Source organism: Trichocoleus sp. DQ-U1 (assembly GCF_039961925.1).
Classification (GTDB): domain Bacteria; phylum Cyanobacteriota; class Cyanobacteriia; order Cyanobacteriales; family FACHB-T130; genus FACHB-T130.
This window is the reverse complement of record NZ_JAMPKB010000010.1, coordinates 1-57,671: the sequence shown is the minus strand read 5'-3', so window position 1 is coordinate 57,671 and position 57,671 is coordinate 1. Positions and strand designations below refer to the sequence as shown.

At 44.3% G+C, this 57,671-nt stretch carries 46 protein-coding genes and 5 pseudogenes (1 of these 51 running past the window's edge); 29 read left to right on the top strand and 22 right to left on the bottom strand.

Annotated elements, in window-relative coordinates; all coding sequences use genetic code 11:
• Positions 1–436, bottom strand: partial view of a peptide-methionine (R)-S-oxide reductase MsrB gene (gene msrB, locus NDI34_RS06410; RefSeq protein ID WP_190412380.1) — the 5' portion only. 59 nt of this gene lie to the left of the window's left edge; the window shows 436 of its 495 coding nt (coding positions 1–436); it begins with the start codon at positions 434–436; its stop codon lies beyond the left edge, outside the window.
• Positions 437–637: 201 nt separating this feature from the next.
• The gene (locus NDI34_RS06405) at positions 638–2,554 is read right to left on the bottom strand and encodes a GTPase family protein (RefSeq protein WP_348232196.1); all 1,917 of its coding nucleotides are present in this window, start codon (positions 2,552–2,554) and stop codon (positions 638–640) included.
• 262 nt (positions 2,555–2,816) lie between these two features.
• Between NDI34_RS06405 and NDI34_RS06400 the strand changes: the two are divergent.
• Together NDI34_RS06400 and NDI34_RS06395 are read left to right on the top strand one after the other, a co-directional pair.
• Positions 2,817–3,082 (top strand): annotated as a pseudogene (locus tag NDI34_RS06400) (BrnT family toxin).
• Positions 3,083–3,085: 3 nt separating this feature from the next.
• Positions 3,086–3,343: a BrnA antitoxin family protein gene (locus NDI34_RS06395; protein WP_348232195.1), complete on the top strand. Its 258-nt coding sequence runs from the start codon at positions 3,086–3,088 to the stop codon at positions 3,341–3,343.
• 494 nt (positions 3,344–3,837) lie between these two features.
• On the opposite strand, the gene NDI34_RS06390 is transcribed toward NDI34_RS06395, so the two are convergent.
• Positions 3,838–4,065 (bottom strand): hypothetical protein, encoded by a 228-nt coding sequence (locus NDI34_RS06390; RefSeq protein WP_348232194.1) that lies wholly within the window; start codon positions 4,063–4,065, stop codon positions 3,838–3,840.
• Between the two features lie 383 nt (positions 4,066–4,448).
• On the opposite strand from NDI34_RS06390, the gene NDI34_RS06385 reads away from it, so the two are divergent.
• The 8 genes from NDI34_RS06385 (at position 4,449) to NDI34_RS06350 (ending at position 11,280) form a co-directional block, all read left to right on the top strand.
• The gene (locus tag NDI34_RS06385) at positions 4,449–5,429 is read left to right on the top strand and encodes a restriction endonuclease (RefSeq protein WP_348232193.1); all 981 of its coding nucleotides are present in this window, start codon (positions 4,449–4,451) and stop codon (positions 5,427–5,429) included.
• A gap of 95 nt (positions 5,430–5,524) precedes the next feature.
• Complete coding sequence (locus tag NDI34_RS06380; protein ID WP_348232192.1) at positions 5,525–6,853, top strand: IS701 family transposase; 1,329 nt, start codon at positions 5,525–5,527, stop codon at positions 6,851–6,853.
• Positions 6,854–7,424: 571 nt separating this feature from the next.
• Entirely contained in the window at positions 7,425–7,661 is a 237-nt protein-coding gene (locus NDI34_RS06375) for a hypothetical protein (protein WP_190524781.1), read from the top strand.
• On the top strand, positions 7,658–8,404 hold the full coding sequence (locus NDI34_RS06370) for a nucleotidyl transferase AbiEii/AbiGii toxin family protein (protein WP_348232191.1): 747 nt from the start codon (positions 7,658–7,660) through the stop codon (positions 8,402–8,404). Before NDI34_RS06375 ends, NDI34_RS06370 begins: the two co-directional genes overlap by 4 nt.
• Before the next feature lie 88 nt (positions 8,405–8,492).
• Positions 8,493–8,696 carry a type II toxin-antitoxin system Phd/YefM family antitoxin gene (locus tag NDI34_RS06365; RefSeq protein WP_348232190.1) on the top strand — a complete coding sequence of 68 codons (204 nt, stop codon included), beginning with the start codon at positions 8,493–8,495 and terminating at the stop codon, positions 8,694–8,696.
• Positions 8,697–8,701: 5 nt separating this feature from the next.
• Positions 8,702–8,902, top strand: a complete 201-nt coding sequence (locus NDI34_RS06360; RefSeq protein WP_348232189.1) for a PIN domain nuclease — start codon at positions 8,702–8,704, stop codon at positions 8,900–8,902.
• A gap of 544 nt (positions 8,903–9,446) precedes the next feature.
• Positions 9,447–10,253: a phytanoyl-CoA dioxygenase family protein gene (locus NDI34_RS06355; RefSeq protein WP_190434278.1), complete on the top strand. Its 807-nt coding sequence runs from the start codon at positions 9,447–9,449 to the stop codon at positions 10,251–10,253.
• 7 nt (positions 10,254–10,260) lie between these two features.
• Positions 10,261–11,280 carry a glycoside hydrolase family 43 protein gene (locus NDI34_RS06350; protein WP_348232188.1) on the top strand — a complete coding sequence of 340 codons (1,020 nt, stop codon included), beginning with the start codon at positions 10,261–10,263 and terminating at the stop codon, positions 11,278–11,280.
• Between the two features lie 195 nt (positions 11,281–11,475).
• Here NDI34_RS06350 and NDI34_RS06345 read toward each other — a convergent pair whose 3' ends face one another.
• Positions 11,476–12,582 (bottom strand): HAMP domain-containing sensor histidine kinase, encoded by a 1,107-nt coding sequence (locus NDI34_RS06345; RefSeq protein ID WP_348232187.1) that lies wholly within the window; start codon positions 12,580–12,582, stop codon positions 11,476–11,478.
• Between the two features lie 1,095 nt (positions 12,583–13,677).
• On the opposite strand from NDI34_RS06345, the gene NDI34_RS06340 reads away from it, so the two are divergent.
• From NDI34_RS06340 to NDI34_RS06330, 3 genes are all read left to right on the top strand, one after another.
• Complete coding sequence (locus tag NDI34_RS06340) at positions 13,678–14,649, top strand: sodium-dependent bicarbonate transport family permease (protein ID WP_190412389.1); 972 nt, start codon at positions 13,678–13,680, stop codon at positions 14,647–14,649.
• 4 nt (positions 14,650–14,653) lie between these two features.
• Complete coding sequence (locus NDI34_RS06335) at positions 14,654–14,965, top strand: P-II family nitrogen regulator (RefSeq protein WP_190412390.1); 312 nt, start codon at positions 14,654–14,656, stop codon at positions 14,963–14,965.
• A 115-nt stretch (positions 14,966–15,080) separates the two neighbouring features.
• Positions 15,081–15,797 (top strand): carbonic anhydrase, encoded by a 717-nt coding sequence (locus tag NDI34_RS06330; RefSeq protein WP_190524790.1) that lies wholly within the window; start codon positions 15,081–15,083, stop codon positions 15,795–15,797.
• Between the two features lie 584 nt (positions 15,798–16,381).
• Here the strand turns inward: NDI34_RS06330 and NDI34_RS06325 are convergent.
• The 8 genes and pseudogenes from NDI34_RS06325 to NDI34_RS06290 form a co-directional block, all read right to left on the bottom strand.
• Entirely contained in the window at positions 16,382–19,630 is a 3,249-nt protein-coding gene (locus NDI34_RS06325) for an RNaseH domain-containing protein (RefSeq protein ID WP_348232186.1), read from the bottom strand.
• Positions 19,630–23,058 (bottom strand): hypothetical protein, encoded by a 3,429-nt coding sequence (locus tag NDI34_RS06320; RefSeq protein WP_348232185.1) that lies wholly within the window; start codon positions 23,056–23,058, stop codon positions 19,630–19,632. Before NDI34_RS06320 ends, NDI34_RS06325 begins: the two co-directional genes overlap by 1 nt.
• 1 nt (position 23,059) lies before the next feature.
• The gene (locus tag NDI34_RS06315) at positions 23,060–24,556 is read right to left on the bottom strand and encodes a hypothetical protein (protein ID WP_348232184.1); all 1,497 of its coding nucleotides are present in this window, start codon (positions 24,554–24,556) and stop codon (positions 23,060–23,062) included.
• A gap of 255 nt (positions 24,557–24,811) precedes the next feature.
• A pseudogene (locus NDI34_RS06310) lies at positions 24,812–25,005 on the bottom strand (IS1 family transposase); the annotation flags it as partial.
• On the bottom strand, positions 24,947–25,207 hold the full coding sequence (locus NDI34_RS06305; RefSeq protein ID WP_348232232.1) for a hypothetical protein: 261 nt from the start codon (positions 25,205–25,207) through the stop codon (positions 24,947–24,949). The gene NDI34_RS06305 and the pseudogene NDI34_RS06310, both read right to left, overlap by 59 nt.
• Before the next feature lie 15 nt (positions 25,208–25,222).
• Positions 25,223–25,408: pseudogene (locus NDI34_RS06300) on the bottom strand (transposase family protein); the annotation flags it as partial.
• Positions 25,409–25,562: 154 nt separating this feature from the next.
• The gene (locus NDI34_RS06295; RefSeq protein ID WP_348232183.1) at positions 25,563–26,756 is read right to left on the bottom strand and encodes a PEP-CTERM sorting domain-containing protein; all 1,194 of its coding nucleotides are present in this window, start codon (positions 26,754–26,756) and stop codon (positions 25,563–25,565) included.
• A 644-nt stretch (positions 26,757–27,400) separates the two neighbouring features.
• Complete coding sequence (locus tag NDI34_RS06290; RefSeq protein ID WP_348232182.1) at positions 27,401–27,604, bottom strand: hypothetical protein; 204 nt, start codon at positions 27,602–27,604, stop codon at positions 27,401–27,403.
• A gap of 25 nt (positions 27,605–27,629) precedes the next feature.
• Here NDI34_RS06290 and NDI34_RS06285 point away from each other — a divergent pair, with 25 nt between their 5' ends.
• Positions 27,630–29,033, top strand: coding sequence for a sugar porter family MFS transporter (locus tag NDI34_RS06285; RefSeq protein WP_190432911.1), 1,404 nt, complete (start codon positions 27,630–27,632; stop codon positions 29,031–29,033).
• Between the two features lie 220 nt (positions 29,034–29,253).
• Here the strand turns inward: NDI34_RS06285 and NDI34_RS06280 are convergent, their stop codons facing one another.
• Positions 29,254–31,038: an ABC transporter ATP-binding protein gene (locus tag NDI34_RS06280; protein ID WP_348232181.1), complete on the bottom strand. Its 1,785-nt coding sequence runs from the start codon at positions 31,036–31,038 to the stop codon at positions 29,254–29,256.
• A 413-nt stretch (positions 31,039–31,451) separates the two neighbouring features.
• Between NDI34_RS06280 and NDI34_RS06275 the strand changes: the two genes are divergently transcribed.
• A complete protein-coding gene (locus NDI34_RS06275) occupies positions 31,452–31,700 on the top strand; it encodes a helix-turn-helix domain-containing protein (RefSeq protein WP_190683876.1) in 249 nt (82 codons plus the stop codon).
• A gap of 44 nt (positions 31,701–31,744) precedes the next feature.
• Positions 31,745–32,731, top strand: coding sequence for a site-specific DNA-methyltransferase (locus NDI34_RS06270; protein WP_190683880.1), 987 nt, complete (start codon positions 31,745–31,747; stop codon positions 32,729–32,731).
• A 17-nt stretch (positions 32,732–32,748) separates the two neighbouring features.
• On the opposite strand, the gene NDI34_RS06265 is transcribed toward NDI34_RS06270, so the two are convergent.
• From NDI34_RS06265 to NDI34_RS06250, 4 genes are all read right to left on the bottom strand, one after another.
• Entirely contained in the window at positions 32,749–33,351 is a 603-nt protein-coding gene (locus NDI34_RS06265) for a restriction endonuclease (protein ID WP_348232180.1), read from the bottom strand.
• Between the two features lie 18 nt (positions 33,352–33,369).
• Complete coding sequence (locus NDI34_RS06260) at positions 33,370–33,528, bottom strand: hypothetical protein (protein ID WP_348232179.1); 159 nt, start codon at positions 33,526–33,528, stop codon at positions 33,370–33,372.
• 138 nt (positions 33,529–33,666) lie between these two features.
• Positions 33,667–35,409, bottom strand: a complete 1,743-nt coding sequence (locus NDI34_RS06255; RefSeq protein ID WP_348232229.1) for an ABC transporter ATP-binding protein — start codon at positions 35,407–35,409, stop codon at positions 33,667–33,669.
• A 258-nt stretch (positions 35,410–35,667) separates the two neighbouring features.
• The gene (locus NDI34_RS06250) at positions 35,668–35,814 is read right to left on the bottom strand and encodes a hypothetical protein (RefSeq protein ID WP_348232178.1); all 147 of its coding nucleotides are present in this window, start codon (positions 35,812–35,814) and stop codon (positions 35,668–35,670) included.
• A gap of 481 nt (positions 35,815–36,295) precedes the next feature.
• Between NDI34_RS06250 and NDI34_RS06245 the strand changes: the two genes are divergently transcribed.
• Positions 36,296–37,999, top strand: coding sequence for a bifunctional diguanylate cyclase/phosphodiesterase (locus NDI34_RS06245; RefSeq protein WP_190534557.1), 1,704 nt, complete (start codon positions 36,296–36,298; stop codon positions 37,997–37,999).
• A gap of 39 nt (positions 38,000–38,038) precedes the next feature.
• Here the strand turns inward: NDI34_RS06245 and NDI34_RS06240 are convergent, their stop codons facing one another.
• The gene (locus NDI34_RS06240) at positions 38,039–38,170 is read right to left on the bottom strand and encodes a hypothetical protein (protein WP_277877551.1); all 132 of its coding nucleotides are present in this window, start codon (positions 38,168–38,170) and stop codon (positions 38,039–38,041) included.
• A 129-nt stretch (positions 38,171–38,299) separates the two neighbouring features.
• Between NDI34_RS06240 and NDI34_RS06235 the strand changes: the two genes are divergently transcribed.
• From NDI34_RS06235 to NDI34_RS06215, 5 genes are all read left to right on the top strand, one after another.
• On the top strand, positions 38,300–39,196 hold the full coding sequence (locus tag NDI34_RS06235; RefSeq protein ID WP_190534554.1) for an AraC family transcriptional regulator: 897 nt from the start codon (positions 38,300–38,302) through the stop codon (positions 39,194–39,196).
• A gap of 91 nt (positions 39,197–39,287) precedes the next feature.
• The gene (locus NDI34_RS06230; RefSeq protein ID WP_348232177.1) at positions 39,288–40,862 is read left to right on the top strand and encodes an amidase; all 1,575 of its coding nucleotides are present in this window, start codon (positions 39,288–39,290) and stop codon (positions 40,860–40,862) included.
• A 528-nt stretch (positions 40,863–41,390) separates the two neighbouring features.
• On the top strand, positions 41,391–46,739 hold the full coding sequence (locus NDI34_RS06225; protein ID WP_348232176.1) for an AAA family ATPase: 5,349 nt from the start codon (positions 41,391–41,393) through the stop codon (positions 46,737–46,739).
• A 283-nt stretch (positions 46,740–47,022) separates the two neighbouring features.
• Positions 47,023–47,247 (top strand): hypothetical protein, encoded by a 225-nt coding sequence (locus tag NDI34_RS06220; protein ID WP_348232175.1) that lies wholly within the window; start codon positions 47,023–47,025, stop codon positions 47,245–47,247.
• Between the two features lie 47 nt (positions 47,248–47,294).
• Positions 47,295–47,591 (top strand): antibiotic biosynthesis monooxygenase, encoded by a 297-nt coding sequence (locus NDI34_RS06215; RefSeq protein ID WP_190434234.1) that lies wholly within the window; start codon positions 47,295–47,297, stop codon positions 47,589–47,591.
• On the opposite strand, the gene NDI34_RS06210 is transcribed toward NDI34_RS06215, so the two are convergent.
• Positions 47,588–48,208: a heme-binding protein gene (locus NDI34_RS06210; protein WP_348232174.1), complete on the bottom strand. Its 621-nt coding sequence runs from the start codon at positions 48,206–48,208 to the stop codon at positions 47,588–47,590. The genes NDI34_RS06215 and NDI34_RS06210 overlap by 4 nt on opposite strands.
• Positions 48,209–48,389: 181 nt before the next feature.
• Positions 48,390–49,442 carry a dihydroorotase gene (gene pyrC / locus NDI34_RS06205; protein WP_190534542.1) on the bottom strand — a complete coding sequence of 351 codons (1,053 nt, stop codon included), beginning with the start codon at positions 49,440–49,442 and terminating at the stop codon, positions 48,390–48,392.
• Between the two features lie 182 nt (positions 49,443–49,624).
• Here pyrC and NDI34_RS06200 point away from each other — a divergent pair, with 182 nt between their 5' ends.
• Both NDI34_RS06200 and NDI34_RS06195 read left to right on the top strand, forming a co-directional pair.
• Positions 49,625–50,377, top strand: a complete 753-nt coding sequence (locus NDI34_RS06200) for a DUF4336 domain-containing protein (protein WP_348232173.1) — start codon at positions 49,625–49,627, stop codon at positions 50,375–50,377.
• Positions 50,378–50,582: 205 nt separating this feature from the next.
• Positions 50,583–51,406, top strand: a protein-coding gene (locus NDI34_RS06195; RefSeq protein ID WP_348232172.1) for an IS5 family transposase whose coding sequence is annotated in 2 segments (ribosomal slippage) — positions 50,583–50,967 and positions 50,967–51,406 — 825 coding nt in all. Because the reading frame shifts where the segments join, the coding sequence is not laid out codon by codon here.
• Positions 51,407–51,517: 111 nt separating this feature from the next.
• On the opposite strand, the gene NDI34_RS06190 is transcribed toward NDI34_RS06195, so the two are convergent.
• Complete coding sequence (locus NDI34_RS06190; protein WP_348232171.1) at positions 51,518–51,937, bottom strand: helix-turn-helix domain-containing protein; 420 nt, start codon at positions 51,935–51,937, stop codon at positions 51,518–51,520.
• Between the two features lie 136 nt (positions 51,938–52,073).
• Here NDI34_RS06190 and tmpT point away from each other — a divergent pair, with 136 nt between their 5' ends.
• The 5 genes and pseudogenes from tmpT to NDI34_RS06165 form a co-directional block, all read left to right on the top strand.
• Positions 52,074–52,712, top strand: coding sequence for a thiopurine S-methyltransferase (gene tmpT, locus NDI34_RS06185; protein WP_348232228.1), 639 nt, complete (start codon positions 52,074–52,076; stop codon positions 52,710–52,712).
• 14 nt (positions 52,713–52,726) lie between these two features.
• Complete coding sequence (locus NDI34_RS06180) at positions 52,727–53,530, top strand: sulfite exporter TauE/SafE family protein (RefSeq protein WP_348232170.1); 804 nt, start codon at positions 52,727–52,729, stop codon at positions 53,528–53,530.
• A gap of 104 nt (positions 53,531–53,634) precedes the next feature.
• Positions 53,635–54,609, top strand: coding sequence for an aldo/keto reductase (locus NDI34_RS06175; RefSeq protein ID WP_348232169.1), 975 nt, complete (start codon positions 53,635–53,637; stop codon positions 54,607–54,609).
• 310 nt (positions 54,610–54,919) lie between these two features.
• Entirely contained in the window at positions 54,920–56,932 is a 2,013-nt protein-coding gene (locus NDI34_RS06170; RefSeq protein ID WP_348232168.1) for a methyl-accepting chemotaxis protein, read from the top strand.
• Between the two features lie 426 nt (positions 56,933–57,358).
• A pseudogene (locus NDI34_RS06165) lies at positions 57,359–57,559 on the top strand (cupin); the annotation flags it as partial.
• Positions 57,560–57,575: 16 nt separating this feature from the next.
• On the opposite strand, the pseudogene NDI34_RS06160 reads toward NDI34_RS06165, so the two are convergent.
• Positions 57,576–57,671 (bottom strand): annotated as a pseudogene (locus NDI34_RS06160) (IS5/IS1182 family transposase); the annotation flags it as partial.

Genomic DNA, 57,671 nt, shown 5'->3' with positions numbered 1-57,671 from the left:
GCGGACCATCGTTAAATACATGACCTAAATGCCCACCACAGCGATGGCAATGCACTTCAATTCTAGTCATAAAAAGCGTCTTGTCTGTGGAGGTGCCGATTCCCCCTTCAATGGGAGCATAAAAACTGGGCCAACCAGTATGGCTGTCGAATTTCGTGTCAGAGGTAAACAGCGGTAAGTCACACGCCGCACACGCATAAATTCCTTTACCGTATTGCTTATCAAGCGGGCTAGTTCCAGCACGTTCGGTACCGTGTTTACGCAAGACGTTAAACTGTTCGGGCGTCAAAATTTCACGCCATTCTTCCTCGGTTTTGTTGATTTCAAAATTATTGTTTGAAGCTGCCATATCTCCCGATTTCCCAATTAGATTGCGTGATAACCATGCCGCGCCTACAATTACAGCGCCAGCTTTTAAAAGATAACGTTTTTTCATGCTGCATCATTCAGTTGTCAATGTGAGGCGAGCCAGTTCAACTTTGAGAGAGTTTATTTGGCTCTATCTCTAGGATGCGCGATCGCGCTCATCCGAAGCGAGGCGTTAGCCTAGCGCCGACCTGTTGGTTCGCACTGCATTAAGTCTGATAGCCGGATTAAAATTCGCTAAGAAGCCTAAAGCAGGTAAAGAGCCATCGGCTCAAATTTGCTTGAGATAGAACTCAAACCGTTGCCGGAATTGTTCAACTGTCAGATTTTGAGTCCAATATTCCACTAAAGCGTGACCAAATGCCCAAGCATTGCGTTCTGGTGAAGAGGGGTTTTCCAACAGTAGAGGCCAAAGGGATAGCAAATCAAAGTTGATCGGGTTTTCGCCCGGATTCAAGAGGGAGAACAAATCATACGCCATCTGAAGTTTGCCAATCACAACGGGCAATTGTTCCACGGGAATTTGGTCTGCCAGCACATATGCTAGGTTTGGTCGTCCGGTTGTTAGCGTGGCAATGAACTGAAGAACGGGACTTTTGAGCAGTGCAGCGAGTCCCTGTGTCGTTGTCATCTGAAAGGTGTAGCGGTCGATGATTTTAGCAGCAGCGACAGTACGAGCATCCAAGTTCCGCAAAAAACGGGCAAGGCGGAGTTGCTTGGTAGGTGCGATCGCATCCACGAGTGCTAATGAGAGTGCGTCCATTCCCCACGCAGTTCGACCCGTTTTTGTGTCACCTGTAACTACAGGGAGAACCAGATTGCAGAAGTCGCCTAGAAGCTTCGTCCGATACTCGGTCGCTTCCCGAATCGCCTTTTCCTTTGGGCGATCGCCTGCTTGCCAGTTGTAGGGAGGTTCCCACTCCCGGATGGGGCGCAGACGATCCACCTGAGTGACGATGGCGATCGCGCTCAAGTCTGCCACTTCCGCCTTCATATCTTTGAGAAAGTCCACATCCATTTGCAGTGCCGGATCGAGGGCAGGAGTAACTAACAGCAGCAAATCTGCATTGGTGGCATAATCCAGCACCAGTTCCCGCAAATCCGCCCGGTTCACTTGTTCGTAACCCGGCGTATCCCAAAGCGTCAGAGTTTCCCCCAATTGGCTCTGCCAGCGGTAATTCTGAATCTTATCGGTGCTGGGCAATACGTCCACGGCGGCTCGATCTGCTTGAAATAGCGTATTAATCAAGCTGCTTTTTCCAGACCCGGTTCTTCCCACCAGCAGAATATTGACAGGTTTTTGCTCAACTGCTTCGATGGGTTCTGTTTGAGCCAATATTTCTCGGAGGGTTTGCGTCTTTGCCTTGGGTAGTGTCGGTGTGGAAACAGAAGATTCTGACTCTGGCAGTGTAGTCGTTCCTCCATAGAGAGCGATCGCTTGCCGAGATAAGTTCCGCAGAGCCGCTTCCCGAAGCATCTGGCTCAAATTCCCCAGCAATTCCTGATTTGCCTGGTTACTGGAACGCTGAGTAACTTGTTTTGCTACCGCCACCACCGGATTCAAGAACCACTGTGCCCAATTCCAGGCTTGCCAGAGTTTCCGAGCCGATGGTTCCAGCTTGCGGTAAACTCCGTATGCCTCGTATGCCTGCCCAATCGTGACCCGATCGAGGGCAGGAGATAACTTCTGTATCCAACCGTCCAGATCGTCCACCGTTCCCCGAATCAATCCGTAAGCTTGGGTAACGTGAATGTTGAGCAGGGGATACTTTACTTCAGGATTGTAGACATGAGCGATCGCACTGACCAGATCCTGGCATCGCTGCCAAAAGGTTTGCCAATCTTCCCAAATCGGGCGATCGCTCTGTGCTGCTTTCAGGATTTCTTGATAGGCGACTTCTGCTTGATTTACAGCATCATTTCCGGCTGGTAGCGCTACAGTGTCGCCTGCACCAGATTCTAGTTCGGCGCTAACCTCCGCCATGACAGATTCTATTTGCGCGATCGCCGGTCGAGTCCACTTCACCAGCAGCCAACGCCAACCTACGAATACGACGGTAAACACGCCCCAGATCCAATTAATCCGCCACTCGTGAATCTGCAATCCTGCCGATACCAGCAAGAAACCGACGATCGTTGCGATCGGCGTTGCCAACACCACCCACTGCCACACCTTTAATTGCACCATTGTTCCAAACCTGTCTCGATTCGACTGCTTATACCGTTATTGTCGATCTAACTTTCTCTGATGCGAGACCCCATAATGCGGGATTACACGATGAATCAGCCAGCGTGTTCAACCATTATTAGTGGTTTAACAAGTAGTTGGGCTGCAATATTGCAGATAGAAAAGGCGTTGAAGCAGAGGTGAAGCGATCGCAGCCATACACTATGTTCCAAGTCGCTGCTTTCATGCTGGCAGTATGTACAAATATGCATACAATGATTAGATGACGTATCAGTGGGATAGCGACAAGGCAGCAGCCAATCTTCGCAAGCACGGAATTGATTTTGCTGATGCAGTGTCGGTCTTTTCTGACAATCTGGCAATTACCATCCCGGATGAACGTTTTGATGAAGAGCGATTTATCACAGTTGGTATAGATGCCTTCGGTCGAGTTTTAGTTGTTGTTTAACATGGCGTGACAATAAGATTCGATTGATTTCTGCCCGCAAAGCTACACGCCATGAGCGAAAGCAATATGAGGAGGAATAACTGATGGAAGCTGAGTATGATTTTAGTCAGGGGAAGCGGGGAGCAATCGAGCCAACACCGCCAGGGAAAACACGTATCACCATCCGATTAGATGATGATCTTTTAGCATGGTTTCGCGAGCAAGTTCATCTAGCAGATGGGGGAAACTATCAGACGTTAATCAACGATGTACTTCGCCAGCATATCCAACAGCATCGCGAACCATTAGAAGAAACGCTAAGGCGCGTTTTACGAGAGGAACTTGAGCGAATGGGGAAATGAGGTGCGCTCAACATTGCCGATACAACCCAGTGCCACACCTTTAATCACACATTGCCCTATCCCTACCTAAATTAGACTTCTTATATCGCTATTGTCGATCCTGCTATAAGTACGCGATCGCTGTGTGCGGCAGACTACACTATGTCGAGTGCTACTCTGTCTATTGCTACCAAATTTGGTTGAGCAAATCAGAAGTTCGATGAGCTGTCACTTTACACTATTAATCTTCCTGTGGACAACACCTTCGTGGTATTTTAGCTCAGGAGTGAGAAGCTTCCAGAGTCAATACATTTACAGAGAGAGTATTGCGTAACACTTTGCCAACTGAACTGAGCTAACATAGTTTGGCTATGTAATTAACCCCAAAGGGACTGGAGAAAATTTCCCCAACACTCCCGCATAGTATCGCTGCTTAGAGTTGGGCAGGAATATGAAATATCATTTCACATTCTACGTCGTATACCGAAGTGCAAAACAGTTGACGATACAGAGCTTTAGCGATTTGGAGGAAGAACGTTAGAAGGATCTTGTTGCTGACGACCATCAATTCTTAGCTGTCCCCCGTCGCCTCCAAGTCTCAGTTCGATAACTCCAGGAAAACGAGAAATTATAGCAACCACAACAATAACAACTATCCCTGAAATTGGGAAGGCAAAGTTGCGCTTGAGGAAGCGATCGCTCTTGCGTATGCTGCCATGATCGATTCGCAAAGGTTTCTTCATATATATTGGGCAAAACATCCTTAGGGCTTTGCACTTGTGGAATACTTCTAAAATAGATCATTTGTCTCTCAACGATCAACGGTTACACTATTAATGAAATTTATAGGTACCACTTAAAGTATTAAAATATACTATAAACATGATTTTAGCCGTATACGCTTATTAGCCATTGCTGTTTAATAAGTCGAAAACTCCATAGCAATTTAAACTCAATCCAATTAGCTACAACCATTACAGCATAAAGACTTTAGCCACTCTGGATGTTAGTTACTTTGCAAGCAGTCTCTTACAGTAACCTAAATCAGTTCTAATTTAATAATGATACGCTTCAACATTGTGTTACATTATTATTGTTGTTACACTATTAAAGCAGTCTTGAGATCGTGAGCAGAGGAAATCCAAACTGGACCCGTAAGTATGGAGAGCCTACCAAAGTTGTCAGGTTGCCAGCTAGTCTAGCGGATGAAATATTAGAGCAACTCAAAGCGGATACTCCTACTGGTGAGGTTCTACAACAGTTAGCTTCGGATCACAAAGCAAAATTGACCATTGTTCAGGCAATTGCTCAAATTATGAGGATAGCTGAAAAACCACTGACAGTAGCAGAGATTTATGAGCAAATTATCGAAAACAACTTATATGAGTTCAAAGCCGATGATCCAGTTCAAGTTGTTCGTAGCCAGTTAAGAAGGCATTGCGAAGGCTTAGATTTTCCATCTGCTTTGCCCAATAAGTATTTTGTGATAGTCAAAGACGGAAAGTATTGGCTTAAAGATAGCCTATTACAAGAACCGAGAAAAGTTGACAAGAAAAGTTCTGAGCTTGAGAAGCTTAAGGCATCTGAGGAAGAACTGCTTAAGAAGCTTGAAGAAATCTATAGCAAATATTTAATAAACTTTCGAGATCGAGTTATTCAGCAAATATTAAGACTAGATAATTATGAATTTGAGCTTTTCAGTAAAAAGCTTTTAGAAGCTTTTAAGTTTCAAAACATTGAAATAACTGAAAAATATGAAGATGGAGGAGTAAAAGGTCATGGGGATCTTAAATTTGGTGTTGATTTCTTAAAATTTGCTTTTCGATTTAAACGAATAAAAATCGAACCCTCAGATGTTAATGAGTTTAGAGGCTCAATAGACGGTGAATTCAGGCAGGGTATGTTTTTTACCTTGTCCGAATTTACGGATAAGGCTAAGGAAACTGCTCGCAAGCCTGGGGCAATCCCAATTACGCTTATTGATGGTTCGCTCATAGTAGAGCGAATGATTGATGAAAGGCTTGGAATTGAGAAAATAAAAAGCTTTTCAACTTATATTAGTATATTAGATGATATTGCCTCGACAATAGCTGCCGGAAATAGATAAATTTTTATAGTCCGCTTTCTATCCCTCTTCTGTCACTTTCCGAGTATTCTGAATAAAAGGATTAAAAGAAAAAACTCTGGAAGGTAAGTAGGGCAATGGATGTAGAATTACAAATTCTGAAACATTTAGCAAGAGACGCCCACCCAACAGTTGCGCTCATAGATGAATATTGTGCAGAGTATCAAGATTTATTTAAAGAAGTGAGAAATTATGAGTGCTTTAAATATTTGCACTTAGGAATAATCTCCCCAATCAAAAGAAAATCATTACCAGAAATTGCCAAAGTAGTAAGTATAAATTCTGCCCAGTCATTACATCATTTTATAGCCAATTCAGATTGGTCAGTAAATGAATTAAAAATCCGAAGATTAAACAAAATCAAGAGAGCATTAAAGGGAAATAGAATTACACTAGTAATAGATGAAACCGGCGATAGAAAAAAAGGTAAAAAAACTGATTACGTGGCCAGACAATATTTGGGAAGCGTGGGAAAAATAGATAATGGGATAGTTTCAGTCAATGCTTATGGAGTTTACGCTCATATAACTTTTCCATTAATTGTAAAAGTATTTAAACCAAAAGGAACATTAAAAGAGTTAGATAAATATAAAACAAAAATAGAGTTAGCGTCAGAAATCATTACGGAATTAATTGAATCAGGGTTTAATATTGAATTAGTATTGGCTGATAGCTTATATGGTGAAAGCCGCCAATTTATTGAAAAGATAGCTGAATATAACTTAGCTTACGTTGTATCAATTAGAAGTAATCATGGAGTCTGGCTGGCACCCGGTCAAAGCGTTAGAGCCAATAAGTGGTGTAAATTTTCCCGGAAATTTAACAACCAAAAAGCAGAAACTAGATATATCCGAGAAATAATTTATGGGAAAAAAAGAGCCATAACTTACTGGGAGATAACAACTGACCCAGAAACTATGCCGGAGAATTCTACTTCTTTCGTAATGACAAATCTTCAAGGTAATCTCAAGAAAACTTTAGGCGACTTATATGGATTAAGAACCTGGGTAGAATATGGTTTCCGACAGTGTAAACAGGAACTAGGTTGGACAGATTATCGGTTCACGAATTTTCAACATATTGAGAGGTGGTGGGAAATTATTTTTTGTGTTTATACAATGATTAGCTTCAACTCTCCAGCATTTTTAAGATTAAAACAATCTCGTCAAATTGAGACTGAGGTACAAGAAAATCAGAAGATTAATTTTTCTAATCATCAACAATGGAATCATCAATGCGGATGGAAGAATACTTTAAATAATCTCCGTCTAATTATCCAACCACTTTTGCTATTTTGGTTGATTTATCCCTGGCTAGATATTTTACCCAATTCTAAGTTATTGCTGGGATTTAATCATTTAATTGCTGCAATGAATCAATTTAAACCCGGTTTGGCTTCTGGATAATTTAACTGATTTACTACTTGCTTCCCCGGAAAGTGACAGAAGAGGGCTATCCTGAATTGGCAGTATTCTGATATAGTCATAAATTTGCAACTAAAGTTTGTGATCCAGAAAGTAATTTACTTGTAAAAGTGGGCAGTACTGAAGTCGAACAAGAAGCACTGACTGAAGTTGTTAATAAACAATTTTTCTGTATTCACCTGCATCGTCAAACATTGTACTGAACCGCCCGCCTGCTCCAAGTGCGTCCTACTTTTGCTCAAGTACAATGATCTAAATAGGAAATAGGACTAACAGTCGTTATCCTATAAGTATCTGATGCGAGTGGTGAGACGATCTATCGTGCAATCGTCTCCTGCACACTACGCGATCGCACCCCCAAAAACTAGGCAAAAATTTGATTAACTGCCGTCTAAGTATTTGTGCCAGGAAGCAAAATGCGACCGCTTTTCGTGAATAAATAGAGCGTTCGTGCCTGTAAATTGGTTTTGTTTGCACGTAGGTAGCAGCGCGATCGCCGATGATTAGGCTATTCTAGAAGTAGAGTTAGCAAAAGTTGTCGATTAGAGGAGCTATGACAACCGCTACACCAACAACTAATTCACCTCTTGTCCCAAAAAGGCTGCTTTTTTTGGAGTCAATCTGCTGGCAAACAGGAGATGTCTATCGGTTTACTCCGGAGCAAATGCTGAGTCGCTATGAGCGGGGTTGGAAATATCGCCAGCTATTTAGCAATCTTGAAGACGAAGAACTAAGTTTCCTCAAAGAACTTGCAAAACGCTATAATTCCTGGCTACAAGCCTGTTTATGACCTTCAGGTTTGATCACCATCATAAAATCCTCACGATTCTTGAAAGTTTAGATGCTGAGGTACTTAGGAAGGGTTCTGCTTACTTCGGTGGTGGAACCCTTCTTGCACTTGATTTTGAAGAATACCGCTGGAGTAAGGACGTTGATTTTATCTCTCCTGTTGGTGAATCAGGCTACAAATACCTCCGCACAGTCATATTTGATGGTGGATATGAAGCCTTGTTTCGCGATCTGAGTAGAATCCAAGTTGGACGTGGCACCACTGACCAGTATGGAATTCGGATGATGGTTATTGTTGATAATATCCCCATCAAGGCTGAAATTATCGCTGAAGCTCGTTTTCAACTAGATCCACCAAGATATCCAAAGTGGTCATCTGTCGCCTGCTTAAGCCTCAATGACTGTTTCACATCCAAGCTGCTTTCAAATTGCGATCGCTACATGGACGACAGCGTTGAGGCAAGAGATTTAATCGATTTAGCAATTCTTAGGCTGCAATCTTCAATTCCTCAGGAATCAATTGAGAAAGCTGAGAAAGCGTATGAAGTTATACGTCCTTTAAAACTTGCGATCGCACGCTTTCAGGAAAGACCCCATTACAGGCAGGAATGCTTTCTCAGTCTGCAAGTTGATAAAGTTAAGATACCCAGAATTATTGACGGTGTTGATTTCCTAGCTACCGATTTAGGCTTGGCTACTACCGAGAGACATTTTAAGGAGCAGCATGATATTTTTACTGATTGAGAGACACAAGAGGGAATAAGGGAAGAGCCATAACCATGCAAAAGTGACGCTATGCTAACGGTAACGATTGAGGAAATTCAGCGAGATATTGCAACTTAACCTTCACCAAGTCGAAGCAGCTGAGACTCTTATTGTCATGCAAACAGGAAAGCCTGTTGCTGAAATTAGACAAATTTCACCAACCGTTAAGCAACTTCAACCTTTTGCTCTTTGTGCTGGAGAGTTCACTGTGCCAGATGATTTTGACACTTCATTACCAGAAGACATTCTGACCGCATTTGAGGGTACATGAGGTACATGAAGCTACTGCTTGATACCCATGTGTTTCTTTGGTTTATCAGTGGCGATTGTCGATTATCAAATGACCGCGAGGGCAGTATCTGCGATCCAGACAATGAAGTATATCTGAGTTTTGTCTCAGTGCGGGAAGCAATTATCAAGTATCAATTAGGCAGGCTACCACTGCCAGAGTCTCCCGGAAGTTATCTACCCGAATAGCGCGATCGCATAGTGTGCTGTAAGCATTCGCCATCTCATCGCCAGTCTTCATCCAGAGAAAAATAGTGTTGCTCAACTTGCAAAACTAACCCAAAGTTTTTTTAAGATTTCAAGTATTGATTGCTATTCTGCATCTATCGCGGGGAATAATAGTATTAAGTAGATGCCGCTATGTTTTTCTTTAGGCAATGAGGAATCAGTTTTAGTAGCAGCGATGAAACTTCGAGAAGCTAGGTCACTAAGGCTTGTGGATATGGAAATGACGATTGGACGATAGTCGTTAATGATTCAACGGTTGCAGGATGAGTGAAGGTTGTACAGCTTCATTCTTTACCTGCTGATTAAGCAACTCGGTCACAGTTTCATCTACAAAGTTCAGGAGATTCCATAAGCGCGAAACGTCGAACTTAGTGAACGATTGAACACCTGGTTAAGCAGTAATTACACGGAAGGTTTTGGGAGCAGCGAACCAGCTTCTTGAAACACTCTGTTCTTGTAAAGATAGATTTTACTTCAACTCTAACGCCCTGAATTGGAGCAGAACATGATTCAAACTACAGATACAGCTAAGTTTTCGACGACTGACCTAAACCGCTTTGCTGAAGAACTCAATCGAGATGGAATTTGTGTGATTCGGGGCCTGTTTGACAGAAGATTAATCGAAGAGTGGGGAGACGCTTTTAATGAATTATTCCAAAAGCGCCAAAATCAACCGGGTGGTCTGGCACCTCGCGAACAAGCTCGCTTCTATCTAACCTTCCCCTGGGTTGCTCCCTTTGCCAATGTAGATGTGTTTGCGAATCCGGTAATTTTGGGGATTCTCAATCGCGTATTCTACCAAGAATATAAGATGGTGCAATTGGGGGCTGATATTCCAGTCCAGGGTTCGGATTACCAAGAAATTCACCGGGACTTTCGCCCACTTTTCTCAGATCAGATAGTAACGCCACTCTATGCGCTGGCGGTAAACTTTCCGTTGGTAGAAGTAACAGCGGACAATGGGCCGTTTCAAATGGCACGGGGGACTCATGTCTTACCTCGTGAGGAAGGGTTAGTGAAGGTCGCTGCTGGGGAAATTCCGATGGAGTCCTTTTATATGCAGCCGGGTGATGTGATGATTCGCTCGCCCCTGGCGCTGCATCGAGGCTCACCGAACCGGACAAACACTCCCAGACCGATGGTTGTGATGGGCTATGTGATGCATTGGCTGCACACCGCGAAAGTAGACTTGACTGTGCAACGGGACTATTATGAAAGTCTGCCAGAGGAAATAAGGGAATTACTGCGGTGCCACGTGGTAGAGCAGTTGCCAGAGAACAAAGTTGAAACCTACGTGAATTTCAAGTATTAGGACGCTAATGTCTCAATTTGAGCCGACGCCTGAAGAATTCTCTAGCAAGCGCACCTACACCAATCCGGTGTACAACGGCTATTTTGCCGATCCGTTTGTTTGGGAACACGAGGGAGTATATTACGCAATCGGCACGGGTGCAGCAGAAGCAGAGGGAGAGGTGGACGAAATCGGCAAACGGCGCGTCTTTCCCCTCTTGCGCTCTGAGGACTTTGTAAGCTGGGAGTTTGCGGGGAATGCACTGCTGCGCCCAGACGCTGCTCTCGGAGATAACTATTGGGCACCAGAAGTTGCTTATTGCGATCGCAAGTTCTATCTCTACTACTCCGTAGGACACGAAGACAAGCGGCATCAGTTACGGGTTGCAACGAGCGATCGCCCGTTGGGGCCTTATCAAGACATCGGTGAACCCCTCATAGACCCTGAATCGTGTTCTTTCGCCATCGATCCTCATGCCTTTCGGGATGACGATGGGCAATGGTATCTGTTCTACGCCCGCGATTTCTTGGATACAGAAGGCGGAGTAAGGGCTGGAACGGCGCTGATGGTAGACCGATTGATAGGGATGACAAAACTGGCTGGAGAGGGGAAAGTTGTTTTACGCGCCCGCTCTGACTGGCAGCGGTTTCTGGCAAACCGTTTGATGTACGGCGATCGCTATGATTGGCATACCTTAGAAGGCCCAAGCGTCCGCAAACATGGCGATCGCTACTACTGCTTTTACAGCGGTGGGCGTTGGGAAACTGAAAACTACGGTGTCGATTATGGCGTTGCAGATAGCGTCATGGGTCCCTACTCGGATGCGGGGAATGAAGCAGGACCCCGCGTATTGAAAACTGTTGTCGATCGCGTTCTCGGTCCCGGTCATAACTCAATCGTTGTCGGTCCCGATGGTAAAACTGATTACATCGCTTACCATGCTTGGGACACGGGCAGGTCGGCGCGGCGAATGTGCTTAGATAAATTGATTTGGACGGCGGATGGCCCGCGCTGCGATGGTCCCACCTGGACATCGCAGACTATCTAACAGCGAATAGCGATCGCGCTTACCGAAACCGAAGCAATTCTAGCGATTGCTGGCGGCAAGATGTCAAGTGCGATCGCTCTTGAGGAGTGTCATGTATACGGACAATTCCCTAGAAAGATTTTTAGCCTAGAATCCAGGTTACAGAAATTGGCGACCGTCCTTCTTTTCACCAAAATCAGCGAAGAACCTTAGCCACTATGCCACCCGATCGGGAACTTTGGGTAACTTGATGATAAAGCTTGTTCCCTTGCCTTCAGCGCTTTCAACTTCAATCGTCCCTTGATGGGCTTCAGTAATACTCTTTACCAAAAATAATCCTAGTCCCCATCCCGTTTTCTCCTCAGCAGAGATAGTTCGACGAAATTGTTGAAATAGGATTGACTGAGCGTCTAGGCTAATCGGATCGCCTTCATTATGGATCGTAAGGCTGATCTGCGTTTCAGTTTGCTGAAGCGTGAGTGTAATCGGCGTGCCAGACGCCCCATATTTCACAGCGTTAACTGCTAAGTTTTCAATCACCCGCCGTATTTCTTTACGGCTGCAATAACTCCTGATATCAGAATCACAAACCACAACAAACCGATCTCCATAAGCGAAGCTCAAATCCTCTACTACCTCTTGAACTAGCACCTCTAAATCGCATTCTTCAAATTCAATCTTTAAACTCTGCCCTGTCCGCAGCCGACTTGCATCAAGCAGATTTTGAATCATCGAATCCAGCCGATTGATTGCATTGAGCATCCTCGCGGCTATATCCACGTGGCTATCTCCTCGTTCCACCCGACGCAGAGTCAGTTGAGTTCCCATTTTTACAACATTAAGGGGGCCTCTGAGGTCGTGAGTTAGCGTCACCATAAATAGCTCTTGAATATCTCGCAGCGTCTCGGAGAATTGAGTGGCAGCGTCATTAACGGCTTGCTCAATGGAGTCGATAATGATGTCTCGTTCCCTCACGTCTAAAGGTGCTTCTTCCTCTAAAACTTGAAAGATGACTTGACGAAGGATGTGGTACTCGAAAATGAGTTGAGTCATGGAGTAGTCGGCATAACCGGCCCGCTCATGCCCATGCTTCTTGCCAATCCGAGTGCTTTCTACCTTGTCGGCTGCGATTCGGGCAGGTGTCCTGTCAATTCTGTTTGAGAGTTCATCTACCAGTTGGTTTAAGTACAGAGGTAGCGAATTTCGTAAAACAAGAGACTCATGATGCATTGATGCTTTGACTTCATCACGCGCCCGCTCCTCCCACAGATGCATAATTCTTTCAGCATTTTGCTTAAGACGGTCAGACGCTTGATTAGACATCGTTCTTGATTCTCTGCATGCGTGCAGGTAAGGGAAAGTTTCCAAGATGTGGGTTTGATTGAGTTTGAGCAGGTTCGGGCAGCAAGCAACAGAAGTTGCAATGCCTCTGTATACCCCGTCAAGTAGCAGACAAGGTTAAATTACCAAAGATGGTAAGTAGTTTGGACAAGCAGCAGAAAGATATAATTGTAGCGAACTGCAAACCCAAACGCTTCAAACCGCTTTCCAATACAAAACTGAAACTACATTAAATTGCAAATAAAAGGTTAGTCTAAACCCCAATAGCTGCAAATCAAATCACATTATCTGTAAACCGACTGCAAACATAATTTTGAAGCCACATTATCTGCCAATAGCTTTAGGGTAAGCGAAAAAAACTGCTCAAGGATTATTTTTAACTACTACAGTCCGATTTCTACCACTGCATTCGGGCATATATGTCTGGTCAATAAGTCCTTTTAATTCGGATACTTTTGGTAATGTATTCTAAAAACTAGCGTTGGTCAATCAAACCGCTACTTGATGAAGAGGAACTTGATGGACAAAAGAAACCAGTAATGCAATTTTCTGATCGCTTTAGTGTGTATCTCTCTCAGGGGAAAATTATGTCAGTTTCTCTTCCTGACGATGAGATTTAACACCTCACTGCACTAAACGGCTGGATGAAAGCGCTTTACCAATTGGGTTGACAATTTTTAATGCGTCTGGGTCGTCATCGGTATACGAGCGATCGCCCTAGCCCAAAAACAGATTCCTGAATTCTGGCTGTCATCCCCATAGCTAAGCCTGAACCTATCGAGAGCCATCTACACCTCTATCTCCTGGGGAGGTACTGCCATTCTCACTACAATTCGCCCGTAATCGGCGCTGTTGTTGCAGTAGCGACTTCAGTTCTTGTCAAACCCATCTCCCGGCTGATTTCGGTAGTTAGAAAGGTTTTATTTATACTTAGTATAAAAATTTCCTATATCTTTTTAGCGGCTCAATTGCCATACAGTGGTTCTACGCAACATCTGATGCGTAGAACCACTGTGTCACTTCAGTCATGATTAAAACCTTTTTCAAATTCTTGGTTATCCAGGATGGGGAGTAGATATGGATACAAGCCTGATCGTTTCTAATATCCTAAATCCACCAATCCTATTCTTCTTTCTAGGTATGGTGGCAGTTTTTGTTAAATCGGATCTGGAAATTCCGGCTCCTTTCCCCAAGTTACTGTCACTTTATCTACTATTTTCCATTGGCTTTAAGGGAGGAGTAGAACTGATTAAAAGCGGCTTAACCCAGGAAGTGATATTCACCATGCTGGCAGCCGTATTGATGGCGTGTGCCGTCCCGATCTATACCTTTTTTATCCTGAAGCTGAAGCTGGATATTTACGATGCAGCAGCGATCGCCGCGACTTATGGCTCCATCAGTGCCGTAACTTTTATCACGGCAGGAGCTTTTTTGACCGAGTTGGGGATTGATTATGATGGTTATATGGTTGCAGCCCTAGCGCTTATGGAATCTCCGGCTATCATCGTCGGGCTGATTCTGGTCAATCTATTCACACCCAGCCAGGGAGATCGGGACTTTTCCTGGCCCGAAGTGTTGCAAGAAGCCTTCCTGAATAGCTCCGTATTTCTGCTGGTTGGTAGCCTGATCATCGGAGTCCTAACTGGAGAACGCGGTTGGCACACTTTGGAACCCTTTACTCAGGGATTGTTCTACGGTATCCTGACCTTCTTTTTGCTCGACATGGGGTTGGTTGCAGCTAGAAGGATTAAGGACTTGCAAAAAACGGGCGTTTTTCTCATTTCTTTTGCAATACTAATCCCAATCCTCAATGCAGGCATTGGAATTTTGATTGCAAAATTCATCGGAATGCCCAAGGGGGACGCGCTCTTATTTGCGGTACTTTGTGCAAGTGCTTCTTATATTGCTGTTCCCGCCGCTATGCGTTTAACGGTTCCTGAAGCGAATCCTAGCTTGTACGTTTCTACCGCACTAGCTGTAACGTTTCCTTTCAACATCATTGTCGGAATTCCCGTATATCTGTACGGCATTGAGATGCTTTGGAGATAACATCATGCATTCAGTTAAACGAATAGAAGTCATTGCAAATTCAGTTGAACTTGGCAAAATTTTAGACAGTTTAAAAAAATCAGGTGTAACCGGGCACCTAGTTATCCGAAATGTTGCCGGACAGGGGCTTAGAGGGGGTTCTGAAGATTTAGATATGACGATGCTGGATAATGTCTATGTCATCGCATTTTGTGCGCCAGAAAAACTTAAAGGTGCTGTGGAAATTATTCGACCAATCCTCAACAAGTTTGGAGGCAGTTGTTACATTTCTGATGCGATGGAAATTCGCTCGACGAGATGCGTTGCTTCATTGTAAGGCGGCTGTTTCTATCTTCTGTGAAATCTGAAGAAACTAAAAAACAAAAATAAAGTCTAGCTTCGGCTTTGAACTTTGAATCGTTTATTCTGCAACTTTTACTTCTTCAATAGCGATGAATCAAAACAATGGGTTGATGGGGCGGCGCAATTTCTTGAATTTAACGGGAACTGGCGGAATAGCACTGATGGCTGCTGTGACAGGAAGTGCATTCTGGGGTGTGCAAGCAAATCGAGCGATCGCAGCGACCGTTGAGCCTCCCAGCCCTGATGCCGCCCTAAAACGGTTGATGGAGGGCAATCAACGGTTTGTGCAACACAAGGCTAAACATCCCGATCAATCAGAGGCACGGGTTAAAGAAATTGCCCAAGCACAACACCCTTTTGCAACGCTGCTAACCTGCGCGGATTCGCGGGTATCTGCGGAAATTTTGTTTGACGAAGGACTCGGTGACTTATTTGATATCCGGGTTGCCGGAAATATCGTGACACCGGAGGTGCTTGGCAGTTTGGAATACGCTGTCGCTATCCTCGGTACTCCTGTGATTATGGTTTTAGGTCACGAACGCTGTGGTGCTGTCACTGCCGCAGTCCAGGGGGAACGTCTCCCTGGAAGCATGAATTCTTTTGTTAAAGCCATCAAACCTGCGATCGCTAAGACAAAAGATGAATCAGGCGATCCGGTTGATAACGCTGTAGTTGCAAACGTTCGGTATCAAATTGAGAAATTAAAACAAAATTCAACGATCGTTTCGGAACGATTGCTAGATGACAAGCTCAAAATTGTCGGAGGTCGTTACGATCTGGATACCGGAAAAGTCACATTGATTTAGGATTGCGTATAGCAGACATCTAAATTTCCATCAATGCTGATTTCACTGCTGCGAACATTCGCTCTGCTAACGCTGAGACTAGATAAATTCGCCCCTACTCTCTCTGCTAAATGATGGTTGCAATAGATGGGTAGGGGCGTTTGCATAGCCTGGTAGATAAACTCCGCAGGTAAATAAGCCTACCTTGGACAAGTATAGCTAACGTTCGGCTTTAAGTAATTAATACATGGCATAGAAGTTTAGCCTGTACAGTCAGCATCAGTTAATTGTCGTGCTAGTCCATCCGGTAAGCTATTTGTGGGGAACTGATGATTGGTTAATCAAGGTAGTTACTCTCGTGCATTCTGTGCCGATGCCATAGATCACACACAGGGCAGCTTATTACCCTCAGCAAGCTGATAAAAGTTGCAACATCCACTCTAATCACAAAAGTAACTTTTACAGCTTGTATCAAATACCAGACTGGCTAAATCGGTATATTTTACTTACCTATTCAGATTATTTTGTCATTAAATTACCTCATGCTGAAATCTCTCAAATTAGAATCCTGGCAATATCACAAGCAATCAAATTAAAATTCAAATTCATTCTAAGTCTTGTTCAGCTTCAGTGTCTTCATTCTCAATAGCAAAATCACTGATGTAATCACGTACAACTCGCTCAAAAAATAGGGGTGCAGGTAATGATGTCCAATCGCTATAGTGACCAAAGCTGTAGCGTAGAGATTCCACTAAGGCAGCTAACTGATCGGGATTGTCTTTTTCTTGTTTTAAAGTAACTACAATCTCAAGTGCATTTGGAGTAGGCCATCGTTTCACAAACGGTGGTCTCGTTGAGAGTTGATGAACTCCTAAGCCAGCTTTGTTAAAGAGTGTTTTTTGTGAACCATCCTCATTTTTTTCTTTAGCAGGTGTGCTTGCTGGGATGGGATAATAGCAGCTTTGTCCACGATAATTCTGATGCACCGCCTTGTGACCAACCGATAGATAAGCAACGCATCCAGTTGAATTAGTTGCAGTAAGTCGGAATAAAGCTTTAGCATCCGATGCTGAAGGGATTTTTAATGTAGGGGTTAATTTTTCTAGTTCTTTCTTTGATCGCGTATCTTCTAGAGAGGTTTTAAATAGATATCTTTCTGTTTTGTCGATAATTCCAGGAGCGAGATCTTGACGAATGCGGATTAGACGTGCGCCATTCCACTCTTTGTCTATTGGTTCGCATAAAGACGATTCTGAGCGCGGTCGTTCAAAACTTATTTTGTTGACATCCAGTCTGGAATCTGCAAGCCAAGACCATAGTTGAACGCAATTAGAAGAATCAATAATTATTAAAGGGTTAGATCCTTCATCCACAGCAGTGGTGATAATTTTTTTCACAAATTCCATGAAGCGATCGCCTCTCTGAGTCGAATCGTCTGCTAGTTTGATTGGAGATAGTTCAGCAATGAAAGCAAGTGCATCAGGAAAGCTTCTCCAGTGGCTAATTTCTAAACGATTAATATTTTTGTCTTGATAAGCACAGCAAAGCTCACATTTTCCTGTCTCTACCTTAAGGCGGATTGCCACTGGTAGAAATGTATTTTCAATTCGACCCCGAACGCGATCTTTTTGTTTGCGGACGATGGTAATTGCTATAATTTCTTTTGGTCTGGCTTCTGGTAGAGTATCTGCAAGATATTTGTTAACTTTCTCTTGCACATCATCAATGCGACCAGCATGAGCAGAAAGTAAATCTTTGAGGGCAGATTGCATTCGATGGAAAAAGTCATCTAGTCTAAAACGATTTGTTTTGGGATTTCTTTTTATCGGTTCAAGAAACTGCACGCAAGCATGAGCTTTCGTAGCTAATGCTTTGCGAGTTGAAGGTTTGTTAACTTTATCGTCAGGTAAAACAGTTTTTTGACCGCTAGAATCTGAATAGAACTTGCGTGCGACTATTAGGCAGAAAGTTGGCTCGTTGCGATCAGCAAGTTGTTTCGCGCTGTGTTCCCATGCTTTTAGGCGTTCACGCGATCGCTCTTTAGCCGAGTTCAACTCTTTACCAGGCAATAACTGTCGCGGGCCGTGAGTATCTTTGGGTAATTTGTTAACCTCAACTTTGATCGCATCCCCCCAGAAAACGCGAACAATTGCTTTTAAAAAGTTCGCTTCTCTTTGCAATACATCTTCATGGAAAATCCATAATGAGGCTTTCTCATTAGGATATAGTCGCTGCATAGCCGCTTGGTTGGCATTAATTAAAGCTCTTAGTTCGGTAGTTTGATCGGGTAACTTCTTACCTTTGTTAGTATCAATACTCTTTCTGCCGAAATGAATATCTTTTAAACCAATATTGAAGTTTTGACTCAGTAAGCTTTCTAGTTCATTGTCTTGAAATTTGTCTAAATATTGTGGAGTAAAATCTGAACTACCATCAGTTTTACTCATCTCCAGGATTGCGCCAAGTAGAGTAAAAATGTTGATTTCACGAGATCCTGTATCATCAACCTTGTGACCAGCATTCCTCTTGAATTTTACCTGTTTGTAGTTCTCAAATGGTTTAAGTCCAAAAGGTTCGATGATTTTTGCAATTTCCTCAAACGCTTCTAACTTATCAATTTCTGGTACACCTGTTTCAACCCCAGGCGTTTCCCAATTATTTTCATCTTCGTCTGAATTATCTTGCAACCCGTTACGGTGAGTCAGCAGCACTTGACATCGCTCAGTTGAAGCTTTTTCCAAAGCGATTTGTTGCCCATCAATATCTTGACCATTAGGCGTTTTAATTGGTAGTCGCAGTTGGCGACGTAAAGCTTCAAAATCTTTGTCTGTTTCCCAGTTATAATTATTGTTTGCATCCCGCTTACAAATAACTTTGTAACTAAAAGCGCGGTCGGGATAATCTTCAGAAAAGATAAAGCCAGAAATATTATTTTCATAATATTTAGGAGATTTTAATTGGCTTAACCAGCGTCGCTTAGAAACATCTATTTTGAGCAAAGGTTGATGCAAAGAGGGATAAGTTACAACTTCCAGCCGCACCATTAAACTAAATCTTCCTTTTGTTTTGTCTAAGGAAATAGGATCAGTGATTAATTCTGCAATACCAGAATTTATATTAACTCCACTAGAAAGTATGCGTTTCATACCTCCCAAACCCCGAAAAATTTCTTTTCCATTAATTCGGCGAGCAACGTAATCTGCTAACATTAGATAATCATGGTTCTTCCTCTGATGAGTTGTTCCAGTTTGAGGAGACCACTTCCAAGGAAGCACTTGAGATTCTATGGCAGTAATTGTTAGTAATTTTCCCTGTTCTCGCAAATCTTCTAATCGTTCAATAGTTTTTGCGGATACTTGATGTTTCTCTGCAAAAGGTTTCAAAAAGTTGGTTAGCCAATCATTTAAAACTGGACGTAAAGATTTTTTAATTTCTTCTTCACTACTATCAGCAATGTAAGCAAAAGGTTCTAGCTGAAGATTTTTAGCAGTCAAAATATAGTTACTCAAACCTAAATTTGAGTTAATCCGTGTTACGTCTTTAAGTGCTACCTCTAGATATCCGCGCAGTGAGGCATAAGGTAAATTTTTCCAAGCTGATTTATTATTATTGCTAGTTGCTTTATGAATGGTTGATAAACTTTCTATAGCTGCATTTGTCCAAGCAAGTGCATAACCTGAGACTATGACTGGCGGTAGCTCATCTGGAGCAGTAAATGCTAGAGGTACAAGTTTAATACTTTTAGGATTTCCTAACGGGATATACAGCGATTCTGTTTCAATTGCTTCGTCTTCATTTAATTCGGATAAATCTTCATTAAATTCCATGTCATCACCAAAATAGTTACTCATCATTACATCTCCAAAAAGGGTGAAAAATCATCAAAGTCTTCTTCGTCAGCTAAGTCTTCTATAAGATGCAATTCTTCAGGATAAATTACTCCTTGAATATGCCGCAGAGGTTCAAGAAACGCACCGTAAAGTTCATGATAAATTTCTCGAACTACAGAATCGGAATGGTTGATACATTCCTCTAAAATAATTCGCATTTGCACCAGCATACTATCTCGACCAGAATCAGGCTTTTCTTGAGTAGATTTACTTGCCCAAGCTGCATCAACAAAGTAAACTTTGACTGGGCAACCATTCCGCATTCCTCGCCCAATTGTTTGTAAAATGCCAACCATTTGATTAGCTGTAAATGATTGAAATAAATCGGCTCCTAGGCGACTAGCCATTAACGGTTCTCTTAATAACCGATTAGTAATTCGTCCGAGGTCTTTTCTAGATTTATTTAAAGCTTCTGCGATCGCATTCAAGTCTTCTGTTTCTTTAAAAACTCGGCGATTGAATTCTTCAGTTGCTCTGCCTGCTAAACTGTAAAAAAGCTGCATATCATCAGTCAAAGGATGCGGACGAGTGAGGAAGTAAATTGAACCAATAGCAGCATCAAGTTTCCTCGACCCTTTAGTAAAAACAATATTTACTCCTCTACCAATCGCCAGCATAGGAAAGATGATAATATCGCAGTTTTCATCATCTCCAAGAGCTTCGCATTGAGCCGTAGTGACAAAATCTGATGGTTGTTCGCCATCTCTAAGAGAGTGAACAACTGCCTTAGTACGACGACCGATTTCTGAATGGTAATCATTAAGATGTTTTTTAATAGTACGAGCTTGTTCGTAACTATTAACAATTAAAGCTGCTTTACGCTGAATACCATCCTTAACATCAAACTTCCGAATTGTTTTGTAAATATCAGAATTTGTACCCCCTTGCACTAAAGCATCTACCATTAACTTGAGATTGCGATCGCGCAGATCCCCAGCACCGCTATATCGCAAAGGTTCTTCTCCACGCTGGCGATCGCGGAACCATTTAAAAATATACTCACTCTTATTAGAATGTTCTTGTTCAGTCGAACGGGGTTTGAGTAAGTAGTGAGGATAGGAACCAGCGTTAATGTGATAAGCTGGGCTAGCTTCTAGAAAGGAAGTTGCTGAAGTCATCAAAATGGCTGGGACAGAATGTTCTCCTTCGGCTTCAAATAACTGATGGAAACGATGCATTAATATCCTAGGCGCACCGACAAAAGTAATGTATGATAGCTCTACATTCTTAGGAGTGGTACGAGTTGTTTGTGCTTTAGAAAAACTGTATTTTACTCCTGAAAAAGAACCTAAAAGATTTTCTGATGTAAGCTTGCGGAGTTCTGACGAACCTGTAGGTTCAACTATTGGCTCTCGAATTAATCCTTCTGCTACCATTGTCCTTGTTCCAGGTACAATTCGCTGATACCCGAACATAACAAAAGTTACACATACAAGCAGTTTAATTACATCTTCTGCATCTGTGGGTTGGGAGCGGTCTCGAAAGCAAATTTTTAGAAATAATTCGCCAATTTCTTTAACAACTTTGTCTCGTCGCTGGATCAGATTTTCAGCTAAATAGCGACGAAAATCTCTTATTATAGTCTGCCAATCTTTTTCGAGTTGATCACGCTCTACTTCTAAAACTTTGGCACACAAATCAATTCGATACCAATCAAATTGTTCGCTACCTGTGCGATCGTTAAAAGCTCGATAAGCCGCTTCTTCCCAAAATTCCTTTAAAACTCGGTTGCGATTAAATCCTAATATCACTTCTCTCTCGTCTAGTTCATCGCGTTTAGGTTTCTTACCCAAACCATCCAAAAGATCGCTAATAATTCTTATAGGAGTGAGCAACTGATCTTTATAACGCTCGCCAATTCGAGAATATGTATTTCCTGACGACATATTTTGGACAGTAGCAATCAAAGAAGTATTATGATTGCCAAATTCTGATAAATCACGGCTATAGAGTTCTACATCTCGGTCTAATAGCCGATAATTTTCACCCCCAGCGAAACGGTTATGAATTTGTTCCTGAATCACCCGATGAACAGATTTTTTAGAACCAGAAAGACTGAGAGTAGCTGCACCATAATTATCGAGATTAGATTGCACCATATCCGCTTCATCGAAAACGACGAGATCGAATGTGCGAGCAATTAATTCAAAATACCGAATTTGTTCTTGAATGGCGTGAGGCGATACTGCGGTATCCATTGAAGATACGTGTCCCACCCAGATATTAGCCTCTACTAAATTTCGCGGAGCCTTGTTACGTCCGCACATTGTCCACAGGGGACAAAGATGTTTTTTCATCTTTCCTTTCTTACCCCCGCTTTGCCAAATTTTATTGCAGTGTGCATCACCAAAACCCCACATAGAGGTATCAGTTGATGAAAAAGCTGGCAAAACACAATTGAGGGCAAAAACATCTGCTCCTGGTAAAGTATGAGCAAACCCACCATTACCACCAGTAGCGATCGCTTCAGCAACATTATCAGCGTGTCGGCGACGAGTTCCGTCACTTTGACCGACTAACATCCCCACCTTCACTTGATGAAATTCCAGTTCAACCATGTACTGTCTGGCAACTTCAATAGAAGGAAACACAAACATTGCTTTGTAACCATTTCTTCCTAACCAGACAGCTATCAAAATCAGAATAGTTGTTTTGCCCGATCCTGGCAGTCCAATTAGGTGTTTAATTCCTGCTAATTCAAGTATTTCTGTTTCTTCCTTCAATCCCTTACCAATTTCTGGCACCATTAAGGCAAAACGCTGAAAGCGTTCTAACCAGTTACCAAGTCGTTTTTCTGGATATTGCTGTTCGTGAGCATCCATTTCTTTAGCCAAATCCCTTAATTCTTTTAAGGGAATACGGATATTTCCTCTTGGTGAACGTAAAAGTGAATGTCTGGGGCGTTCTGCAAGGGGGACATCTCGCAAATCAATTTGTACTCTTTCAGCGTTAGCTTCTTCACCTAGAGAAACTACCATTGGCTGAAGGGGATTGGCAACGGAAGTAGTCTGTGGTTCGTAGGGAAGAAACGCACTTAAAATTTCACGCGCCTGAGCTATTGATGAATCTTCAAGAGTATCTGTTCTTGTAAATTCAAGCGTTTCTGCGTCAATTCGATAAGCGCCGCTAGTTTGTTGGCGATAATGATAGTCGTTGTAAATTGCTACTCCATGTTTAACTAATGCTTCAGTAACAAATTCCAGCGACATCTGCCGCATATTAAAAATAGCTTGACGTGCTGAACTAAGAGCAGGCGCATTCAAAATGCTAGCCATACCCGACATCACAACTGGCGCATATTTGAGTGAATTAGTGCCGATAAATTCTTCCATTAAGACGCACAGCCAGCAGATTCGGTCTGCGCCTTTCCAAAAATCAGGTTTGCTCCGCATATTACATACTCTTAATTAATTCAATTACTGAGGAAACTGATAAAACTTCTAGTCTGGCAGGATCGCCTTTTTTATCAAGCGTTGATTTGAGAATAGACAGATAATCACGGTTTTCTTGGATAAGTTGATCGCTAACAGCAATAATGCGACGGCGATAAGATGCAAGTCCGCCAATGCTACGATTCAGTTTCAAAGCTAAAGAAACGGGACTGCTGTAAGATTTAGCATCAATCCCAATAGTGCGATCGTTAATTGATATGTCGCACAAATCTGATTCTGGATATAATTCCGCATTTAGCCCTCTTTGTTGTGCAGCATCAAAAATTGCTAACTCATCAATAGCTGGGCCTGTCCAATAGGTGAGAATTTGCGGCTTGGCAATCAGTAAAGAATCTTTTGCTGGGTCTATTTTTTCAGATTTTTGTCCTAAGTTGTGGCTGTAACACAGACGGATCGGACATCGCCCTTCGGGAAAACGTTTTTTGTCAGGATGGGGTCGCATCAATGTGCCACAGTGCATACAACGATCAGCAAATCCTTCAATTAACCAAATATCTGGCACTCGATCAAAAAAATCTACAATTGTCCTTTGTAAAGGCGTGAGGTCATTTTCATCTATATAATCAAATAACTGACGTTCTCCGATCAGGGAATGTTTGCCAAGTAATTTTCTAAGTGCAGTGTAGGCTTTATGCTTACGGCGATCGCCTAAACGCTCAGTAGCTTCTCGTAGCTGATTGTGATAGCGATGTTCAATCACATTATCTTCACCAAAAGCACCGTTCTGATTCGCAATTACTGAACAATCTGAAGTCGGTACACGCAAGTCTGGATCGATGAGAATTACTTCGGAAAATGAAAATTCTTTTTGGCGAAAAATCTTTAAATTCCATTTATCAGAATTCAAAGGATACCGTGCGCGATCTAAAACATTATGAATGCAAGCAGCCGCATCCGTTAACCCTTCTTCAATGTATAGGCGACCCAATTTACACATTGCCCGATAGAGTTCGGGTGGCATAGTATCATCTTGGCGAACAATCTCTTGACCTGGTAGCACACGCTCGTATTGCCGAATAATCCCCTGTGCCAGTAATTCAACAGCAATCTCTGCCAGATCAATCGCTTGGCGGTGTCCTACAGGCAATACTAAAGAAGTTGTTTGCATTACCGCCGCCCACGTAGAATTTTGACCATCAGTTTCCGCAATAATTTGCCTTTCTAGATCGGTGTCTGAGAAAGAAGGTAAAACTTCACCAATTGCTGCTAGTGTCCAACCTCGCTTCAACAGTAGGGCTGTTGCTAATGCTTCTAAAATCTGGCGAAATCTAAATTCTTGGCCTTTGGGTTGGGATAAGAGCTGTTTCGATCTCCATAACCGGACAGTCCGCACGGCAGGCGGTTCTACAGACAACCCAAGCTGCTCAATTTGTCGTTTTAGCTCTTTTGTTAGGTCATCAGCAGTTCCCTGCCACTGACGAATGTCCTCTAAGTACATGATTTTAGTTTACACCGAATAATGTTTACAGTAAACGATGTAAAACAAAGTGTCAATACACGCTGAGAATAGCTGCTTTGGTCATGCAGCTATTCTCAGCGTGTATTGTCGTAAAGTAGCTTCTATTGATAACTAATGGTGATGAGATCGCCTGCAATCTCAATCATTGTGTTGCCCGTAAGCAGTGTGCTACTTAAGGGAGCGGAATATAAGTTTGAGCTATAGAAGTAATACACTTTGAACTCTTGGGTAGTCCTAAACAGGTAAGGATGCATTGTAGTGATGAGTAAAGTACAGATGGTTCCAATGTGATTGTCCAACTTCTTCGAAAACGACAACGTTTTTCGTACCAGTCGAGAGACTCTTTAACGTAAGGTGCAATTGAATCGTTCAATCCGATTGGTCAGACCACTTTCCTGACTGATTGCCCGATGCTGCTTGCTCGGCAGCACAGCCGCATAAGCTGCCCCGACTTTTGGGCAAGCAGATTGCACATTGCCGATCAACCAGGAGCAACGATTGCCATAAGGCTTTGGCTCCTGTTTCTGAACGAGCGCCAATATGGACACCGGCAAGAAACCTCTTGCAAATTAGGTTTGTAGTAAAGGTTGCCAAGGCGGGGAAAATGAGAAAAATCAGCACTACCAACATTAGACCTCTTGCAAATTAACCTAAGCAAGCCCGTTGAGAACGCTCATAATTGTATAAAGCAGCAATGAGATTGCACCGTAATCCAAAGCGTCTGCACCGATTGCGGTAACGTTCAGCCAAAATTCTGAAAATCTTCCAGCAGCGATTGACGTGCTCAATTACCAGCCGTTCACGAGCTAGTTGGCGATTGTAGGCTTTCTGTTGTACTGTCAATCATCCCCCCTTCGATTTCTTGTAGGGTAGGCGACTGCTGGGATGGATCTTTTGCATTCCCCGGTAGTCTTTATCCTGCAAGCTTTCAATTTGGGGATGAAAGTAGAATCCCCGATGCTCGAAACAGCTTAACGCTCTTCTGTCACACTGTATCTTCTGCGTGCAAGCAGCGTTCCTTTCGATTGGACTTCCGAAGAAAGATCGCGCAGAATGTACCAAATGCAAAGAAACTTATCGTAGCTGTTGGTTCTGGTACAGACGTAATCGATGTAATTCCAATTGGACGCTGAAGATTACTGTTAGTTGAGACAAAGACTGCACCTTGATTACCTGCCGAAGGTTGAGCATTCCCTGTTACGCTGTCATATCGTAGAATCGCTCCATAATCGTTTTTGGTAAAGTCAAAACCAACAGTAAAGAGGGTATTTCCAATGAAAGTCAGATTGCCAATAAAGTTATTGCTAAAACCTCCAGGGATTGAAGTATAGTCAGTTGGAATGGTCGCTTTTAATGCTCCTGAATTAATGTCATAAGCCCGAAGTCCATTTGCAAAGTCAGTTGCGAACAAATCTCCCTTGGGGCTAAGTGCTAAACCCAGAAAACTGACGAAGTTAAAACTGTTGGGAAGTGGAGTCGCTGAATCTACTAGAACAGTAGACTGTTTCGTTTTAATGTCATAACTCAATATTTGACTGGGAAGTCCCTGACTAAAGTCAGGAACAAACTCTCCAGGTGAAATGATGCCATCTGTGTTAGCATCACCAGCTATAGCAACGCTACCCTGAGTAGAAACGAGCAACTTACCATCAGGTGTAAATAACAAATCATTCGGGCCATTTAAACCACCGGGCAATCCATTTCCTGAAGCAAAGACATCTACAAATGCGCCTGTCCTAGCGTTATAGCGTAGGATTGTGTCTGTAAGAAAGCTACTCACATAAAGATAGCCATCAGGCCCAAATACCATACCATAGGGACGAGTGAGATTTCCCCCTGAAGCAAATATATCGATGAATGCACCTGTCTTGCCGTTGTAGCGCAATATCTGTCCTGTAGAACTACTACCACTGCTGATATAGAGATTTCCATCAGGACCAAATACTAAATCATCTGGGTTAGATAAACCACCACTACCAGGGGCAATAAAATCACCCAAAAACTTTCCTGTCTTATCGTCATAACGCACTACATTGTTGGTTTTAGTATTACCAATTAATAAGGCAGCATCTGCTCCAGAAGCTCCAAGGTCTAAAATGGCAGCGGTACTTAAAGTGATTAAAGCTGACAGGTTCAGTAGCTTCATGAATGGTTTAAATGTAAAAGTTTTAATTTTCATAAGGCTCCTCCCATAGATGTAGACTTGTATCTGTTAGACAAAAAATACCTCAAATTTGTCAGTGAAAGCGTAGCTTTACGCAAGATTTACCGTATTTTTGTGTAAGCTTCACTGAAAAAAGTTATTAATTAAACTTGGGATACTGGCGTAAGGTGGAGGAACACCCTTCAGTTCAGCAAACGGATTTTGGAGTGAGTAGGGATGAAATGAAACTGAAATTAACGATCTATCAGAAAGATAGGGAGTGCTTAATGTTACCGCAAAACGCACTGGCGATCGCACTGACGGGGAAGAGAAATTTGATTCGGTAACACTTGCGATCGCATCCGGTACATGAATGTGTTTTCACAGGTCGTGTAGTCTGTCAATTTGCTTCTAGATAACTCTCCTTGCGATCGCTCTTAAATACTATTTACAACCTGACGCTCCTATATTTTGGGACATTTGCTCTTAATCAGGCAGTTATGTTAAGTTTATTCGCTAAATCTTACATTTTCTTACGTTTTCGTAGGTTTAATCCTAAAGATTGATGCTAGTCAGAAGGTAGGATCAAACAATGTTCTCATGGTGAGAAATAAATTTACATCTTTCTGATAACCCGGTTTATCCCATTTCTCACATTAAACACAGACTAGCTATCGAACCTAAGCCAGGAGACAAATCCGCTCGTTGTCTCCAAAGTTCACAAAAGTAAAAACTGCCGTAGTACATGAGCGATCGCGCAGTGTACCGGAGGTAATCGCCAAGCGATAGCAAGCTACCACGATAGGTTGCTTGCTATCGCTTGGCAGGCTTTGCATTTCAAAGTTCGCATGGATGAGCAAATCGAAATCAATTTTACTTTGCATTTGCGTTTGACTTAGGGATTAACAAATGACTATTCACAACAAACCTGTTATGCCTAAAGCCAGCACATCCTATGTGCTGATGCTGGCGCTGGTAGCTGCGATTGGCGGCTTTTTATTTGGTTTTGATACTGCCGTAATTAATGGTGCGGTAGCCGCTTTAGGAAAAGATTTTCAAGCCGGTAGTGTGGCAACGGGATTCGCTGTTTCCTCCGCACTCTTGGGTTCGGCGGTGGGAGCCTTCTTTGCCGGACAGATCGCCGATCGTTACGGGCGGGTAAAAACGATGATCGTCGCATCTATTCTGTTTTTGATCAGCGCCGTGGGTTCTGGTATTGCCTTTAATATTTGGGATTTCATGGTTTGGCGATTGGTGGGCGGGGTAGCAGTTGGTGCTGCGAGCGTTATCGCCCCCGCCTACATTGCTGAAGTCTCCCCTGCACACCTGCGCGGACGCCTGGGTTCTCTGCAACAACTTGCGATCGTGACCGGGATCTTCATCGCCTTGCTGTGCGACTACTTCATCGCTGTCGCTGCGGGTTCCGCCGAAGCGCCCTTCTGGTTCGGGATACCTGCTTGGCGTTGGATGTTCTGGACTGAGATCCCACCTGCCATTGCCTATGGAATAGGCGCACTGAGGATTCCGGAATCACCCCGCTACTTGGTGGCTCAAGGACGGGACGCAGAAGCGGCTTCGGTTTTGGCAAAGGTTTTGGGTGGAGATGTTGAGGCTAAAGTACAGGAGATTCGGCAGACGGTATCGCGGGAGCGCAAACCTCAACTGTCCGATCTCATGGGTCGGCATGGCTTACTCACGATAGTCTGGGTTGGTATTGGGTTATCTATTCTGCAACAGTTGGTAGGAATTAACGTAATTTTCTACTACAGCAGCGTCCTGTGGCAGGCGGTAGGCTTTTCCGAGAAGGATTCGCTGTGGATTACCGTGATTACCAGTATCACCAATATTGTGACAACGCTAGTCGCGATCGCTTTCGTGGACAAGTTTGGACGCAAACCTCTGCTGATCCTGGGTTCTCTGGGCATGACTCTTACCCTAGGAACGCTGGCGGCAACCTTTGGTAGTGCGCCCCTAGATGCCGCCGGGAACCCCAGTTTAACCGGAAACTCTGGCATCATTGCCTTGCTAGCTGCTAACCTCTACGTCTTCTGCTTCGGCTTCTCTTGGGGACCCGTCGTTTGGGTGATGCTAGGGGAGATGTTTAATAATCGGATTCGCGGAGCAGCGCTATCCGTTGCTGCTGCGGCTCAGTGGATTGCAAACTTTGCAGTGTCCACGACCTTTCCCCCTCTCAAGGATGTGGGTTTAGGCTTTGCCTATGGCTTGTATGCGACTGCTGCGGCGATTTCCTTGTTCTTCGTTCTGCTACTGATTAAAGAAACTAAGGGCAAAGAACTAGAGGAAATGGTGTAGTCTCGACTTTCACCAAGGCAGCCTTTCCGGTTGATTACTCACAATTAAGAGGAACCCCAAGAGAGCCATCACCTGTGGCTTCTTGGGGTTCCTACTTGGGTTGGGGCAAGGATATGTTTGTGATGGGGGCAATAGAGCAGAGTGCGATCGCGCTAAGTTTTAACCAGTAAGTTTTAACCCGTAAATTTTAACCAGTAAAGGTTAGCATCCTTGCACCGCGCTATTGAGTAGAATTTGCCCCCAGTTGCAGCGCATAGAGATTGGCATAAACACCTTCTTGGGCGATGAGTTCTGCGTGAGTACCTCGTTCCACAATTTGTCCTTGCTGAATCACTAACACTTGATCGGCTTGCGTTACTGTACTGAGGCGGTGGGCAATCACAAAGCTGGTGCGACTTTGGAGTAGACGCGCGATCGCATCCTGCACCAGCGCTTCTGTGCGAGTATCAATACTACTGGTAGCTTCATCCAGAATCAAAATTCGGGGGTTAATTAATACAGCACGCGCAATACTTACCAGCTGTCGCTGTCCTTGGCTGAGAGGCGCACCCCGTTCTCCCAATTGAGTCGCGTATCCTTGCGGCAAGGAAATGATAAATTCATGCACATTGGCTAATTGCGCCGCTGCTTCAATATCCGCTTGCGTAGCGTGGGGACAGCCGAAAGCAATATTTTCTGCAACTGTACCGCTGAACAAAATATTGTCTTGTAAAACAATGCCAATTTGACGGCGCAAACTCGCCTGCGTCACGCTCCGCACATCAATCCCATCAATTTTCACTGCGCCGCCAGACACATCGTAGAAGCGCAGAATCAAGTTAATAATCGTACTTTTACCCGCTCCAGTTGGTCCCACCAATGCAATCATCTGTCCCGGTTGAGCGTGCAGATTCACCCCTTTGAGTACGAGTTGAGTAGGGGTATAGCCAAATGTCACCGCTTCAAACCGCACCTCACCCTGAATAGGCGGCATCTCAGTCGCATTAGGGGCATCATTCAATTGCGAAGGTTCATCTAATAGCAGAAAAATCCGCTCCAAACCTGCCATCGCAGATTGAGCTTGCGTATAAAATTGGCTGAGAATTTGGATCGGGCGAAAGAACTGCTGAACGTAGAGTAAAAACGAAGTCACCACCCCCACGGTTGCGGCTCCTGTCACCGCCAGATATCCTCCATACGCCAGCACTGCGGCGGTAGCTAATGTATTGAGAAAATCAATCGACGGCAAAAATGCAGCCGTAATTGCCACTGCTTCAACGTTCGCATCGCGATTGGCTGCGTTGACAACATCAAACTCTTCAATATTGAGTTGGATGCGATTGAATGCTTGTGCTTCCCGGACACTGCTGATACCTTCTTCTAGCTTGGCGGAAAGATCGCCGATTGTCTGCCGCGTGACGCGAAATCTCGCTCTTGCCCAGCGGGAAAACAAGCCAGTCGTGAAAATCATCAATGGCACCGCTAAATTGCTCAGCAAACCAAGTTTCAGATCGATTGAGAGCATGGCAATAATAATGCCAATTAAGCTGAACGTGTTGCCCAACATTTGGGCAATCGTCTGTCCAAATGCTTGATTCACTGTATTCACATCATTCAGCAAGCGGCTCATCAAATCACCCGCTTCGCTGCGATCGAAAAAGCTGATTGGAAGGCTTTGGATTTTAATAAAAATATCTTGCCGCAGTTGAGCCAGTACGCGCTGCACGATCGAACCCACGCGCATAATCTGTCCTCGAATTGCCCAAACACCGAGGATGTAGATCAGTCCCAGTACCCCCAACATCAATAACAATCCCCGCAGATTTCCCCGCGTAATCAGATTGTCAATAGACCAACCAATCAAGAAGGGGCCAATGGATTGCGTTGCAGCCCCAATCGCCACTAAGGTTAAGGCAATGGGAATTTCTTTCCGATAGGGTCGGAGATATCGTAAAAAGCGCCGCAGGGTTGAGAGTTGGTGAGTTGCTTTTTGCTCGGATGCGACAACGGGACCTGGGACTCTCATGCTTTTTTCCCAACTTATTTTTTCACTTCGCTATCGTATCGTCTGGAAGGACTCTCTCAAACCTACATCCGTCATAGCTCACTGTTTGTTATGGCATAATTTGACATTATGTAGGCTGTGAGGCTTGGAGGAATTCTTATGACCTGGTGGCTATAGTACAGTCAGCGAGTATTTTTGCAAGTTAATCCGTCAGGATCGAGCACGAAAAGCGAAGGAACGGCTGGAATCAGTTCTACTGGAAGGGTTAGAGTTCGCTCCGGCAACACCAATGACAGACCAATACTGGGAGAATGTGCCTCAAGCAATACGCGATCGCATTTCTCAGCGAAATTAAGAGCTTACAGATAGTTGAAGTCACAAATGCAATATTGACGAAGGATTTGTGAGATCAAAGCACCCTTTTAGCTTATCGTATGACAGACCTTGCTTCAAAGGACAGCCCTGACTTACTTTCTGTAGCTCAAACAGCTTTGCTGCTATGCGTAACTCGTCAGCGAGTTCACGACCTGATTAAGAATGGTCAGATTGTAGCTCACAAACTTGGGCGTTACTACTACATAGAAGCTGCTGAAGTAGGGAGATATAAGAATCAACCTATGGGGAAACCCTATCAGCCACGGAGTACAACTTCTGAACCAAACTCTATTGACAAAGGACAATAGAGTTTGTAGGCTCAAGCTATACTAATGTACTAAAGGTTAGATAAATGCTTCCTTTTCAACTGATTGCAACTGATGTTGCAATTCAACAAGAATTACAACAGGTTTACATTAGTGAGCATGGCATCTTCTATCAAGGAGACTGCCTTAAACTTCTGTCAGCATTGCCTAATGAGTCTGTAAATCTTGTATTTGCCGATCCACCCTTTAATCTTGGAAAAGAATACGGTGAAGGAGTAAGCGATCGGATGGAGTTAGACAAATATCTAGCCTGGTCGCAACAGTGGCTGGGGGAGAGCATTCGAGTACTTAAACCTGGTGGAAGTTTATTTGTATTCAACCTACCTAAATGGTGCATAGAGTATGGTGCATACCTCAATCAGAAAGGAATGTGGTTTCGGCATTGGATTGCTTGCAGAATGCCGAAAGCTTTTCCCCGTGGTAAAAAGATGTCTCCCGCTCACTACGGATTACTCTATTACACTAAAGGAGAACCAGCAGTCTTCAACAAAGTTTACACACCCATTCAAGTTTGTCGGCATTGTGGCGGAGAAATTCGTGACTATGGCGGACATCGAAAAAAGCTCAATGAAAAAGGCATCAACTTAATGGATGTCTGGGATATGCCAGAGGATGTTTGGGAAGATGCCCCTGAAGCTGATTCTAGTGAAGTTTTATGGACATTAACCGAGGAAATGTGGACTGATATTCCACCAGTTCGGCATCGTCGGCATAAAAAACGAATCCCCAACGAACTGGCTCCCATTATGTTAGAACGGATTATTGCAATGGCATCTAATCCCGGTGAGATTGTGGTTGATCCATTTGGAGGTTCTGGTACTACATTTTACGCAGCAGAAAAACTACATCGTTACTGGATTGGTTCAGAAATTGGGGATACAGAGCCAGCAGTAGAACGATTGACTGATTTGGTTAATGGAATTATAGAGGAATGGGAATCAGCAAGGGGAAGCAAGAAATTGAAGCAACGCAAAACTATTGCATCACAACTGCCAATTCCTTACTCTACATAGCTTCCGTGCAGAACGATTCAGACTAATGCACGACCATCTGTTCCTTTGGTAATCGTTGGTACGTTGTTATCTACTCGATCGTGTTCAATTACAAAGATTGCCAGAAAACCTTCTTCTATCCTGACTGCCCGCCAAACATCAAAGTATGGCTCCAACTCTTCATAGTTGCCAATCCGATCGGTTAGGTAAGGATAGAGTTTTCTACTTGGGAGTACCAAAACAGTTCCTAGAAAAACACCACGTAGCAATCCAAGAACCATTTTATTGACTGCTCGATGGCTTGAGGAGATATTACCCGTTTCCCACTCAAGAGCAAAAAGGTGGTTGTCAATGACTTTTGTGGCATCTACCTTTCCTGGCGAGCGGGTTGCATAGTTAATTGAAGTTTCTAGCCTCCATCCGTATCTGTCCCTCAACGCGATCGTGCAAGCTTGTTTAATTGGCTTAACGCCATTACCGTGTTTAGTGGGACTTAGGCATTTTCTAGCCCCTTTAGGAGCTGAAAACCTCTCTGAGCAAGGAAAAGAGGTCGATGACCAAAAAATGCCTGAAACCCTTGTGAATACTGGATTTATGCTCTTTCGAGCTGAGAGTCCTTCTCTGTCTAGGTTTGAAGCCATTTTATTATCAGTTTTTGCCTAAGTCCCGTTAGTTGGATTGATTGTAAAGCTTGATGTACCAGGAGGATGAACGATTAGAGAGACAGCATCACGAATTTCAGCGCGAATGATAGACCAATCGCTTGATTCTTCAAAACTGCCAACGCTGATTAAGGAAACCTCTTGAACAATCTTCATCCTGACTACTCATATAACTTTGTTACGCAAGAGTAGTACAGTTCTGCCTATTTGGTCGGAGAATTAAGCTGAGTTCCTGCATTGTCCCACAGACAACCCGAACAAGGTGACATTCAAATTATCTTGAGACTAAATTACTCAACTTTCAATCTTTCGCTTCACCTGGGACTCCAAAATTGCCCCATAAAGGGGACTATTTTGCATTAACTCTTCATGGGTTCCTTGCGCTACCAATCGTCCTTTATCCATCAACAAAATCCGATCGGCATTCCGCACGGTACTAATGCGTTGAGCGATCGCAAAGGTCGTGCAAGCTTTTTGGCGCATCAGGCGATCGAGTTCCTCCTGAATCTGGGCAGCGGTTCTGGCATCTACGGCAGAGGTGCTGTCATCGAGGATGAGAATGCTGTAATCTGTCAGCAATGTGCGAGCGATCGCGATCCGTTGCTTTTGTCCGCCCGATAAGCCTACACCCCGTTCTCCAACTATCGTTTCGTAACCATCGGGCAAGCTGGTAATAAAGTCATGCATTTGCGTAGCTTTTGCGACTTCAATGACTTGCTCCAAGTCTGCATCAGGCTTAGCATAAGCAATATTCTCGCGGATGGTGCCAGAGAACAGCGTGGTTTCCTGAAATACGATGCCAATATGCGATCGCAAGCTTGTCAGGGTGAAGTCTCGCACATCTCGTCCATCAATGCGAACTGACCCCGCCGTAACATCATAGAAGCGCGGAATTAGGTTGATAATGGTGCTTTTCCCGGAACCAGTCATCCCCAGAATCGCGATGAGTTCTTTCGGTTTAGTTTCAAAGGAAACGCCTTTAAGGGCTTCTGTAGTGGCTCCTGGATAGCGGAACGAGACGTTTTCAAATGTAATTCGACCGCCGCAAGTTTCAAAGGGGACAGCACCAGGGCGATTGCGAATTTCAATCTCTGCATCCACTACTTCATAGACTCGTTCGGCAGATGCTGCCGCTTGCGCGATCGCGGGAGCCGCAAATCCTATTAATAAAACGGGTTGAAGAATCAACAGCAAGTAAGAGTTAAACGCTACCAATTCTCCAATTGAAAACCGATTTTCAATGACCTCTGCACCGCCATAGCCAATGACAACTACCGTCACCAAGTTACTGAGCAAAAAGATGAACGGAAAAGTGTTGCGGATAGCGCGAATGGTCTTCATGTTGGTCACAATCAACGCATCATTCAGCGTCGTGTAACGCTTTGCTTCTGCCGATTCTCGGACAAATGCTTTTACCACTCGCACGCCCAGCAAGTTTTCTTGCAATACAGTATTAAGATTGCCAAGTTGCTCCTGAACCTGCCCGAACAACCGGCTATTTTTGGTAAGAAACTGCGCCAACAACCATCCTGAGATTGGCACGACTGTTAGCGTAATCAGCGCCAGTTGCCAGTTCATTAACAGCAGGATTGTGGCAATGCTTAGAAGCGTGATGACTGCACCGATCACCTGCATCAGACTTGTACTCAGGAACGTGCGGATTTGCTCAATATCGCTCGTGACGCGAGTTAGCAGTTGAGAAGTCTGGGATTGGTCGTGGTAGCTGAAACTGAGGTTTTGAATCTTGCTGAAAATCTTGTTCCGCAGATCGTAGGCAACCCCTTGAGATGCGGTTTCTGCCCAAAAGCTTTGTCCAAAGTTAAACAAACCGCGCGCGATCGCAGCAACGACCATCCATCCAGCGCTGTAAAACACAATTTGGAGGTTTCGCTGGGCAATCCCTTCATCGATTCCCCAACGAAACAGTTGGGGAGTGACGGCATAAGCAGCCGTTAAGAGCAAGGAACTAAGCAACGCCCCTATCGAGATCCAACGGTAGGCGCTTAAACTTCCCAGCACCCGCTGAAGCGGCTGCATCGATGACTTGTTTTGGAGTTCTGATTGCTGAACCAATAGAATTTACCCTTCTGTATTTAGAAAAGTCTCTCCTGACTAAGATTAACTAAGATTCGATAGAAAAAAGCTGCAATCCTCAAGGACAAGCTGCTTTGCATAACCGTCGCCTCACGCCTCACTCAAGTCGCGATCGCATCATGCACTAAGCCGTAACACTAAGCCGTAAGCCGTCACAATAGAATTCTGGGGCGATCGCATTTCCAGCCCTAAAAGCGCAGACTAACCGAGAATCAAGGATTTTATAACCTGCGTAGCCAGGTTTTGTTTGTGTGCTTGCGATCGCTGTCCGGTTTCAATCACCAGGTTGCAAGATGTGAGGAAACCCACCCACGCCAATACGTCATCTACCCACCTGATCGAAGTCACCGGAAATCTATAGCAATTCTCGTTTGGGTGCCATACATCTATAGCGGCATAGCAATTAAAAAGCCTCTATCGAACGTTAGAACCGCCATCTACTCCACCTAACTGAAAAATGCTGTATATGCGATCGCAATCTTTCCCGGTCGTCCCACGCTCAAAGCATTACACTGAGTAACTTAAACTCTGGCGATCGCTTTCACTTTCCCTAATTTCTCGGAGATAAAAGCTTTATTTATTCTTAATTTTTTTATAAATCAGTGATTATACGGTGAACATTTATGATTTCAAAAATGTACTGTGTAGTGAGATGTATCAAAAATCTAAAATTTTGTTTCAGTGAATACCATATTTAAGGTTATAAATTTAACCTTGCATCGGTTGATTTGAAAGGGAAGTAGTCCTCTATATCTCCAAAATACCAGATATGGTTCTGCCATATTACTTGGTAAGTAATTTGCAAACTTTTAACCCTTGAGCAGCATCTATGAAACTCAATTGCAAGCTTGCCCTGTACTCCTTTCTAGCTCGGTTCGGACTGCTTAAGAAAAGCTATACTGCCAAAATTATGTTGGTGGCATTTTTAGGCACTCACGTACCACTTTTAACCTTATTGATAACTTTCGTTATTTCAAACTCTTATTCCTGGGAAATGACAGTGCGAGTGCTGGTGATTGCTCTGTTGGCTACTTTAGTGGGTACAGCAGCTACTCTGTATGCACTACGCCACCTCCTTGCCCCAGTCATTTTGACATCTGCTGCATTACAAGACTATTTGAATACCAAAAAGTTACCCGAACTGCCTACAGAATTTGCCGATGAAGCAGGCACATTAATGGCAGATACCTCACAAACTCTTCATAAGTTAGATGAATTAATTCACTACATCAGCAACTACGATGGACTGACTGGATTACCTAATCGGGATTTATTCTGCGATCGCTTGCATCAGATAGTATCCCAATCTGAAAACGACCAGCGGCTGGTAGCAGTAGTTTTGTTGGGTATCGACGATTTCACTGATATGAGTCATACATTGGATCGGGAAACCTTAAATTTGCTGTTAAGAGCAGTTGCGCAACGTTTGACAACCTGTATGGGTCAAACAGAGATTCTGGCTCATGTGAGTGGAGATGAATTTGCGATCGCGCTAACGGAAATTCCCTGCTTTGAGAGCGCGATCAAGCTATCCCAGTTGCTAGTAAGTACGCTGGCAAAACCCTTCTTTTTAGAGGGAAACTCGATTCGGATTACCGCCAGTATTGGTATCGCGATTAATGACCTAGAAGATCGTAATGGTGTGGATAAACTGTTGCAAAAGGCTCGTCTGGCGCTATATCAGGCGAAACAACAAGGACGTAGCCAATATCAGTTCTATTCGCCAGAAGTGAATGCTCAGTTGCAGGAACGACTGGTATTAGAAAATGAATTACATGGAGCGGTTGAGCGCAACGAAATGGTGGTTTATTACCAACCCTTGATTGATTTGCATACCAGAAAAATCACGGCAATGGAAGCCCTGGTTCGCTGGCAGCACCCGACGCTAGGGTTGGTTTCTCCAGCTAAGTTTATTCCCATTGCAGAAGCAAATGGTTCGATCGTGCAAATTGGGGAATGGGTTTTGCGAACTGCTTGCGCCCAAACTCGTGCTTGGCAGCTTGCCGGATTCCCTCCAATTCGGATATCGGTAAATCTGTCAGCTCGACAGTTTGAACAACCAAATCTAGTCGAAGTCGTCAACCAAACCCTTGAGGAAACCGGGTTAAAAGCATCTTACCTAGAACTGGAAGTGACTGAAAGCCTCCTCATGGGGGACGTTCAGCGATCTGTTAACACTTTAGATCAATTACGAAACCTGGGTATCTTGCTGGCTTTGGATGATTTTGGCACCGGCTATTCCTCTCTGAACTACTTGAAGCGCTTTCCCGTTACCATGCTCAAGATCGATCGGTCATTTGTGCAGGATGTGACATCTAATCCTGATAGCGCCGCCGTAACCGATGCCATCATTGCCCTCGCAAAGAGCCTGCGGTTGAACATTACAGCAGAAGGCATAGAAACCCAAGAACAGCTTGACTACTTGCAAAGACGGGGGTGTGAAGAAGGTCAGGGGTTCTACTTTAGCCGTCCTGTCCCCGCTGATGCGATCGCCCAAATGCTCCAAGAAAGTTCTCAGCAAGCCGTAGCCTAGAGAAAATCTGGCTAGCTGTTAGACTGCCTCCTTTAATCTCTAGCGATCGCACTTGTTTCGTATTGGGTGAGTGCGATCGCTTTTGGCGTGCAACCACATCCACAACAACTCTCGATCCTCCACGCCTTCAGAAGGCGCAGAGCGATTGGGAGCCTTCGGTTTGGCTCTCATGAATTCCTAGTTGTATTGCAGAAGCTGCTCCATCTTTCTGATGGAATCTTTGTGCGCCTGCGGCTTTTTGTGTCGATGAACTAGGCGATCGATATTGATACACTAGGCATGTAGGGATGAGTTCACCCCATGCCAGAAGCCAAACCTAGAGCGATCGCTAACGAAGACGATCTCATCCAAATCTGCGATCGCTCGCCAATTCTCACCAGTCTTCATGCGGGTTGGAATGGCATTTTCCTGGGACATTTCCGCACACCCGCCTTTGAATCTCCTGAAGTTTGCAGTCCCTTTTGGCATGGTCTTCTCATTTTCCCAAAAACCGATGCTCCAATTCAGGCACGGCGAACCCTAGACGGAAAAATTCGGCATGAGCAAGTCGTTGAAGGGGATATAGTCATTACTCCTGCCCAAGTTAGTCATCGTTCTTGTTGGAATGCAGAACATGACTTTATCGTTATGGCTATTGCTTCTGATGTTTTCGCTCGTGCTATTGACGAATCGGCTGAATCTTCTAACGTTGAGCTATTGCCTCAGTTCGCCATATCTGACGGGCTAGTTCTGCAAATTGGGCTGGCACTTAAGCAAGTGTTAGAAAACAATCCTCAAGGGAGTCGTCTCTACGCTGAGACGATGGCTAATGCTCTAGCGGTTCACCTGTTACAAAACTACTCAGCACGCCAACCTATTCTACGTGACTATAATGGCGGTCTTTCCAAACACCAATTGCGGCAAGTCATTGACTACATTAATGGGCATCTCGACCGAGATTTAGGTTTAGCGGAACTGGCGAAAATCGTGCAGATGAGTCCCCATTATTTCACTCGCTTGTTTAAACAATCAACGGGCTTGACTCCGCATCAATATGTGATTCGCCGTCGAGTCGAACGGGCTAAAGAATTACTCCTAAACGGAGAACTCAGTATTGCAGAGGTAGCCTACAGCGTTGGTTTTGCCAACCAAAGCCATCTCAACCGTCACTTGAAACGTCTGCTAGGCGTGACTCCCAGACATATCCGACAAGGATAGCAAGAACGTACAACAAATTGGACGAATCTACAAGACGCTCTGGATTAGAAAGGTAATTCTGAGTAATGTAGAGTTACAAGGTGAGCGGCAAATGGATACCGTTAAAATTCCTTCCGCTATTGTTGGCAGTAGCGCCACAGAAATTACTCAAAAAATTGCGGCTGGAGAACTTTCTGCTAGTGAAGTCGTTGAGGCGCACATTCAACGCATTGAAGAGGTTAATCCTCGCTTAAATGCTGTTATTATCCCTCTATTTGAGCAAGCGCGATCGCAAGCAAAAGCTGCTGATGAAGCTCGTTCTAGGGGAGAAACACTGGGACTATTACACGGAGTTCCCATCACTATCAAGGAGTCCTTTGATGTAGCGGGAACTGTCTCCAACATGGGAATTTCTGCTCTCAGCCAAACGGCAAAGCAGGATGCGCCACTGGTCAAAAGACTGCAACAGGCAGGAGCGATTATTTTAGGCAAAACCAATGTCCCCCAGTTGCTAGCATCTAACGAATCGGATAACCCCATCTACGGTCGCACCGTGAATCCCTGGAATCCGGAACGCTCTCCAGGGGGAAGCAGTGGTGGTGAGGCGGCGATTATCGCGGCTTTGGGTTCGTGTTTTGGCTTGGGGAGTGATATTGGCGGCAGCGTTCGGATGCCTGCTCATGCCTGTGGGATTTCCAGCCTGAAACCCACATCGAATAGGTTATCGATGGTCGGTCACATACCCCTGTTACCCGGTCAAGAAGCGATACTGGCACAACCCGGCCCAATGGCACGGACTGTCGCTGACTTGAACCTGGCGATGAAAGTTCTGGCGGTACCGGGACAGGAAGCGTTTGACCCCAGTATTCCACCCGTACCTTGGCGCGAACCGTCTGATGTCAAAGTGGAGAATTTGCGAATCGCTTTTTTCACTGACAATGGCATCATTACTCCTTCCCCTGCCGTGCGACGTGCGGTGAGAGAAGCTGCTGTTTCGCTTGAAAAACGTGGTGCGATCGTCGAAGAGTGGACACCTCCAGACTTGCTTAAAGCTTTACAGTTATACCTCCAACTCTATGGTGCAGATGGCTTAGTAACCTCGAAAAGGCAGTTAGGTAACAGCAAACGGCATCCACAAATTAATCAGACCATTCAAACAGCTTCTCTGCCAAAACCTTTACTCAGAGTTATTGCCGCAATTTCTGGATTGATGGGTCAGTCGCTCATCGCTAAGCTTTCCCCTTATATGGGCGAAGTATCCGTCAGCGAATATTGGCAAACGATTGATGAACGTAACCGCTACCGTGCAGCTTTTATGGCAGCAATGGAAGCTAAACAATTGGATGCGATACTCTCTCCAGTTTGCGCTCTGCCAGCACTGACTCATGGCAGTAGTAATTATTTACTCCAAGATGCGACTTATACTATCCCGTACAATTTACTGGGTATGCCCGCAGGCGTGGTATCCGTCACGCGGGTGCGTCCGGGTGAAGAAAGCGATCGCTTACCTAGTACACAGTTAAGTGAGCAAACAGCTTCCAAAGTAGAACAAGGGAGTGTTGGATTACCTGTGGGTGTACAAGTTGCAGCGCGTCACTGGCGTGAAGATATTGTTTTAGCCGTGATGGCGGCAATAGAAGAACATTTCCAGTCGCAACCTGACTATCCGATTCATCCACCTGTTTAGGTTAGGCTGACATCTCCCTTGACCCCTATTTTCAAGAGAGATCGCAGTTATCGCTCTTGTGTCACTCCAGGAAAATAAAAATAGTAGCCAATGGATGAAAGCCCTACTTAATGGACAATCTAGCGATCGCTTGCCTGATAGAAACTCATGTCATAGGCTCAAATGCTAAAACTAGCTTGCTGTAATGGTTTCAGCTTTCGCTCCGGTGAGAGTGATAAAAGAGCGATATATCCTCGATCCTTAGATGAATATTAGAAAAAATACTAGCCTGTTGGCTGCGATACTAAGTTGTTGGAGCAAAGAAATCACTAGAGTCAGACAAGTCAATTTCAAGAAGCCTTGAGTGTTGTCAACAGACATTGATTATCTACCGAGAGATTAAAGACCGTTAAAGTGAAGGGTCAGCATTGGGTAATTGGCGAAATGTTTACGCTTCCCTGGGCAACTCGGCCAAGGCGATTGAGTACCATCAGCAGTCGTTGACCATCGCCCGTAAAGTTCATGACTGCCAAAAATGGAGACCCAAACATGATTAAACTCCCTGGAATTAAAGTTTTAGCCCAAATTTACGAAAGTGCCAATTCCCTGGTCTATCGGGGAATTAGAGAACAAGATAACCAACCGCTGATTCTGAAAGTCCTCAAAGAAGACTATCCTACCCCTGCCGAACTTGTCCGTTACCAGCAGGAATATGAAATCACCCGTAGCTTTGAACTAAGGGGAGTTGTTAAGGCTCACGAGCTACAAAGACATAACAACACGCTGGTAATGCTATTAGAGGATTTCGGTGGAGAATCCTTAGAAAGATTACTCCAAAAAAGACAGTTTACCTTATTAGAATTTCTCCAAATCGCCATTCAGATCGCTGAAAGTCTGGGGAGAATTCATCAGTCAAACATTATCCATAAAGATATTAACCCGTCCAATATTGTTTTTAACTCTCAAACCGGAGAATTAAAAATTATTGACTTTGGCTTGTCCACAGTCTTGTCCAGGGAAAACACTGCCTTAAAAAGCCCTAATGTTTTAGAAGGAACGTTAGCTTATATTTCTCCCGAACAAACAGGCAGGATGAATCGAGCGATCGATTACCGCACTGACTTTTACTCGCTGGGAGTTACCTTTTATAAAATATTGGCAAACCAATTGCCTTTTGACGCTACCGATGCAATGGAGTTGGTTCATTGTCATATTGCTAGACAACCCGTCCCACCCCATAGAGTTAATCCCGAAATTCCTCTAGTCGTTTCAGAAATCGTGATGAAACTCATGGCGAAAACAGCAGAGGAACGATACCAAAGTGCTTTAGGCATTAGAGACGATTTGGCGCTCTGTCTGATGCAACTAGAAAGTGGTGATAAAATTGAAGATTTTGTTTTAGGCGAACAAGATATTTCTGATAAATTTCAAATCCCGCAGAAGCTCTATGGCAGGTCAAGCCAAATTGAAACGTTACTCGCAGCTTTTGAGCAGATAACTCATGGTACCAGCCAACTCATGCTCGTTGCTGGTTATTCCGGTATTGGTAAATCAGTATTAGTTCAAGAAATCTATAAACCCATTACCGAACGACGCGGTTATTACATTTCTGGTAAGTTTGACCAGTTCCAGCGAAATATTCCTTACAGTGCTATCGTCAGTGCATTCCGAGAATTAGTTCGACAACTGCTAACTGAAACGTCCGAACAACTACAGGTATGGCGTGACAAACTCCTATCAGCATTAGGAGCCAACGGACAAATTATTATTGATGTCATCCCCGAAATCGAACTGATTATTGGCAAGCAACCAGCCGTCCTAGAGCTAGCCGCGACTGAATTTCAAAATCGGTTTAACTTAGTCTTTCAAAACTTCATTCATGTCTTTTGTCAACAAGAGCATCCCTTAGTTATCTTTCTAGATGACTTACAGTGGGCCGACTCCGCTACTCTGAAATTAATGCAGTTAATGATGACTGATGTAGATACTTCGTATCTACTGGTAATTGGAGCATATCGGGATAATGAAGTCAGTGCAGCCCATCCCTTGAAAATTACCTTATCAGAAATTCAAAAAGCTGGAGCAACTGTAAATTCTATCTTGCTCTCGCCGTTAGATTTAAGTTGTGTCAATCAATTAATTGCCGATACGCTTAAGTGTGACGCAGAAAGAGCAAAGCCATTAGCCGAATTAGTGCTTGCTAAAACTCAGGGTAATCCGTTCTTCCTGAAAGAGTTTCTCCAGTCGCTTTATACAGAAAACCTATTAGATTTCGATTTTCTCAGTGGCAGTTGGCAGTGGAATTTAGAGCAAATTCAAGCACGAGGTATTACTGATAATGTTGTTGAGTTGATGACTCAAAAAATTCAAAAACTACCAGAAGTGACGCAAGAAGTATTAAAAACCGCTGCTTGTATCGGTAACCAGTTTGATTTAAAAACTCTCTCAATTGTAGGTGAAAAGCCGCAAAAAGAAACGGCAAAGGAACTGTGGTCAGCCGTGCGAGAAGGTCTAATTGTCCCAGTGGGAGATGATTACAAATTTCTGCAAACAGACCGAAATTTGGATGAATTCAAGGTAGCTTACAGGTTTGTCCACGATCGCATCCAACAAGCCGCCTATTCTCTCATTCCCTCACACCGCAAGCAAGCCTACCATCTACAAATCGGTCAACTGCTGCTGAATAGTACCCCACCCCAGCAGCAAGAGGAAAAAATCTTTGATATTGTCAATCAATTGAATTTCGGCAGCAACCTGCTCGAAAACCAGCAGAAACGAGATGAATTGGCAAAGTTAAACTTAATAGCTGGCAAGAAAGCAAAAGCTTCAGCCGCTTATCAACCCGCCCTTACCTACCTAACAGGCGGCTTAGAATTGTTGAACCCCCCTCAGTCCTCCCTTAGCAAGGGGGGAAGTGAAGGGGGGTCAAGTTGGCAGACGCAGTACGATACTACACTTGCTCTGTATGTAGAAGCCGCAGAAGCTGCCTATTTGTGCGGTCAATTCGATGAAATGGAGAGATTAGTTCCAGTCGTGCTGCAACAGGGCAAAGCACTACTGGATAAGGTAAAAGTTTATGAAGTTAAAATCTCTGCTTATCTAACGCAGAACAAGCCATTACAAGCAGTCGATACTGGACTAACAGTTCTGAAGCTGTTAGGACTAAGTTTGCCTAACAAGCCCAGTAACTTAGATATCTTACTCGGTTTGATGGGGACAAAGTTAGCCTTGCTGGGGAAACGAATTGAGGACTTAATCGAATTACCGGAAATGACTGCTCCTGATAAGTTGGCAGCAATTCGTATTCTAGCGATTGTAAGTTCTGCTTCCTATATAGCGGCTCCTAATTTATTACCGCTGGTTATTTTTAAAGGTATCAATATATCGGTCAAATACGGTAATGCTTCCTTCTCAGCAGTGATGTATGCAGCTTATGGGTTGATTCTTTGCGGAGTATTAGGAGACATTGAATCCGGCTATAAATTTGGCAACCTAGCTTTAAGTCTATTAGAGCGGCTCAATGCTAGGAAAGTAAAAGCGAAAACAGTCGCTATTGTTAATTACTTTATCAGGCATTGGAAGGAGCATGGAAGGCAGACATTACAGCCTTTACTGCTCGCCTACTCGAGCGGACTAGAAACAGGAGATTTAGAATATGGGACATATTCCATATTGTGGAACTCCTACAATTCCTATTGCATGGGGCAAGAGTTAGCTGTTGTTGAGCGGGAGGCAGCCAAATACAGTGACACTATCCAAAAATTAAAGCAAGAGCGAAACTTTCATTACATTAATCTAAATCGGCAGATGGTTCTGAATCTGATGGGGCAATCGAAAAATCCCTGCCGTTTAATTGGTGATGTTTATGACGAATCGAAAAGACTGCCCCTTGATCTTGAGGCAAATGATCAAACCCTACTTTTTCATACATATCTTGAAAAACTGACACTCTGTTACCTATTTGGAGAGTATGAGGAAGCGTTAGACAATGCGGCACTAGCGGAAAAATATATAGATAGTGCAGCCGGGATGTTGACGACTACGTTATTTTACTTTTACGATTCGCTTGCAAGAGTGGCCGTGTCTTCTTCTCCCTCAAAATTTCCGCAAAAACGCCTCTCTCGAAAGGTACAATCTAACCAGAAAAAACTTAAAAAATGGGCGCATCATGCCCCAATGAATCATTTACATAAATTTTATCTTGTAGAAGCAGAACGGCACCGAGTTCAAGGGTCAGAAGTTGTGGCAATGGACTATTACAAAAAAGCTATTGCTCTTGCTAAAGAACATGAATACATCAATGAAGAAGCACTAGCACACGAACTCGCCGCTAAGTTTTATCTCGCTTTAGATCAAGATAAAATCGCGCAAGTCTATATGCAAGATGCCCGTTATTGCTATCTCCGCTGGGGTGCAACAGCTAAAGTTAACGATTTAGATACGCGCTATCCTCACTTATTACAAAGAAAGCCCTCGAACAGGGGAACACTTAGCACTAAGCTATCTACGCCGCCTACCACAACAGGAAGTAGCACTTCCTCTGAACTGGATTTGATCGCAATCATGAAAGCTTCGCAAACTCTATCTGAAGAAATTCTGCTAGATAAATTACTGGCAAAATTGATGCAGATTATCATTGAGAATGCCGGAGCGCAAAAGGGCTTTTTGATTCTTGAAACTAAGGGGAAATTGCTAATTGAAGCTGAAGGCTCTGTGGATAAAGATGGCGTGATTGTGTTACAGTCAATCCCTATCAAGTCTGTAGGGGAACCTGGGGATAAACTTTTAATTTCTCATATAATTGTTAACTATGTAGCTCGCACGCGGGAAAGTGTAGTCTTGAGCGATGCTGCTAATGACCCTAAATTTGCTAATTCCCCCTACATCAAAGTACATAAGCCTAAATCAATTTTGTGCTTCCCTCTCCAACATCAAGGTAAACTGGCAGGAATTATCTATTTAGAAAATAATCTAACCACAGATGCTTTTACTTCCGAGCGCGTAGAACTCTTAAATCTGCTTTCCTCTCAGGCAACAATTTCCATTGAAAATGCCCGTTTCTACAATAATCTCACCGAACTCAACCAAGCTTTTGAGCGCTTTGTCCCCCGTCAATTCCTCCAATTCTTGAATAAAGAAAGTATTATTGATGTTAAAGTAGGCGACCAAGTTCAACAGGAGATGTCGGTACTCTTTTCCGATATTCGTGACTTCACAACTTTATCGGAAAGTATGAACCCTCAAGACAATTTCAAATTTATTAATTCCTATTTGTCTCACATGGAGCCAGCCATTATTGAAAACCAAGGGTTTATTGATAAATATATTGGCGATGCAATTATGGCTCTATTTAGTGGTGAGGCAGATAATGCAGTGAAAGCAGGAATTGATATGCTGTGTCGTCTAGCCGAATATAATCAACATCGCACCGCTTCTGGATACGTGCCTATTAAGATTGGCATTGGCATCAATACAGGTTCTTTAATACTCGGTACAGTGGGGGGAAAAAACCGGATGGATAGCACGGTGATTAGCGATGCAGTGAATTTAGCCTCGCGGATAGAAAGCTTGACTAAACAATATGGGATTTCGCTGTTGATTAGTCACCACACTTTCCAGTCTTTGCCAGATTCTAACCAGTATGCTATCCGTCTTATCGATCGCGTAAAAGTTAAGGGAAAATCAAAAGCGGTATCGATGTTTGAAGTTTTCGATGCCGATCCGCCTGAGACTTATGAGGGCAAGGTAGCCACGAGAACGCTATTTGAAGAAGCTTTGTTACTCTACCATTGGCAAAAGCTTAGAGATGCTGAACAATTATTTGCTGAGTGCCTGCGCCGCAATCCTACAGATAAAGCAGCTCAAATTTATCAACAGCGCTGCACTCAACCCGATTAGGACTAGGCAAAAATAGAAGGTTGGTGCAACCTGGGGCAACTCTGAGTTGGAATTATTGATATGTATAGGTTTCAGCCTTTGTCTCTTTACTGATGAATGATACCCGTTTTCACCGCTTGTTATCGCTCTTTTGTCACTCTCGCCTGAGCGAAAGCTGAAACCCTTACACCAAGCTAGGTTTAGCATTTGAGCCTATGACATGAGTTTCTATCAGGCAAGCGATCGCTAGATTGTCCATTGAGTAGGGCTTTCATCCATTGGCTACTATTTTTATTTTCCTGGAGTGACACAAGAGCGATATATTAGAGCGATCGCTCTCTTCGGCTTTTGTTATGGAGGATTGACGCTGAATCTTGCGATCGCAGTGGGCATTATTCACACCCTAGAAGAAATTGCGATGACGTTAATCCTTCCTCAGTGGACTTATGATGTATTGAGTATCGTTCATACACTCTCGACTGCACCAATCTTACTGAAGAGAAAGCGATGCTGTGAAAGCCGCCGCTAGTTGATAGCACCTTGTACTATAGTATCCGTGCTAAAAACATCCAGCCCATGATACTAGAGGTTGCCATCCTTGATGTTAAGCCCAGTATGGTTAATGAGTTTGAAACGGCTTTTAAAACAGCTTCAACCATCATTGCCTCCATGCCAGGGTACATCTCTCATGAACTCCAACGTTGCTTAGAAACCACGAACCGCTATATTCTACTTGTGCGCTGGCATTCGTTAGAAGATCACACCATTGGGTTTCGACAATCGCCAGAGTACCAACAGTGGCGTTCCTTGTTGCATCACTTCTATGACCCGTTCCCAACAGTGGAACACTATGAGGTCGTTGCTTTTCGCTAGCCATCTAGCCGACGAATCGGAATTTGGATTTCACTGCGCTTGGCAGGTTCGGGGACATAGGGAGCATCGTAGAAGAAGCGGCGAGGTGAACCGACGACAGTCCACTCTGGGTGCTGCGCTAACCACTCCCGTAATCGCTCTATGTTCTTTTGGTAGCTTGAGTAATCGTAACTGCCTTTTAGCCCAAGGCTGACAACTGTCATGGGTGCGATGTCTTCTACCTGAATGTTTTGTGCAATCTCAGAAGGGTAGATGTCAGTGCTGCGGTAGAGGAATGAAACAAGCGCTTCACCCCGTTCATTGGATGCGCCCATCTCACTGGCTTCTAGGGTGTTAACTGGATAACGGGTTTCTACCGGAGCCGTCATGGAGATATTGTTAGAGCTGATGTGGCGAAAGAGAGGGTCAAAAGCTCTATTGGCTGCCATTGAGAGTTCTCCTGAATAGCGAACTGTGGCAGAACGGTATGCGGGATATTGTTTGACTTCAATTTGCCCTTCTGGTGTTGGAGGGGGAAATCCTTCTGGCAAGGGAGCAGCGGTAGCACTGTAGGCGAAAAATGCGATCGCCACCACTGCCAGGATTCCTACGGGGAATAATATGTTCTCTAGCTTCACAGGGAACCTCAGAAATTCATCCTATTCTCAGTCTGGCAGTTTTTCATGCGAGCAGGGTTTCACCTTCCTTGCACAGCGCAATCATGCGATCGCAATTTCCCTCTCGACACAGTACCTATCTTACCTTTACCCATCAGCTCCGAACCTAAGGAATAGCGTGTCTATAACACGATTGCCTAAATCAATTAGCCTCAGCTATGCTAGCGTCAAGCATTTGCCACGTCATCTCCTGACCTGCCCGTAAAGGCACAAGTCCAGATTCAGTAAATGGCAATTCATCGGGAACGCGCCAGGTCGTTCTGGTCAAGGTAATCTGTTCGGTATTGCGCGGGAGTTGATAAAAATCTGGCCCATAGAAGCTAGCGAAAGCTTCAAGTTTATCGAGTGCATCAACGCTCTCAAAAGCTTCTGCATATAACTCCATCGCGTGCAGAGCCGAGTAGCAACCCGCACAGCCACAGGAACTTTCTTTGCCATTGCGGGGATGGGGGGCGCTATCGGTGCCAAGAAAAAACTTAGGATTACCAGAGGTTGCCGCTTGCAGAAGGGCCAGGCGATGCTCCTCACGTTTCAAAATTGGCAGGCAATAGAAATGGGGGCGAATGCCACCTTGAAATAGGATATTGCGGTTAAACAATAGATGTTGTGGTGTAATCGTTGCAGCGATATTGTTGGCAGACAGGACATACTGCACAGCATCTGAGGTGGTAACGTGTTCAAGCACCACGCGCAGGTTGGGAAATCGCTGCTTGAGAGGGATCAAATGTTGCTCGATAAACGCTTTCTCGCGATCGAACATATCAACATCTTGATCCGTCACTTCCCCGTGCAGTAATAAAGGCAGGTCTACCTGCTGCATCGCTTCAAAAACGCGATCGCACTGACGAATGTCCGTCACCCCGAAGTCTGAGTTGGTCGTGGCACCGGCTGGGTAGTACTTTACCGCTTTGACAAACTGGGATTCTTTAGCCCGGATAATTTCTTCGGGGCTGGTGTTGTCGGTGAGGTAGAGCGTCATCAGTGGCTCAAACTGTTTGCCAGCCGGAATCGCTGCGAGGATGCGATCGCGATAAGCCGCAGCATCAGCTACCGAGCGTACTGGGGGCTTCAAGTTTGGCATGATGATAGCGCGGGCAAACTGACGCACCGTGTGGGGCAGAACCGCTTTCAGCGCTGCACCGTCACGTAGATGTAGATGCCAGTCGTCAGGTTGGGTAATCGTAAGCTTTTGCATCACTCAATTATAAAACCGCGAGTGCTTTAGCAAGGAAGACCAAGCTAACAACGCCCAGGCACACTGCCTACCAACAGATAATCGGTTTGATGCAGAGGTTACTTGCGGTAGGTGATGGGCACTGCTAGCCTACTTTTATACCCCACGCTAGAGCAGCAAGCCTTTACCTTCCTTTCATAGCTATGAGCAACGACGCGATCGCCCTTTATGAACCAATCAACCTTCTGAAACAGGTTGACGAAGATATTTGGATCGTAGATGGTTCCATCGTGCAGATGGCAATGTATGGAGCAAAGGTGCCCTTCCCAACCCGAATGACGATTGTGCGACTGAGCAATGGTGACCTATGGTGCCATTCACCAACAGAATTGACTCCAGAACTGAAAGCTCAAATTGACTCCCTCGGTTCACTGCGCCACCTCATTTCGCCCAACAAAATCCATTACGCCTATATCAGTGCTTGGGCTAGCGCCTATCCAGAAGCTGTAGCATGGGCATCTCCAGGTGTTCGCGATCGTGCCGCGCAGCAGAAAATTGCAGTAGATTTTGATGCTGACTTGGAAGATGAAGCACCACGTGAGTGGGTAGCAGACCTAGACCAATTAATCTTTCGTGGCGGTCGATTTATGGAAGAAGTCGTCTTTTTCCACCGCAAGAGTGCCACTCTCATCCTTGCCGATCTCATCGAAAACTTTGAACTAAATAAAGTAAGTCAGCAGTTGCATTGGCTACTTAAATTAGGGGGTGTTGCCGATCCGGATGGAAAACTCCCATTGGATTTGCGAATGACATTTCTCGGGAAAAAGGAACAGGCACGTAGCTGCTTACAGCGAATACTTCAGTGGAACCCTGAAAAAGTTATCCTATCCCACGGTCGTTGGTATGAGAATAACGGTACTGCTGAGTTACGGCGTGCTTTTCGCTGGCTTGAATAACGTTTAGACGACAGCAAGCTAACACTTTAATGAAGCGGATAGTGTAAAGGCTCTCATGCTTAGTTTCACTTGTATCTACCGTCGCTCACTTTTGCCGTTAGCCAGCAAGCATTTAGGGTGTTATTGGACTAAATTAGACCTCTTGCGGAATTAAGAGAAATAAGCTAAATAGAGGAAGGATTAATTAACAGTTATAAACAACTAAATGAAATATAAACAAGCTTTGTCAAATTCACCATCTGACTTCAAAAGGCTGTATGGAGTGACACCAGAAACGTTTTGGGAAATGGTGCAAGTAGTGCGGGATGCCAAGCAGGGCAGCCGTGGCAGCTATTCCAAGCTAACAATACCAGACCAAATATTGCTGGCATTAGAATATTGGCGAGAGTACAGAACGCTATTTCACATAGCAGAAGGTTGGGGGGTACACGAATCAACGGCTCAACGGACAGTCAAGAGAATTGAAGATATGTTAATTAAGAGTAGGAAATTCAGCTTGCCCAGTCAAAGAGAAATGGTCAAAAGCAACACAGAAATAGAAGTAGTAATTGTAGATGTAGCAGAAATAGAAATAGAACGACCTAAAAAAAACAAAAGCCATACTACAGTGGGAAGCAAAAGTGTCATACGCTGAAAATGCAACTGCTAATAAATCAAGCCACATTAGAGGTTATATGTGCAGCAATAGGAAAGGGAAGAGAACATGATTTCAAAATATTTAAAAAGAGTAAAACCATTGCTTTGTCGAGGATTCAGGTTATAGCAGATAAAGGGTATCAGGGAATAAAAAACTATCATCATAACAGTAAAACCCCTCATAAGAAACCCAGGAATTCCCAGTTAAGCGCTGAGCAGAAGCGAGAAAATAGAAGTTTAGCCAAACTCAGGATTAAAGTTGAGCATATCATTAGATGCTTGAAGATATTCAGAATTTTGTCTAGCCGTTATAGAAATCGAAGGAAGCAATTTGGATTGCGAGTAAATCTAATTGCAGGAATTTATAATTATGAGCTAAAAATAGCCAAATAATCTTAATTCCGCAAGAGGTCTATTGTCTAACTGAACGTATTGTAAAGGGCTAGGTTAAGCATTTCTAAAAGCATTTAATATCGCTTGCATTACTTTTCCTGAGCCTCTTGCTTAAAGCTTATTGTCCTTCAATTTATTGGGTTGCCTAAAACGATTTTTACTAGCAATACGCAGGAGCCGCAAGAATTTTGGACATTCAAAATGGTTGGGCGCAGTGCAAGCTGCCGCGTGGCGGAGACCATCGCGCATCGCAGTCAGTTCTTTAATCTTTTTATCCAACTCATCTGCCTTTGCTAAGAGCAGCATTCTATTGATTTCAGGGACTTCAGGCGTAAACATTTCACGAATCTCATCGAGGGAGAAACCGGCGTTGCGCCCCAAGGAAATCAAAGCGAGCCGTCCTATGACACTGGCATCAAAGAGCCTCCGTAAGCCATTTCTGCCGTTCGACTGGATCAGTCCTTTTTCCTCATAAAATCGTAGCGTTGAGGTCGGTAATCCAGAAGCCTTTGAGACCTCAGTGATATCCATGATTTTCTTGGTGCAACGACTGCTTGACTTCAAGTCAACTTGAAGTTGTATCGTATATTCAAACACAAATAAGCACAAGGCTGACGCGATCGGTTTGTGGCAGATGATGGATACCTTGAGCAATGGAGGCGTTGATATGGAAGCAAGTTTTTGGCAGCAAAAATGGGAAGCGGGAGATATTGGTTTTCACCAAAGTGAGGAAAACCCATTCCTTGTCGAACATTTTGAAAAATTAAATGTGGCGAAGGGCGGTCGTGTATTTCTACCGTTGTGTGGCAAGACGCGCGATCTTGCATGGTTGCTTAATTGTGGTCATCGAGTGGTTGGTGCAGAGTTAAGCGAACTCGCAATTAACGAATTGTTTAAGGATCTGGAAGTGGAGCCAAAAATTTCCACAGTTGGTAAATTAACCCACTACTCCGCCAAGGATATCGACATCTTTGTTGGCGATATTTTTGATGTGTCTGCTGAAGTTCTGGGGCCAGTTGACGCGGTATATGACCGTGCAGCGTTGGTTGCAATGCCTGAAAATAGGCGTTATCAATATACGTCACACCTGATGAAAATCACCCACGTGGCACCGCAGTTGCTGATTTGTTACGAATACAATCAACAACTCATGGATGGCCCCCCGTTCTCAGTCGGTGAAGCAGAAATAAAACACCATTATGCGTCTGCTTATCAATTGAACTCTGTTGAAAGCAGGAAAATCCCTGGTGGATTAAAGGAAAAAGTTGCATCAATTGAGAGGATTTGGTTGCTTCAAAAATTCTAAAAAGTTAGGTTGATATGCTGAGTATTGAATGGATGTTGTTGTACATCTTGTTGGGTTTCTTTGTCGGTTTTATGGCAGGCTTACTAGGGGTTGGTGGCGGTGGAATACTCGTTCCCCTGCTAGTATCCATTTTTAGTAACCAGGGTATCAGTGCAGATAACGTCGTTCATTTGGCGTTAGGAACAACATTGGCTTGCACGATCATTTCTTCAATCGCAAGTATTCGCGCCCATGCTGCTCAAGGAACTGTATTGTGGAAGGTGGTTTACGGGATGGCACCCGGCATTATGGTAGGTGCCTTTCTGATTACCCGCATCGCCGCCAAGGTCAACTCAGCTTACATCGCTATATTCTTTGCGCTGTTTATGGCTCTGGTCGCGGGTCAGATGTTTCTAAATTGGCAACCGAAAGCCAGCGGAAAGCCGACTAAGTTACGTGGCTTATTGCTAGCGGGAACAGGCATTGGATCGGTATCCGCTCTTGCTGCGGTGGGGGGTGGTTTTTTAACAATCACTTACCTCAGCTATCAGAATATGGAGATGAAAAAGGCGATTGGTACTTCATCTGCAATTGGATTTCCCATTGCGATCGCAGGTACTGTTGGGTACATGATGAGTGGCTGGTCTCAAACGTTGAGCCTTCCCTATACGATTGGCTTTATCTATGTGCCAGCTTTTTTGGTAATCGCGATCGCAAGTTCGATTGCAGCTCCCTATGGTGCTTGCTACTCTCATCGTTTACCTGAGACTCATTTGAAGAAGATATTCGCCGTTCTCTCGCTGGTTCTGAGTATCAAGATGCTTTTCTCAGTTGTTTAGTGTTGACCTAAAAGTGTGTTCCTAATTAGTGGGCAGATGCTGTGACCGCCAGTAGGATGGGGACAGAGTGACCTGTTCATCGCTCCACCTAGCTCTAGACGCTGATGCATACCTACACGCTGTCGGGCACTGATTTGAGAGTTTCACGAGTTGCCTATGGCTGCATGAATATTGGCGGCACTTGGGATGATACACCGCTTTCTACAGCTGTGCGGGAAAGTGCCTCTCGGGCCATTAAGGCAGCTCTGGAAACAGACATTACCCTGTTTGACCATGCAGATATTTACACGCGGGGCAAGTCAGAGCAGGTGTTTGGTGATGTGCTCAAAGCCTCGCCAGGTTTGCGTGAGCAAATTGTGCTTCAGTCGAAGTGCGGTATTCGTTTCGCGGGAGATCCTCAGCCAAGCGACCCCCAGCGCTACGACTTTAGCTATGAGCACATCGTCGCGTCAGTGGAAGGCAGTTTGCAAAGACTGCAAACCGACTACCTCGATATTCTGCTGCTGCATCGCCCCGATCCGCTGGTAGAAACCGAGGAAGTCGCGCGAGCCTTTGATGCCTTGCAGACATCGGGCAAGGTGCGCCACTTCGGGGTCAGTAATCATACAGCGGGGCAGATTGAGCTATTGCAAAAGAGCGTGGGGCAACCGCTGCTGATCAATCAGGTGGAGCTAAGCCTGTTGCACTCGTATTTGATTGACGAGGGCATTGTTGCAAACATGTCTGGTGTCAGATCGGTCTTGGCAACCGGAACGCTGGACTACTGCCGCAGCCACAACATCTTGATACAGGCTTGGGGACCGCTAGCAGGGGGCAAGCTTTTCAAACCCAACGCAGAGGCAGATCCGGCGCTGAGCAAGATGGCTCCGCTGGTGGGTCAGTTGGCTGAAGCAAAGCAGACAAGTCGTGAGGCCATTGTTCTCGCTTGGCTGTTGCGCCATCCTGCGGGCATTCAACCGATTGTGGGCTCAACTAAGCCAGAACGGATTGCAGCGTGCGCTTTAGCCGATGAAGTCGCTTTGACGCGGGAAGAGTGGTACTCGTTGTTTACAGCAGCTAGGGGTGGGCGGGTTCCTTAAACAGGGGTGGAGCCGATGCTCTCGGCGGGAATTGCGATCGCACGCTGAGCAGCGGAGCACTCCTTATGCTGCATGTCCGCCCTCTATTATGCAATGCCTATCTTCGCGACGACGGCGAGGCATAGGCGACCTTCTAATATTTGAGTTAATTTTGACCGCTTCACAAAATAATTTACAGTCTCAGGTGCCGCTTACTCAGTATTAGCACAACTCTCAGTATTATTTCAAATTGTAAGGATTTTTACTAAGTTTAGATAGTTTTTGGGCAGCTTAATTAAGCTGAAACATAACTGTTAACTTAAAACTATAAATGTTTGACTTTCATTCTCCTACAAAACAAGGCTCTCAGAGTCAAAAATCCTTATCTTCTCAAGCTAAAACGAAAAAATCACTTGCTCGTCGAACACTTATTCAAATTGCGTTTAGTGTTACGGCTGTTATTGTTGGCTCAACAGCGATTAGCTACTTTCAGATTGTTTCTACTCTCAAGTCGCAGACGTTAGACCAACTCAAGAGTCATGTAATAGAGCGAGGTCAACGAGAACAAAGTATCTTTTTAATGGCAGAAGATAACCATGCCATCTTTAAGGAGGAGTGGCTACGACGCTTGGAAAATACTGATAGCGAAGGCGTGAAAGCTCGCTTCGATCAGCTATTTGTGCGTTTTCCCGATGGGGCAACCCGCAATCGCCCCAACTTGTTCGATGGCAAACGGCAAGCAGGCGTGTTCATTGATAAGCCAGTTCTAATCAATGATGACATTCGCCGTCGCGTAGTAACGTCCTACGATTTAATCAATGCCTATGGTCCACCCTGGCATAATCGCTTTCCGGATCTCTACCTGAATATGCCAGAGAATATTGCTGTTATTTACTGGCCTGATTATCCAACATGGGCACAGGATGCCCCCGTTGGCTTTGACTTATCCAAGGAAGAATATGTGTGGGTTGGTGACCAGAAGCACAATCCAGCCAGAGAAACGGTTTGGTCGGGGGCTCAAATCGATGGGGTTGCTAAAATCTGGATTCTTTCTTGTGTAACGCCTATCTACTCTAATGACAGAATCATCGGTACTCTTGGACAGGATGTATTACTGAATGATTTATTTAAGCGAACGATCGAGGAGCACATTGAAGGCGGTTATAACCTAATTTTTCGAAAAGATGGTCGCCTGATTGCTCATCCGCAATTGATGGAGCAAATTCAGCAACAAAAAGGTGAGTTTAAAATTCTTGAATCAGGAGACACTCAGCTAAAACGTATTTTTGAGGCGGTCACAAATAAAGCTATCGATCAAGTCGTCATCGATAATCCGAACGAGAGCAATTACTTAGCTGTCACTACGCTACAGGGACCTGATTGGTACTTTGTTACCGTTTTACCCAAAGCAATTTTGGCTGAAAAAGCGATCTCGCTAGCTCGCTTTACGTTGTTTCTAGGCTTTGGCTCCCTCATGATTGTTGTAGCAATTGTGTTTTGGGTTTTACGTCGGCGCATTGCAACTCCTTTAGAAGAAATCACTGTTGCAACGAATCGAATTGCCAATGGAGAGTTTCAGGTGGTTCTTGATGACAGCAGCCAAGATGAGTTAGGTCGGTTAGCACAGGCATTCAACACAATGATCCGAGAGGTCGCCGCTAAAACGACAGAATTGGAGGCTAAAACGACACAATTGGAGGCTAAAACGACAGAATTACAGAGAAACCTGGAGCAGCAGGCTATTTCGGTCAATCAGACGACTGCCACAATGGATGAGTTAAATACCTCTTCTCGGCAAGCGGCTGAACAAGCTGAAGCGGCTGCAACTGGAGCGCGCCAAGTTCTCATATTGATTGATGATAGTGAGCAAAAGAACGGTTCTGGAACTGCTTCTAGCTTAAAAGCGAAGGTCGAACAAATTGGAGAACAAATCTTACACTTTAGAGATCAAACGACTCAAATCAATGCGATTTCTAACTTAGTCAGTGATTTAGCTAACCAAACGAACATGTTGGCACTCAATGCGGCGGTCGAAGCAGTTCGGGCAGGCGAAAATGGTAGGGGCTTTGCTGTTGTGGCTGCTGAGATTCGAAAACTAGCGGATAGAAGCCGTAAATCGGCTGAACAGATTAGTGAACTGGTAGCCAGTATTCAAAAAGCGACGAAAGCTACTGTGGCAGTATCCGATGAAGGCCGTAAAACTGTGGAAGAGATCGTAGATGCAGTCAATACGATTACAGTGAATAGTCAGCAAATCTCTCTAACGGCTAAACAACAGTCGATCGGAATTCAGCAAGTTGTCAGTGCGATGAATGCTTTGAGTCAAGCTGCAAACCGTGGATAGTCCCAATTAATCCCAATGGAGTGAGCATTTCCAGGCCAGTATTGAATCTGGTGAAGCTTTAGGGAGAACTCCGATTGGAGAAGTTACTGTGGCGTATTTGGAGGTGAATAGCCCTGCTCAAGTAGTAGCACGACAACTATGGATTCGTTTGGGTTTGTTCCATAACTACGCGGTACAACAACGCCCATGCACCCGCCGAACATCAAAATTGATTAGTTGGAATCACAAAGTTATCTGTATCGGCTCAACTGTACCGTTATGCTGCTGAGTCTTCGGTAAAGAGGCAACCAAAAGGCTATCTGTCGATGTTTAGGATTGAATTATTTTGAGGTTGCGGTAGGGCGGCAGGTGAAGGGTGTCTGCGGAGCGGTTTAGGCTTTATTGTGGTGCTCAGACCCTTTGCCAACTTGATCGGAGGACATCAACGTGACTGATGAACAACATTCTCTGCTGAAAGCATCAGATATCAATTCAATGGATGCATTTGAGTTTCGTCATCCGCTTAACCCCAATTCAGAAATTTATTTACGGTTCCTTGGGCGTGCTGTCGGTCTTAAACGCATTGGTGTAACAATTGCTCGTGTACCATCAGGCAAGGAATCCTTCATTTTCCACGCTCACCAAAATAGACCTCCTGCATGAATCAGTGAGTATGTGCCAGTTCGTAGTTCAACAGTCCCGCAATCAAGTTGAAGCGTAAGCCAAACCGCTTTCTACGATTGCGATAGCGTCCCGAAAA

Bases quoted from the DNA above. Each gene is read 5' to 3' on its own strand.
- NDI34_RS06405 (WP_348232196.1), bottom strand. From the start codon at position 2,554: ATGGTGCAATTAAAGGTGTGGCAGTGGGTGGTGTTGGCAACGCCGATC.
- NDI34_RS06395 (WP_348232195.1), top strand. From the start codon at position 3,086: ATGGAAGCTGAGTATGATTTTAGTCAGGGGAAGCGGGGAGCAATCGAG.
- NDI34_RS06390 (WP_348232194.1), bottom strand. From the start codon at position 4,065: ATGAAGAAACCTTTGCGAATCGATCATGGCAGCATACGCAAGAGCGAT.
- NDI34_RS06380 (WP_348232192.1), top strand. From the start codon at position 5,525: ATGGATGTAGAATTACAAATTCTGAAACATTTAGCAAGAGACGCCCAC.
- NDI34_RS06375 (WP_190524781.1), top strand. From the start codon at position 7,425: ATGACAACCGCTACACCAACAACTAATTCACCTCTTGTCCCAAAAAGG.
- NDI34_RS06370 (WP_348232191.1), top strand. From the start codon at position 7,658: ATGACCTTCAGGTTTGATCACCATCATAAAATCCTCACGATTCTTGAA.
- NDI34_RS06360 (WP_348232189.1), top strand. From the start codon at position 8,702: ATGAAGCTACTGCTTGATACCCATGTGTTTCTTTGGTTTATCAGTGGC.
- NDI34_RS06355 (WP_190434278.1), top strand. From the start codon at position 9,447: ATGATTCAAACTACAGATACAGCTAAGTTTTCGACGACTGACCTAAAC.
- NDI34_RS06350 (WP_348232188.1), top strand. From the start codon at position 10,261: ATGTCTCAATTTGAGCCGACGCCTGAAGAATTCTCTAGCAAGCGCACC.
- NDI34_RS06345 (WP_348232187.1), bottom strand. From the start codon at position 12,582: ATGTCTAATCAAGCGTCTGACCGTCTTAAGCAAAATGCTGAAAGAATT.
- NDI34_RS06340 (WP_190412389.1), top strand. From the start codon at position 13,678: ATGGATACAAGCCTGATCGTTTCTAATATCCTAAATCCACCAATCCTA.
- NDI34_RS06335 (WP_190412390.1), top strand. From the start codon at position 14,654: ATGCATTCAGTTAAACGAATAGAAGTCATTGCAAATTCAGTTGAACTT.
- NDI34_RS06330 (WP_190524790.1), top strand. From the start codon at position 15,081: ATGAATCAAAACAATGGGTTGATGGGGCGGCGCAATTTCTTGAATTTA.
- NDI34_RS06325 (WP_348232186.1), bottom strand. From the start codon at position 19,630: ATGATGAGTAACTATTTTGGTGATGACATGGAATTTAATGAAGATTTA.
- NDI34_RS06320 (WP_348232185.1), bottom strand. From the start codon at position 23,058: ATGCGGAGCAAACCTGATTTTTGGAAAGGCGCAGACCGAATCTGCTGG.
- NDI34_RS06315 (WP_348232184.1), bottom strand. From the start codon at position 24,556: ATGTACTTAGAGGACATTCGTCAGTGGCAGGGAACTGCTGATGACCTA.
- NDI34_RS06305 (WP_348232232.1), bottom strand. From the start codon at position 25,207: ATGTTGGTAGTGCTGATTTTTCTCATTTTCCCCGCCTTGGCAACCTTT.
- NDI34_RS06295 (WP_348232183.1), bottom strand. From the start codon at position 26,756: ATGAAAATTAAAACTTTTACATTTAAACCATTCATGAAGCTACTGAAC.
- NDI34_RS06290 (WP_348232182.1), bottom strand. From the start codon at position 27,604: ATGCAAAGTAAAATTGATTTCGATTTGCTCATCCATGCGAACTTTGAA.
- NDI34_RS06285 (WP_190432911.1), top strand. From the start codon at position 27,630: ATGACTATTCACAACAAACCTGTTATGCCTAAAGCCAGCACATCCTAT.
- NDI34_RS06280 (WP_348232181.1), bottom strand. From the start codon at position 31,038: ATGAGAGTCCCAGGTCCCGTTGTCGCATCCGAGCAAAAAGCAACTCAC.
- NDI34_RS06275 (WP_190683876.1), top strand. From the start codon at position 31,452: ATGACAGACCTTGCTTCAAAGGACAGCCCTGACTTACTTTCTGTAGCT.
- NDI34_RS06270 (WP_190683880.1), top strand. From the start codon at position 31,745: ATGCTTCCTTTTCAACTGATTGCAACTGATGTTGCAATTCAACAAGAA.
- NDI34_RS06265 (WP_348232180.1), bottom strand. From the start codon at position 33,351: ATGGCTTCAAACCTAGACAGAGAAGGACTCTCAGCTCGAAAGAGCATA.
- NDI34_RS06260 (WP_348232179.1), bottom strand. From the start codon at position 33,528: ATGAAGATTGTTCAAGAGGTTTCCTTAATCAGCGTTGGCAGTTTTGAA.
- NDI34_RS06255 (WP_348232229.1), bottom strand. From the start codon at position 35,409: ATGCAGCCGCTTCAGCGGGTGCTGGGAAGTTTAAGCGCCTACCGTTGG.
- NDI34_RS06245 (WP_190534557.1), top strand. From the start codon at position 36,296: ATGAAACTCAATTGCAAGCTTGCCCTGTACTCCTTTCTAGCTCGGTTC.
- NDI34_RS06240 (WP_277877551.1), bottom strand. From the start codon at position 38,170: ATGAGAGCCAAACCGAAGGCTCCCAATCGCTCTGCGCCTTCTGAAGGC.
- NDI34_RS06235 (WP_190534554.1), top strand. From the start codon at position 38,300: ATGCCAGAAGCCAAACCTAGAGCGATCGCTAACGAAGACGATCTCATC.
- NDI34_RS06230 (WP_348232177.1), top strand. From the start codon at position 39,288: ATGGATACCGTTAAAATTCCTTCCGCTATTGTTGGCAGTAGCGCCACA.
- NDI34_RS06225 (WP_348232176.1), top strand. From the start codon at position 41,391: ATGATTAAACTCCCTGGAATTAAAGTTTTAGCCCAAATTTACGAAAGT.
- NDI34_RS06215 (WP_190434234.1), top strand. From the start codon at position 47,295: ATGATACTAGAGGTTGCCATCCTTGATGTTAAGCCCAGTATGGTTAAT.
- pyrC (WP_190534542.1), bottom strand. From the start codon at position 49,442: ATGCAAAAGCTTACGATTACCCAACCTGACGACTGGCATCTACATCTA.
- NDI34_RS06200 (WP_348232173.1), top strand. From the start codon at position 49,625: ATGAGCAACGACGCGATCGCCCTTTATGAACCAATCAACCTTCTGAAA.
- NDI34_RS06190 (WP_348232171.1), bottom strand. From the start codon at position 51,937: ATGGATATCACTGAGGTCTCAAAGGCTTCTGGATTACCGACCTCAACG.
- tmpT (WP_348232228.1), top strand. From the start codon at position 52,074: ATGGAAGCAAGTTTTTGGCAGCAAAAATGGGAAGCGGGAGATATTGGT.
- NDI34_RS06180 (WP_348232170.1), top strand. From the start codon at position 52,727: ATGCTGAGTATTGAATGGATGTTGTTGTACATCTTGTTGGGTTTCTTT.
- NDI34_RS06175 (WP_348232169.1), top strand. From the start codon at position 53,635: ATGCATACCTACACGCTGTCGGGCACTGATTTGAGAGTTTCACGAGTT.
- NDI34_RS06170 (WP_348232168.1), top strand. From the start codon at position 54,920: ATGTTTGACTTTCATTCTCCTACAAAACAAGGCTCTCAGAGTCAAAAA.